General features: G+C 29.3%; 44 protein-coding genes and 2 other annotated features (1 of these 46 running past the window's edge). Of the genes, 37 read left to right on the plus strand and 7 right to left on the minus strand.

Annotation, left to right across the window (positions count from 1 at the left end; all coding sequences use genetic code 11):
• Nucleotides 1-241: 241 nt before the first annotated feature.
• Nucleotides 242-1,645: an AAA family ATPase gene (locus KGF50_RS00420; protein WP_227828696.1), complete on the minus strand. Its 1,404-nt coding sequence runs from the start codon at nucleotides 1,643-1,645 to the stop codon at nucleotides 242-244.
• A 561-nt stretch (nucleotides 1,646-2,206) separates the two neighbouring features.
• Nucleotides 2,207-2,349: a sequence feature (ribosomal protein L20 leader region), on the plus strand.
• 28 nt (nucleotides 2,350-2,377) lie between these two features.
• On the opposite strand from KGF50_RS00420, the gene infC reads away from it, so the two are divergent.
• From infC to KGF50_RS00455, 7 genes are all read left to right on the plus strand, one after another.
• Nucleotides 2,378-2,887, plus strand: a complete 510-nt coding sequence (infC, locus tag KGF50_RS00425) for a translation initiation factor IF-3 (RefSeq protein WP_227846387.1) — start codon at nucleotides 2,378-2,380, stop codon at nucleotides 2,885-2,887.
• A gap of 27 nt (nucleotides 2,888-2,914) precedes the next feature.
• A complete protein-coding gene (rpmI, locus tag KGF50_RS00430; RefSeq protein WP_003429729.1) occupies nucleotides 2,915-3,109 on the plus strand; it encodes a 50S ribosomal protein L35 in 195 nt (64 codons plus the stop codon).
• Between the two features lie 55 nt (nucleotides 3,110-3,164).
• Nucleotides 3,165-3,521: a 50S ribosomal protein L20 gene (gene rplT / locus KGF50_RS00435; protein WP_227433488.1), complete on the plus strand. Its 357-nt coding sequence runs from the start codon at nucleotides 3,165-3,167 to the stop codon at nucleotides 3,519-3,521.
• A gap of 163 nt (nucleotides 3,522-3,684) precedes the next feature.
• On the plus strand, nucleotides 3,685-4,221 hold the full coding sequence (locus KGF50_RS00440) for a helix-turn-helix domain-containing protein (RefSeq protein ID WP_227846326.1): 537 nt from the start codon (nucleotides 3,685-3,687) through the stop codon (nucleotides 4,219-4,221).
• Nucleotides 4,222-4,464: 243 nt separating this feature from the next.
• Nucleotides 4,465-5,382 carry an exopolyphosphatase gene (locus KGF50_RS00445; protein ID WP_227846327.1) on the plus strand — a complete coding sequence of 306 codons (918 nt, stop codon included), beginning with the start codon at nucleotides 4,465-4,467 and terminating at the stop codon, nucleotides 5,380-5,382.
• 467 nt (nucleotides 5,383-5,849) lie between these two features.
• Entirely contained in the window at nucleotides 5,850-7,772 is a 1,923-nt protein-coding gene (locus KGF50_RS00450) for a metallophosphoesterase (protein ID WP_227846328.1), read from the plus strand.
• Between the two features lie 354 nt (nucleotides 7,773-8,126).
• On the plus strand, nucleotides 8,127-10,016 hold the full coding sequence (locus tag KGF50_RS00455) for a metallophosphoesterase (protein ID WP_227846329.1): 1,890 nt from the start codon (nucleotides 8,127-8,129) through the stop codon (nucleotides 10,014-10,016).
• 144 nt (nucleotides 10,017-10,160) lie between these two features.
• Here the strand turns inward: KGF50_RS00455 and KGF50_RS00460 are convergent, their stop codons facing one another.
• Nucleotides 10,161-11,039, minus strand: a complete 879-nt coding sequence (locus tag KGF50_RS00460; protein ID WP_227846330.1) for a LysR family transcriptional regulator — start codon at nucleotides 11,037-11,039, stop codon at nucleotides 10,161-10,163.
• A 268-nt stretch (nucleotides 11,040-11,307) separates the two neighbouring features.
• Between KGF50_RS00460 and KGF50_RS00465 the strand changes: the two genes are divergently transcribed.
• From KGF50_RS00465 to KGF50_RS00475, 3 genes are all read left to right on the plus strand, one after another.
• Entirely contained in the window at nucleotides 11,308-13,044 is a 1,737-nt protein-coding gene (locus KGF50_RS00465; RefSeq protein WP_227846331.1) for an ABC transporter ATP-binding protein, read from the plus strand.
• Complete coding sequence (locus tag KGF50_RS00470) at nucleotides 13,044-14,903, plus strand: ABC transporter ATP-binding protein (RefSeq protein ID WP_227846332.1); 1,860 nt, start codon at nucleotides 13,044-13,046, stop codon at nucleotides 14,901-14,903. Before KGF50_RS00465 ends, KGF50_RS00470 begins: the two co-directional genes overlap by 1 nt.
• A gap of 285 nt (nucleotides 14,904-15,188) precedes the next feature.
• Nucleotides 15,189-16,274, plus strand: coding sequence for a GGDEF domain-containing protein (locus tag KGF50_RS00475; protein ID WP_227846333.1), 1,086 nt, complete (start codon nucleotides 15,189-15,191; stop codon nucleotides 16,272-16,274).
• 198 nt (nucleotides 16,275-16,472) lie between these two features.
• On the opposite strand, the gene KGF50_RS00480 is transcribed toward KGF50_RS00475, so the two are convergent.
• Nucleotides 16,473-17,045: a DapH/DapD/GlmU-related protein gene (locus KGF50_RS00480; RefSeq protein ID WP_227846388.1), complete on the minus strand. Its 573-nt coding sequence runs from the start codon at nucleotides 17,043-17,045 to the stop codon at nucleotides 16,473-16,475.
• A 226-nt stretch (nucleotides 17,046-17,271) separates the two neighbouring features.
• Between KGF50_RS00480 and KGF50_RS00485 the strand changes: the two genes are divergently transcribed.
• The 3 genes from KGF50_RS00485 to KGF50_RS00495 all read left to right on the plus strand — a co-directional run bounded on the left by KGF50_RS00485 (nucleotide 17,272) and on the right by KGF50_RS00495 (nucleotide 20,441).
• Nucleotides 17,272-18,165: a LysR family transcriptional regulator gene (locus tag KGF50_RS00485; RefSeq protein WP_227846334.1), complete on the plus strand. Its 894-nt coding sequence runs from the start codon at nucleotides 17,272-17,274 to the stop codon at nucleotides 18,163-18,165.
• Nucleotides 18,166-18,216: 51 nt separating this feature from the next.
• Nucleotides 18,217-18,780 carry a GNAT family N-acetyltransferase gene (locus KGF50_RS00490; RefSeq protein WP_227846335.1) on the plus strand — a complete coding sequence of 188 codons (564 nt, stop codon included), beginning with the start codon at nucleotides 18,217-18,219 and terminating at the stop codon, nucleotides 18,778-18,780.
• 164 nt (nucleotides 18,781-18,944) lie between these two features.
• Complete coding sequence (locus KGF50_RS00495) at nucleotides 18,945-20,441, plus strand: carboxypeptidase M32 (RefSeq protein ID WP_227846336.1); 1,497 nt, start codon at nucleotides 18,945-18,947, stop codon at nucleotides 20,439-20,441.
• An 89-nt stretch (nucleotides 20,442-20,530) separates the two neighbouring features.
• On the opposite strand, the gene KGF50_RS00500 is transcribed toward KGF50_RS00495, so the two are convergent.
• Nucleotides 20,531-21,349: a MerR family transcriptional regulator gene (locus tag KGF50_RS00500; protein WP_227846337.1), complete on the minus strand. Its 819-nt coding sequence runs from the start codon at nucleotides 21,347-21,349 to the stop codon at nucleotides 20,531-20,533.
• Nucleotides 21,350-21,511: 162 nt separating this feature from the next.
• Here KGF50_RS00500 and KGF50_RS00505 point away from each other — a divergent pair, with 162 nt between their 5' ends.
• Nucleotides 21,512-22,096, plus strand: coding sequence for a TetR/AcrR family transcriptional regulator (locus tag KGF50_RS00505; protein ID WP_227846338.1), 585 nt, complete (start codon nucleotides 21,512-21,514; stop codon nucleotides 22,094-22,096).
• Nucleotides 22,093-22,290, plus strand: a complete 198-nt coding sequence (locus KGF50_RS00510; protein ID WP_227846339.1) for a hypothetical protein — start codon at nucleotides 22,093-22,095, stop codon at nucleotides 22,288-22,290. Before KGF50_RS00505 ends, KGF50_RS00510 begins: the two co-directional genes overlap by 4 nt.
• Before the next feature lie 281 nt (nucleotides 22,291-22,571).
• Here the strand turns inward: KGF50_RS00510 and KGF50_RS00515 are convergent, their stop codons facing one another.
• Nucleotides 22,572-24,314 (minus strand): peptidase M3, encoded by a 1,743-nt coding sequence (locus KGF50_RS00515; RefSeq protein ID WP_227846340.1) that lies wholly within the window; start codon nucleotides 24,312-24,314, stop codon nucleotides 22,572-22,574.
• Nucleotides 24,315-24,741: 427 nt separating this feature from the next.
• Between KGF50_RS00515 and KGF50_RS00520 the strand changes: the two genes are divergently transcribed.
• From KGF50_RS00520 to KGF50_RS00575, 12 genes are all read left to right on the plus strand, one after another.
• Nucleotides 24,742-26,118 (plus strand): TrkH family potassium uptake protein, encoded by a 1,377-nt coding sequence (locus KGF50_RS00520; protein ID WP_227846341.1) that lies wholly within the window; start codon nucleotides 24,742-24,744, stop codon nucleotides 26,116-26,118.
• Between the two features lie 268 nt (nucleotides 26,119-26,386).
• Nucleotides 26,387-27,058, plus strand: coding sequence for a potassium channel family protein (locus KGF50_RS00525; RefSeq protein ID WP_227433473.1), 672 nt, complete (start codon nucleotides 26,387-26,389; stop codon nucleotides 27,056-27,058).
• A 199-nt stretch (nucleotides 27,059-27,257) separates the two neighbouring features.
• Nucleotides 27,258-28,055 carry a TrmH family RNA methyltransferase gene (locus KGF50_RS00530; protein WP_227846342.1) on the plus strand — a complete coding sequence of 266 codons (798 nt, stop codon included), beginning with the start codon at nucleotides 27,258-27,260 and terminating at the stop codon, nucleotides 28,053-28,055.
• Between the two features lie 198 nt (nucleotides 28,056-28,253).
• Nucleotides 28,254-28,488 (plus strand) — a binding site (T-box leader).
• A 49-nt stretch (nucleotides 28,489-28,537) separates the two neighbouring features.
• A complete protein-coding gene (gene pheS / locus KGF50_RS00535; protein ID WP_227829449.1) occupies nucleotides 28,538-29,557 on the plus strand; it encodes a phenylalanine--tRNA ligase subunit alpha in 1,020 nt (339 codons plus the stop codon).
• A 16-nt stretch (nucleotides 29,558-29,573) separates the two neighbouring features.
• Nucleotides 29,574-31,967 carry a phenylalanine--tRNA ligase subunit beta gene (gene pheT, locus KGF50_RS00540; protein ID WP_227846343.1) on the plus strand — a complete coding sequence of 798 codons (2,394 nt, stop codon included), beginning with the start codon at nucleotides 29,574-29,576 and terminating at the stop codon, nucleotides 31,965-31,967.
• A 24-nt stretch (nucleotides 31,968-31,991) separates the two neighbouring features.
• Entirely contained in the window at nucleotides 31,992-32,582 is a 591-nt protein-coding gene (gene zapA, locus KGF50_RS00545) for a cell division protein ZapA (protein WP_227433469.1), read from the plus strand.
• 203 nt (nucleotides 32,583-32,785) lie between these two features.
• Complete coding sequence (locus tag KGF50_RS00550; protein WP_227846344.1) at nucleotides 32,786-33,469, plus strand: YoaK family protein; 684 nt, start codon at nucleotides 32,786-32,788, stop codon at nucleotides 33,467-33,469.
• Between the two features lie 125 nt (nucleotides 33,470-33,594).
• Entirely contained in the window at nucleotides 33,595-36,132 is a 2,538-nt protein-coding gene (locus KGF50_RS00555; RefSeq protein WP_227846345.1) for a U32 family peptidase, read from the plus strand.
• A gap of 104 nt (nucleotides 36,133-36,236) precedes the next feature.
• Complete coding sequence (locus KGF50_RS00560) at nucleotides 36,237-36,821, plus strand: HD domain-containing protein (protein ID WP_227846346.1); 585 nt, start codon at nucleotides 36,237-36,239, stop codon at nucleotides 36,819-36,821.
• 116 nt (nucleotides 36,822-36,937) lie between these two features.
• Complete coding sequence (locus KGF50_RS00565) at nucleotides 36,938-37,414, plus strand: 8-oxo-dGTP diphosphatase (protein WP_227846347.1); 477 nt, start codon at nucleotides 36,938-36,940, stop codon at nucleotides 37,412-37,414.
• Nucleotides 37,415-37,517: 103 nt separating this feature from the next.
• A complete protein-coding gene (locus KGF50_RS00570; RefSeq protein WP_227846348.1) occupies nucleotides 37,518-38,339 on the plus strand; it encodes a nitroreductase family protein in 822 nt (273 codons plus the stop codon).
• Nucleotides 38,340-38,562: 223 nt separating this feature from the next.
• The gene (locus KGF50_RS00575; RefSeq protein WP_255654684.1) at nucleotides 38,563-41,049 is read left to right on the plus strand and encodes a diguanylate cyclase domain-containing protein; all 2,487 of its coding nucleotides are present in this window, start codon (nucleotides 38,563-38,565) and stop codon (nucleotides 41,047-41,049) included.
• Nucleotides 41,050-41,241: 192 nt separating this feature from the next.
• On the opposite strand, the gene KGF50_RS00580 is transcribed toward KGF50_RS00575, so the two are convergent.
• Complete coding sequence (locus KGF50_RS00580; protein WP_227846350.1) at nucleotides 41,242-42,693, minus strand: aminoacyl-histidine dipeptidase; 1,452 nt, start codon at nucleotides 42,691-42,693, stop codon at nucleotides 41,242-41,244.
• Between the two features lie 323 nt (nucleotides 42,694-43,016).
• Here KGF50_RS00580 and KGF50_RS00585 point away from each other — a divergent pair, with 323 nt between their 5' ends.
• The 4 genes from KGF50_RS00585 (at nucleotide 43,017) to KGF50_RS00600 (ending at nucleotide 48,915) form a co-directional block, all read left to right on the plus strand.
• Nucleotides 43,017-45,395, plus strand: a complete 2,379-nt coding sequence (locus KGF50_RS00585) for an endonuclease MutS2 (protein WP_227846351.1) — start codon at nucleotides 43,017-43,019, stop codon at nucleotides 45,393-45,395.
• A 21-nt stretch (nucleotides 45,396-45,416) separates the two neighbouring features.
• Nucleotides 45,417-45,833 carry a DUF523 domain-containing protein gene (locus tag KGF50_RS00590; protein WP_227846352.1) on the plus strand — a complete coding sequence of 139 codons (417 nt, stop codon included), beginning with the start codon at nucleotides 45,417-45,419 and terminating at the stop codon, nucleotides 45,831-45,833.
• 205 nt (nucleotides 45,834-46,038) lie between these two features.
• Nucleotides 46,039-47,739: an arginine--tRNA ligase gene (argS, locus tag KGF50_RS00595; protein ID WP_227846353.1), complete on the plus strand. Its 1,701-nt coding sequence runs from the start codon at nucleotides 46,039-46,041 to the stop codon at nucleotides 47,737-47,739.
• Between the two features lie 252 nt (nucleotides 47,740-47,991).
• A complete protein-coding gene (locus KGF50_RS00600) occupies nucleotides 47,992-48,915 on the plus strand; it encodes a hypothetical protein (RefSeq protein ID WP_227846354.1) in 924 nt (307 codons plus the stop codon).
• A 4-nt stretch (nucleotides 48,916-48,919) separates the two neighbouring features.
• Here the strand turns inward: KGF50_RS00600 and KGF50_RS00605 are convergent, their stop codons facing one another.
• A complete protein-coding gene (locus KGF50_RS00605) occupies nucleotides 48,920-49,126 on the minus strand; it encodes a hypothetical protein (RefSeq protein ID WP_227433457.1) in 207 nt (68 codons plus the stop codon).
• A 134-nt stretch (nucleotides 49,127-49,260) separates the two neighbouring features.
• Between KGF50_RS00605 and KGF50_RS00610 the strand changes: the two genes are divergently transcribed.
• The 6 genes from KGF50_RS00610 to KGF50_RS00635 form a co-directional block, all read left to right on the plus strand.
• Complete coding sequence (locus tag KGF50_RS00610; protein WP_227846355.1) at nucleotides 49,261-51,015, plus strand: B12-binding domain-containing radical SAM protein; 1,755 nt, start codon at nucleotides 49,261-49,263, stop codon at nucleotides 51,013-51,015.
• A gap of 17 nt (nucleotides 51,016-51,032) precedes the next feature.
• On the plus strand, nucleotides 51,033-52,175 hold the full coding sequence (locus tag KGF50_RS00615) for a tetratricopeptide repeat protein (protein WP_227846356.1): 1,143 nt from the start codon (nucleotides 51,033-51,035) through the stop codon (nucleotides 52,173-52,175).
• 364 nt (nucleotides 52,176-52,539) lie between these two features.
• Nucleotides 52,540-53,451, plus strand: coding sequence for a bifunctional enoyl-CoA hydratase/phosphate acetyltransferase (locus KGF50_RS00620; protein ID WP_227846357.1), 912 nt, complete (start codon nucleotides 52,540-52,542; stop codon nucleotides 53,449-53,451).
• 611 nt (nucleotides 53,452-54,062) lie between these two features.
• Complete coding sequence (cooS, locus tag KGF50_RS00625) at nucleotides 54,063-55,982, plus strand: anaerobic carbon-monoxide dehydrogenase catalytic subunit (RefSeq protein ID WP_227846358.1); 1,920 nt, start codon at nucleotides 54,063-54,065, stop codon at nucleotides 55,980-55,982.
• 299 nt (nucleotides 55,983-56,281) lie between these two features.
• Nucleotides 56,282-57,061, plus strand: coding sequence for a carbon monoxide dehydrogenase accessory protein CooC (locus tag KGF50_RS00630; RefSeq protein ID WP_227846359.1), 780 nt, complete (start codon nucleotides 56,282-56,284; stop codon nucleotides 57,059-57,061).
• 240 nt (nucleotides 57,062-57,301) lie between these two features.
• A protein-coding gene (locus KGF50_RS00635) for a formate--tetrahydrofolate ligase (RefSeq protein ID WP_227846360.1) crosses the window boundary here: on the plus strand, nucleotides 57,302-57,671 show its 5' portion. Its footprint extends 1,307 nt past the window's final position; 370 of the gene's 1,677 nt are visible here — the first part of the coding sequence; the start codon lies at nucleotides 57,302-57,304; its stop codon lies off the right edge, out of view.

Here is a 57,671-nt window from a genome sequence, read left to right on the forward strand (position 1 = left end):
ATTTGAAAAAGAGACTATGACTCATGAAGAATTAAAAGATTTGTTATATAAAAAGACCATCAGTTTAATTATATTTTGAAAATTAAACTAACAGTCTTTATATTTTAATATAATTTGTTATTGAGAATTTTTGCTTCTAAAACGTTTAATTTTAAAGCATTTTGATATATTTTAAGTATTTAAATTCTGTGTAAACTTAATTATTAATTTTAATGTAGTAATTATTTAAAATACTATCAAACTAATTTACAGCTTCTTTTCCTATTAAATCTTTTAATTCTTCATGAGTCATAGTCTCTTTTTCAAATAGGAACTTAGAAACAGAATGTAAATCTTCAAGGTTATCCTTTAACATCTCTAAAGTTTCTTTATAGCAACTTTCAACTATACGATTAGCTTCTTTTTGAACCTTATCACATAAGAAAGTCTTATCATTTCCATCAATAGTCATAAATCCTAAATTACTCATACCATACTCACAAACCATTTGGTTAGCTATCTCAGTGACTTTCTTTAAGTCATCCTTTGCTCCTGTAGATTTATGATTAAATATTAGTTCTTCTGATGCTTTTCCAGCAAGTAATATTTTTATTTTTCCAACCAACTCATCTCTAGTATAAATATATCTATCTTCATCAGGTAATTGAAGAACATAACCTAATGCTTGTCCTCTAGGTACTATAGATATTTTTTGTATAGGACAAATTCCAACGATATCACTTACAAGAGCATGTCCAGCTTCATGATAAGCTACTATCTTTTTCTCTTTTTCAACTAATGAAGAGTTTTTAGATTCTAATCCTGCAATAACTCTTTCAAGTGCTTTGTCGAAATGTTCTGCTGTAATATATTCACTGTCATCTCTAACTGCAAATATAGCTGCTTCATTTGCTATATTTGAAAGATGGGCTCCATTGAAACCGTGAGTTTTTTTAGCTAAAAGTTCTAGATTTACAGATTTGTCTATAGGCTTGTCATCTGTATGTACCTTTAGAATTTCAAATCTAGTGTGATAATTTGGTGCACCTATATGAATGTGTCTGTCAAATCTTCCTGGTCTAAGTAAAGCTTCATCTAATAAGTCAAGTCTATTGGTAGCACCTATTATTAATACATTGGAGTCTTTATTAAATCCATCCATTTCAACTAAAAGTTGGTTTAACGTTTGGTCTTTCTCATTGTTGCTTTCAAGATGTCTCTTTGCTCCTACAGCATCTATTTCGTCTATAAATATTATACTTGGAGCTTCTTTTCTAGCTTTTTCAAATAGCGTTCTTACCCTTTTTGCTCCTACACCTACATATTTTTCAACGAACTCAGAACCTGTAACATTGAAAAATGATGAGTTTGTTTCACCAGCTACAGCAGATGCAAGTAATGTTTTTCCTGTTCCTGGAGGACCATAAAATAATACACCCTTAGGTATTTTTGCACCCATTTTTTGATATTTTTGTGGAGACTTCATAAAATCAACTATTTCAAATAGCTCTTCTTTTACTTCGTCTAATCCAGCTACATCTCTAAATGTAGTTTTTGGTTTTGTAGAAAGTGAATCATCTGTTTGATTTTCTCTTTCCATTTTTGTCTGTGCAAAGACAGGAACTGGATTGTTAATTTTTTTAAAAAAGTTGTTTAGCATTTTCATATTCACACCTCAGGTAATTAATTATTGTTAATCAATTTTATATTTTCCATATTTACTATTTTTTATTATTTATTTTTTATGGAAAAAATATACATACAATCTAAATAAAAATAAATTTATAAATTTAACTGGAAAAAGTCATTTATGAATATGTACAAATTACCTTTATATACTAAAAAAATACGACAAATCAAGATAAGATTGAAATGATGAAAAAGCTATAATATAGATGTTAAAGGATGTAAAGTGAAGTATTCGGTATAAAATTGGATAAAGAAGTGTTTTAGGTATTTACTATATAAAGGAATAAAAGATTTTAAAGTTGAAGTTTAAATTTTGTAATTAAATTTTGTAATTAAATTTTGGAAAATGAGGGCAAAATAAATAGTACGAGCATATAATAAGTATTAGGAAGAAGAAATTAAATGCAAATGATATGTAGTCTACAAAAAATATATGCAGTTTTAAATAAAAAAACAGTTAAATTAGTAAAAATTTATTAAACTAAAAAAAATAGTTGCAAATAACTTAATTAAATGATATAGTAAATAAGGTAAGAATAAAACAAAGAAGAAGTCCGCTTCTCACCTTACGCCGATGGTTAGTAAGGTAAATATAAGTTAAAGCTTAGTACTAATTTAAGCTTGTTTAAATTTGGTAACTTATATTGCGGATGATTATGTCATCCGCTTTTTATTTTATATTTTATAAAAAATTTGGAGGTGTCCTACAATTAGCAAAGAATTAGCAATCAATGAACAAATAAAAGACAAGGAAATAAGAGTCCTTTCACCTACAGGTGAACAACTTGGAGTAATGCCTACTAAAGAAGCTCAAGCAATGGCTACTAGTAAAAACTTAGATTTGGTTCAAATCTCGCCAAATGCAAATCCACCAGTGTGTAAGATAATGGATTATGGAAAATTTAGATATGAGCAAGCGAGAAAAGATAAAGAAGCTAAGAAAAAACAAAAGACTATAGTTGTAAAAGAAGTAAGACTTAGACCAGGTATTGAACAAAATGATTTAAATACGAAAGCTAATAATGCTATAAAATTCCTTAAAAAAGGGGATAAAGTCAAAGTTGAACTTAGATTTAGAGGTAGAGAACTAGGACATAAAGATATAGGTAAAGAAGTTATGTTAAAGTTTTTAGAGATAATAAAAGAGTTTGGAGAACCAACAAAAGCCCCTGCATTTGAGGGTAATAATATGGTTGTAATTATAGATCCAAAAAAATAGATGATTAACTGAGAGGAGGAATTTGTCATGCCTAAAATGAAAACTCATAGAGGTGCAGCAAAGAGATTAAAGAAAACAGGAACAGGAAAGTTAAAGAGAGCTAAAGCTTTTAAAAAACATATATTAACTAAAAAATCTGCAAAAACTAAGATGAACTTAAGAAAATCAACTCTAGTAAGTGATGGAGATGCTAAGAGAATAGCACAATTATTACCATACTAGGATACGGATTATAAATAATAACTATAGAAGAGGGATATAAAAGGAGGTCATAACGATGGCAAGAGTTAAAAAAGCTATGAACGCTCGTAAGAAGCATAAAAAAATATTAAAACTTGCAAAAGGATTCAGAGGATCTAGAAGCAAATTATATAGACCAGCAAATACATTCGTAATGAAGGCATTAAAAAATGCTTATATAGGAAGAAAATTAAAGAAAAGAGACTTCAGAAAACTTTGGATACAAAGAATAAATGCAGCAGCTAGAATGAATGGAATCTCTTATTCAAGATTAATGAATGGATTAAAATTATCTGGTATTGAAGTTAACAGAAAAATGTTATCTGAAATGGCTATACAAGATCCAGATGGATTTGCTAAATTAGCAGAAGTTGCTAAAGCAAAATTAGCTTAGTATTAAATCATGAGATATAAAGTCTTTGAATTATGTAAATAATTCAAGGGCTTTTTTTATTTTTTGAGTATTATTTGTTTATATAAAATTTTTAATAAACTTGATTAAATATTATCAACATGATAATATTATCTTAGTAATAATAATAAGGAGGTAGTATAATATGAATGATAAACTTATGGATTGCCTTATAAATCCAGTTAAATGTAAGTTATTACTTGAGATTTATTCAAATAAGCAAACTACAGCAAAGCAATTAGCAGAGAAGTTTAAGGATATATCACAAGCCACACTTTATCGTTATCTTAATAAAATGTTAAAGGATAATATTATAAAGGTAGTTGAAGAAAATAAAATACGAGGAACTGTTGAAAAGGTATATGCTGTTAAGTCAGATATTGATGATGATGCAAAAAAAATGATAAATGAAAACTCAGCAGAAGCATATGTGCAGCTGTTTACTCAATACATGATGGCATTTATGAAGGAGTTTTATGATTACGCTAAAAGAGAAGAAAAAGATATTTTAAAAGATGGTTCTGGTTTTTCTGTCTGTCCAATATATGCGAATCTAGAAGAAATAACTGAAGCAACTAGAAAGATTAGTGATATACTAGAGCCTTTAAGAAATAACTCACCAGAAGAAGGACGCAAAATGCACTCTATAGGATTGATAATTACACCTCCTAAAGAAGCATAATTGAAAATAAATAATTTATGGAGATATTTTTTCTTTGCTTTTGGAGTTGTATTAAGTAATTATCTAGGAAATAGCGTTAAAATAAAGATAGCAGTTTGATTTATATATCGAATTGCTATCTTTATTTTAGCAGGCTAAACTTTTTAAATGTATATCAAGCTGACATGTAAAGTGATATTATATATTTAAGGAAAAAATTACAATATCTATAGGCATATATTTAAAGCAAAGGGGTTGAAACATATGAGATTGATTACACGTTCTGATTTTGATGGATTAGTTTGTGGTGCATTATTAAAAGAAGCAGGTATCATTGATAATTGGAAATTTGCTCATCCTAAAGATTTACAAGATGGGTTGGTTGAGGTGACAGAAGATGATTGCCTTGCTAATGTACCATTTGTAGAAGGGTGTGGTCTTTGGTTTGACCATCATTCTAGTGAATTTGAGAGAAATGAGCTTAAAGGAAGATATAAAGGCGAAAGTCGCATTGCTCCTTCTTGTGCAAGAATTATTTATGAGTATTATGGTGGAAATGAAAGATTTTCTCATTTTAATGAAATGTTAGAAGCAGTAGACAAAGTTGATTCTGGAAATCTTACTATAGAAGAGGTACAAAATCCAACTGGATGGATTTTAATTGGTTATCTTATGGACCCAAGAACAGGGTTGGGTCGTTGGAGAGACTTTACTATATCTAACTATCAATTGATGGAAAAGTTAATTGATGCATGTAGAACTTTAGATACAGAAGAAATTTTAAATCTGTCAGATGTAAAGGAACGTATAGAAGTTTATTTTGAACAAACAGATAAATTTAAAGAAATGGTCGCTAAATACACACGTACAGAAGGTGATGTTATTATTTCTGATTTACGTGGAGTAGAGCCAATTTATACAGGTAATCGTTTCATGATTTACAGTATGTATCCAGAACAAAATATTTCTGCTTGGATTGTAAATGGAAAAGGTGGAAAAGGGTGTTCTGTAGCTGTAGGATATAGTATTTTAAATAGAACTTCAAATGTTGATGTTGGTAGTCTAATGCTTAAGTATGGCGGTGGAGGTCACAAAGCTGTTGGGACTTGCCAATTTAATGATGAACAAATAGACGAGCTACTTCCAATGTTACTTGATGAACTTGTAAATCCTAAGAAGTAATGGTCTAATTTATAAATTATAATATAAATAAAACAGAATTTCATTGTACCTTTTAATATAAGAAAATGAAGTGGTACAATGAAGTTCTTATCAGTATGCATATTGAGACATATCACTTTTACAACCATTCTAGTTACTTAACTGTTCAAATAAGATTTTATACTCGATTTTTTCCATATATTTTAATATTGCTATAATCTCATCATATCTATTTGTGTTAAATAAAAGTTTGTTATATGAAGTATACATTTAAAGTTATCTAATAGTATATTTAAATATCTTATTAAGGATGTTTAAATACAATGATATAAGAAATGAAATGTATATCTTTAAATTATGGATACATTTAAAGGGAATAATCTATTAGTCCAATGAATGTTGCTCATAATTCTATAACCTGCTATAGTTTAAAATAAAGCATGATATAAAATTTTATTATAATCTAAAAATTTACGAGGGGGGATTTTATGAAAATAAAATTTATTATAATGTCACTGATAGTGTTTTTAGTGGGATTGCTTGTGGCATGTCAAAGTACTAAAGATAAAGAAAGTAAAATAGAAGATGCAGAAGTAAAAATATTAGGAACAGGTGATTTGCATTCAGTTGTGACAGATTCTCTGGTTTCATATATAGATGAAGAAAGAGCGAAACATGAAAATCTACTTATGGTAGATGCAGGAGATTTTTTTGGTGAGCAAAGTAGAGAAATGTGGGAATGGCATTCTGGAAAAAAACTAATTAAGATTAAAGGTGGGCTAGCAGAATATGAAGATATAGTTAAGAATGCTCAAGATGAGGTACCTATAGTTAAAGACTTAACACAATTGAAATATGATGCTGTAGTACTTGGGGATAATGAATTTATTTCAAATGATAAGAAAAATCTTGATAAATTAGTTTCTGATTTTAAAAATAATAATATTCCATTAGTATCAGCAAATGTATATGAACAATCTGGAAAAAACTATGTACAACCGTATGTGATGAAAAATGTTAAGACAGATAAAGGTAATGTAAAAGTTGGAATATTAGGTCTTACTATAAAAGAAGTAGGAAAAATTTCAGGATTTAAAGATATTAAAGACGAGGCTGAATCAAGAGAACTTGGAGAACAATCTGAGTACAAAGGTAAATTATATGCAAATGATTTAGTAGAAGATGCAACGAAATGGATAAAAGTGATGAAGAAAGAAAATCCAGATATAATAGTTGCAGTTGTACATTCAGGGGAAGAACCTAAAAATTCTAATAATACAGGAAATAGAATAAAGGAACTAGCAACTACAGTAGATGGGATAGATGCAATATTAGCAGGTCATACTCATGAGAAAATAAAGCAACATACATATAAAAATAAATCTGGGCAGGAGGTAATTGTAACACAACCAGGTTCATATGCAGATAGTGTATCAGAGATTAATTTTAAATTAAATAAGAAAAATGGTGAATGGAATATAAAGGAAAAGAATAGTAAATTAAAAATAATTGATAAAGAAATAAATATAGTTGCCACTGCAGATTTACATTCACATTTTTCTGATGAATTAGCAGCTAGTCTTGTCAATGAACAAAGTAGTCAAATTGCACCTGTTGTAGTAGATGCAGGAGACTTTTTAGACCCTCAGACAGAAAAAATGATTAAATGGTATAACAAGTGGAAAACTATAAGGGCTAATAATACTGATACAGAGATTAGCAGATGTCCGATGGTCAATGATATGAAGCATGGCAGGTATGATGCAGTAGTACTTGGAAATCATGAGTTTGTATCTGAGAAAGATGAGTATTGGGCAGATGAGCGTCTTTTAGATGCTGTTATAGAAGATTTTAATAATGTGGCGATTCCTGTGCTATCAGCAAATATATATAAGAAATCTGGAGAAAACTATGTTAAACCATATATTATAAAAGATGTAGAGACAAATGAAGGTAAGGTAAAAGTAGGAATATTGGGTCTTACAATAAAAGAGGTAGGAAAAGGTCTTAAAAATGTAAATTTACAAGAGCAATTTCAATATAAAGACAAATTGTATGCAAATGATATAGTAGAAGATGCCAAGAAGTGGGTAAAAGTGATGAAAGAAGAAAATCCAGATATAATAGTTGCAGTTGTACATTCAGGAGAAGAACCTAAAAATCCAAAGCATCCAGGAAATAGAGTAAAAGAACTAGCAACTACAGTAGATGGGATTGATGCTATTGTTGCTAGTCATACTCATGAAAAGATAGATGAACATGACTATAAAAATAAGTCTGGAAGTAAAGTTATAGTCACACAACCAGGTGAACATGGTAAATACTATTCTAAAATTACTTTTAAAGTGAACAAAGAAAAAGGCTCATGGGTTATTAATGATAAATTTAGTAAAACGATTGAGGTTAAATAATTTTAGCAAGTTTATAGATAATATAAAAAATTTATAGATAATATATAAAGTGTATAAACAATATAAGGTATCTAATATTAGTATGATAGATAAGATGAATATATAAGACCATTTCCATATTCCATATAGAAAAATATTGTGAGTATACTATATGGAACCATATTTGAGAACTTAAGCATACTAGAGTAAGTCTTGTTTTGTAACTAAAAAGTAGAGAGAACTATATGTAGATTTATTTAAAAAGGAATTTACATATAGTTTTTTTAGTATAATAAACAGTACAAACTTATATAGTAAAGATAAAGTATAAGAGTAAATTTTATTATCATCAAAAAAATTAGGGGGGAGGCTTTTATGAAAATAAAATTTATTATAGTTACATCAATAACATTTCTAATAATATTATTAGTCGGGTGTGAAAGTACTAAAGATATAGAAATCAATGTACTTGGTACAAGTGACTTACATTCAATAGTCCCAGAAAACCTAGTTTCTTATGTGCAAGAAGAGAGAAAATATGATGAAAACTTGCTAATGGTCGATGCAGGTGATTTTTTTGACATACAAAGTATTGATATGAATGGATGGTCTACTGGTCAAAAACTAGTACGATTTAATGATGGTATGCCAGAATTTAAAAAGATAGCTGAGCCACGTGAAGGAGAAGTTCCTATAGCTAAAGAAATGGCAAAATTAAAATATGATGCAGTTACATTCGGAAATCATGAGTTTGTTTCTAATGATAAGCAAGGTCTTGATAGCTTAGTCTCTGATTTTAAAAATAATAACATACCATTGGTATCTGCAAATATATATGAACAATCTGGAAAAAACTATGTAAAGCCATACATAATGAAAGAGGTCAAAACAGAAAAAGGAAATGTAAAAGTAGGTATACTTGGACTTACTATAAAAGAAGTAGGAGAACGTTCAAGATTTAAAAGCTTTGAGCAAGATAAAAAAGCTAGAGCACTTGAAGAACAAGCACAGTATAAAGGAAAATTATATGCAAATGATTTGGTGGAAGATGCAAAAAAATGGGTAAAAGTTATGGAGAAAGAAAGTCCAGATATAATCGTTGCCATTGTACATTCAGGTGAAGAGCCTAAAAATCCTAAAAACCCAGGAAATAGAATAAAGGAGCTGGCAACAACAGTAGAGGGAATAGATGCTATTGTAGCTGGTCATACGCATGAAAGGATAGAGCAACATACATTTAAAAATAAATCTGGTGAAGAAGTGATAGTGACACAGCCTGGAGCTCATGGTGATAGTGTATCAAAGATTAATTTTAAGTTGGATAAGAAGAATGATAAGTGGTTTATAAAAGATAAGCACAGTGAATTAAAGGTATTTGGAAAAGAAGTAAATATAATTACGACATCTGGTTTACATTCAAATTTTTCAGATGAACTGGCTGTTAGTTTATTTAATGAAAGATATAGAGCTGTACAGCCAATCTTTATTGATACTGGAGACTTTTTTGATGCTAATACAAAAGAAATGACTAAGTGGTCTAAAGAATGGCAGTATAATACAAAAAAAGGTATTCATAAAAGAATAAACGAATGGCCTATTGTTTATCTAGGCTATGATGCTGTAGTACTTGGTAGCCATGAACTTACATCTGAAAAAAATGATTTTGAAGAAAAAAAGTCTACATTGGATTCTATTATAGAAAACTTTGAGGAAATGAAGATTCCTGTTTTATCAGCTAATATATACAATGAGTCTGGAGAAAATTATGTAAAACCTTATATAATGCATAAAGTTGAAACTAAGGAAGGCGATATAAAGGTTGGAATATTGGGACTTACTATAGATAAAGATGAAAAAAATATTAATGATTCAAGTTCAGAAAAAAATTCTAAAAAAACGAATAGATTATATACCAATGACTTAGTTAAGGATGCAAATGAGTGGGTAAAGGTTATGCAAAAAGAAAATCCAGATGTAATTGTTACAGTTGTACATTCAGATAGTAATAATATAAATTTAAAAAATCCAAGTAGCGAGATAAAAAAACTTGCTACTACAGTAGATGGAATAGATGCTATTGTAGTTGGGCATACAAAAAATAAGATAAAAGAACGTAGCTATAAGAATAAGTCTGGAAATAAAGTTATAGTGACACAATCTAGTGAAGATGGAGAGTATTATTCAAAAATAAGTCTCGAATTAAGAAAAGAAAATGGTACATGGAATATTATCAATAAATATAGTAAGGCGATAAAAATGAAGTAGAGCAGTAAATATTAAGTGAGACAATAAAGATGAATTAATACAATAAATAAGTAAACTGATAAAGTAGTAAATCAATAAAAATAAAGTGAATTTATATAAAAGAGAAGAACCTTTATATTTTAGGTTCTTCTTTCTCATTTTTATTTACAAACAAGTAAAATTATCTATAAAGAATCGAATATATTTTTCCTTTACATTTTTTTGATATGCAATACCATACTCAATGATAGCTTCTTCAATGATTGGACGAATAATAAAACCATCACTTTTTGTTGGTATGCAATGCTCAGGTAATATTGCTATACCATATCCACAATTTGCAAGTAGTATACTTGCTTGGTCGTTTTCACATACAATATTAAAATGGTTTTGAGAATGTAAGGCTATTTTTTCCTGTAATATATTTCCATGTTGAAATGGTATAAACTTAGGATTCAATATAATTAAGCAATTTGTCTTTAAATCATCAAAAGTTAGACTATCTTTTTCAGCAAGGATAGATTGTGAGGACATAATAGCATAATTTTTAGTATTCTTTAATTTCTTAAAAGAGCACTCTTTCATATCTTTAATCATTTCTCTTGTCGAAAGCATAATATCTAAATGTCTATTATTGAATAAATTTTTAAGCTTAAAATAATCCTCCATAAATATTAAAGGGTACACCTGTGGAAAGGCAATTCGTAAGTCTGACAATATACCTTGTAATTTATTGAGTTCTGCATAACTAGAACATCCAATACGCAAAAAAGAAGTATTTTGAGAAGTAGCCTTTGCTATTCTTTTTTGTGACACTTCTATTTTATTGAGTATGTCTTTGGCATCACTGTAAAACATATTTCCCATTTCTGTCAATCGAACCATTTTTGAATTTCGTATAAATAATTTCGTTCCTAATTCTTCTTCTAGGTTTTTGATATGGTGAGTAACTGTAGGAGTAGATAAAAAAAGTTCTTCTGCTGCTTTTGTGAAATTTAACTTGTCAGCAACACATACGAAACATTCTAATTGTTGAGTATTCATAGAGCACCTTCTTTCCATAATCAAAAGTATAATTGTAAGATGATATAATTTCAAGATAACATTAGAATTTATCTAATGTTATTGCGTTTTTTGAAATTCTCATTTAACACAGTTAGTGATAAAATTCTAAATGTTAGGCATCTAAGTAGATCCATTTCTACACAGAACAAATAAAAGTTAGGTAAGAAAATTATAGATAATTGAAGTTATCTGATAAAACTTAGAATAAGTCAACATCTTAAAATTTGATTAGAAAAGGAGATAGAGTATGATAAAAAAATTAGCTTGTTCTATTAGAGAGTATAAAACAGTTTCCATACTAACATCAGTATTTGTTGTATTGGAAGTCTTAATGGAAATTTTGATTCCTATGATTATGGCAGAAATGATTGATGTGGGAATCAGTGGAAATAATACACAGACCCTAGTGCAACTTGGTACGATTTTGATTGTTTGTGTACTTTTAGGGTTATGTTTTGGAATCTTGTCTGGAAGTTTTTGTGCTACTGCATCTGCTGGGTTTGCACAAAATTTAAGGAAGGATATGTATTACAAAATACAGGGATATTCTTTTGCTAATATTGATAAGTTTTCAACTTCCAGTATTGTAACAAGATTAACTACAGATGTCACAAATGTTCAAAATGCTTATATGATGCTTATTCGTGTGGCTGTACGTGCTCCACTCATGCTTGTATTTTCATTGGTTGCTGCGTTTATGGTTAATGTAAGTTTATCCTTTATATTTTTAATTGTAATCCCAATTCTTGGGGTTGGTTTATATTTAATTGTAAGTCATTCCCATCCATATTTTGAAAGAGTGTTTAATATTTATGATGACTTAAATGGAGTTGTACAAGAGAATCTCACAGGGATACGAGTAGTTAAATCTTTTGTAAGAGAAAAATTTGAAATCAAGAAATTTAAGCTTGTTTCAGAGAAAATATATAAGACATTTGCAAAGGCTGAAGGAATTGTTGCTTATAATATGCCATTAATGCAGTTTTCTATATATTGCTGTACACTGCTACTTTGTTGGTTTGGTTCAAAAATGATAGTTTCAAGCAATGCAACTACAATGACTACAGGAGAACTTTCCAGCTTAATTACATATGCCATGAATATTCTTAATTGTCTTATGATGTTATCTATGGTTATGGTTATGATTAATATGGCAAGAGCTTCCTCTGAACGAATTATAGAAATAGTAGATGAAGAAAGTTCATTAAAAAACGGTGATATTCCTGTATATCATATGGAAAATGGAGAAATAAGTTTTGATAATGTATGTTTCAGTTATGTAGATGATAAAGAAAAAGAATGTCTAAAAAATATTTCATTTCATATAGAAACTGGTTCAACATTGGGGATTATAGGTGGAACTGGAAGTGGAAAGAGTTCACTGGTTCAATTAATACCACGTCTTTACGATGTGACAGAGGGGAAAATTACAATAGGAGGCGTAAATGTAAAAGATTATGATTTATTTACACTTCGTAATGAAGTAGCAATGGTTCTTCAAAAAAATGAACTGTTTTCTGGAACAATTAAAGAAAATCTACTTTGGGGAAATAAATATGCTAGTGAAGAAGAAATGATACATGCTTGTAAATTGGCACAGGCAAATTCTTTTATTGAAACATTTCCAGATAAATACAATACATATATTGAGCAGGGAGGGACAAATGTTTCTGGTGGTCAAAAGCAAAGACTATGTATTGCAAGAGCATTGCTAAAAAAACCAAAAATTTTAATACTTGATGATTCTACAAGTGCAGTAGATACAAAAACTGATTCAATGATTAGAAAGTCATTCAGTGAAGAAATACCAGATACTACAAAAATTATTATTGCACAGCGTATTTCTTCAGTGGAAGATGCTGATTATATTATCGTTATGGAAGGCGGTAAAATCAATGGGTATGGTACACACGAAGAATTGCTAAAAACAAATGTAATTTATAGGGAAATCTATGATTCACAAACGAAGGGAGATGATAAGTAATGGAAACAAAAGTATTTAGTGTATGGAAACGACTGTTATCTTATATTGTAGGACGACATAAAATTTTGTTTAGTACAGTTGTTGTATGTATTCTTTTTAGTTCTTGTACTATAGTCATAAGTTCTTTGTTTCTGCAAACATTGATTGATGACTATATCACTCCACTCTTACTTGAAGATAATCCATCTTTTAGTGGTTTATTATATACAATTATTCTAATGGCATGTATTTATATCTTAGGTGTTGTCGCAACATTTCTCTATAATCGAATTATGGTAAAGGTTTCTCAAGGAACCTTGAAAGAAATTAGAGATGACATGTTTGTACATATGCAAAAACTTCCTATTCGTTATTTTGATACTCATACACATGGAGATATTATGAGTCATTATACAAATGATACAGATACATTGCGTCAGTTTATTTCACAGGCATTGCCACAATTTATTTCGGCTATTATTACAGTAGTTGTTATATTGATTTCTATGTTTATGAGTAATGTACCCTTGACGCTTTTAGTTTTAGTAGTTACAGTCATCATGAGTATATCTACCAAACAAATTGGTGGTGCAAGTGCAAAGTATTTCATAAAGCAACAAGAGACATTAGGAAATATTACAGGATATATTGAAGAAATGATAAATGGTCAAAAAGTCATTAAGGTATTTTGTCATGAAGAAGATGCAAAACAACAATTTGATAAAAAGAATAAGGATTTATGTTTAGATTCTACACAAGCAAATAAATATGGTAACATACTTATGCCAACTGTTATGCAACTTGGCAATCTGCAATATGTGTTAATTGCTCTTTTTGGAGGACTTATGGCATTGCATAGTGTAGGCTCTATTACAGTTGGAATGATTGTAGCTTTCTTGAGCTTGTCGAAAACATTTTGTATGCCTGTCTCACAGATTGCACAGCAAATTAGTATGATGGCTATGGCGTTGGCAGGAGCAGAACGTATATTTGAATTGATTGACGAAGAACCTGAGCAAGATAATGGATATGTTACATTAGTACATGCTAGATTCAATAATGATAAAATAATCGAAACAACTGATAATACAGGAATATGGGCATGGAAACATCCTCATCATGATGGTACAATAACATATACTCCTTTAAAAGGTGATATTCAGTTCTTTGATGTGGATTTTGGATATACAGAAAAAAAATTAGTATTACACAACATAGTTTTGGAAGCAACAGCAGGAGAAAAAATAGCATTTGTTGGTGCAACTGGAGCTGGAAAAACTACCATCACAAACTTGATTAACCGTTTTTATGATTTAGCAGATGGAAAAATTAGATATGATGGTATCAATATAAATAAAATTAAAAAGACAGATTTACGTCATTCATTGGGGATTGTCTTGCAAGATGTCAACTTATTTACAGGAACAATTATGGATAATATCCGATATGGTAAAATGGATTCTACAGATAATGAATGTATTGAGGCTGCTAAATTGTCAAATGCACATGACTTTATTACTAGATTGCCAAATGGATATCAGACTATATTGACACAAAATGGTGCGAGTCTTTCACAAGGTCAACGACAATTAATTTCGATTGCTCGTGCAGCAGTTGCAAATCCACCAGTAATGATTCTTGATGAAGCTACATCTTCTATTGATACACGTACAGAAACACTGGTACAGCAAGGTATGGATAATCTTATGAAGGGTAGAACTGTTTTTGTAATAGCACATAGATTGTCTACTGTTAGAAACTCAGATGCAATTATAGTTCTTGAACAGGGACGTATAATAGAGAGAGGTACTCATGATGAGTTAATAAATAAAAAAGGGGTTTATTATAGTCTTTATACAGGGGCATTTGAATTGGAATAGAAATTATAGGTTATAAATTTTTATAGAATATATAAACAAAGCAAGGCACTTTAACATAATATGAGTGCTTTGCTTTGTTATTTTATATATGTAATTGTCTGTTATTTTTTATAAGTTTTATTTTTAATATTTTTCTGTATACTTTTATTATTATATATACTTATTAGAAAAATTTAATTCCATATATTGGATATATAAGCTGTTATTTAAAGATACTTATTATATGATATAATATTATAAATATAATTAAATTAAAATATCTTAATAAAGGAGGAGATTGAATATTTGGCATCTATACAACAGTCTATTAAAAATTATATGGAGAAGTATTTCAATAAAAAATTAAAGTTACAAGAAAGACTTTTTTATCTATTTTGTTTTGCTGGAGTTGTTTGTTCATTTTCTGCTTTCATTGCAGCTCTTTTTAGTAGTCTTCCTAACATATCTGTATGGGGAAGTTTTTCTTGCTTTTGTATCATGTCAATATTGGCAATCTATTCTTTTAAAACACAAGATATTGATAGAGGGCGTCTAGTAATTAATATAGGGCTTAATATATTTTTATTTCCAGTACTTTTTTTTATAAGTGGTGGAGTAGATAGTGGTATGATGTTTTATTTCTTGTTGGGGATAAGTGTTATATCATTGACTCTTGATGGACTTAAGAGAATAGTTATGTTATTAATATCTATGTTTGTGTATTGTATATCTATATTTTTGGCATTTAATTACCCAAACTTAATTGTATCTATAGGTGAATCTCGTGCATCAGATACGATAAGTAGTTTTATTATAGTTTCATTGTTTTTATGTATAGTAATGATTGTGGTTTTACAAGAGTATTCTCACGAGCGTGATAAAGTATATAAATTGAATCAAAGGCTTGAAAGACAGGCAAATATAGATGATTTGACAAATCTGTATAATAGAAGATATTTAATACAGTATATGTCTAATATATTAAAAAAGCCATTGGAAGAAAGAACTATGTCTATTGTGTTATTTGATATAGATGACTTTAAAAAAATAAATGATAAATATGGTCATCTATGTGGAAATAATGTATTAATTCGATTTAGTGAGATTTTAATTGAAGAGGTTGGAAATTATGGGATTGTTTCAAGATACGGAGGAGAAGAGTTTATAGTTGTAATGCCTAGCTTTACTAAATCTAAAGCGATTGATTTAGCAGAGCGTATTCGCATACATGTTTCTAGTGATAAAAAATTATTTGATTTAGTAAATAAAATTACAGTCAGTGGTGGTGTAGAGGAGTACACTGAAAATATGACTATGGAGAAGATAGTAAAAGGAGCTGATACAAAGCTTTACATAGCTAAAAATAGTGGAAAAAATAAGATTGTAAGTTAGACAGAACTTGATTCAATAGTGTCATCATGGTAGATACATTTGCCATGATGACACTATTGTTTTAGTTAGTAATAATAAAGTTTCAATACAAAGTCTTTATCTCCAATTTTAAGATTGGCAGTTATAATGTTGCTTTTAATTGGTTTATTTTCAGTTGGTGTTATTACTTCTTTTTCTTTATAAGAAATAGGAATTTATTTATTCCTCCTCAATTTTTTTTATAAACTTTGCTGGTACACCTCCCACCAATGTATTAGGTGTCACATCTTTTGTTACAACAGCTCCAGCTGCTATGATTGCCCCATCTCCTACTATTACACCAGGAGTTATTGTGACATTAGCACCAATCCAGACGCTTTTCCCTATTTTAATAGGTTTTGGGTGCATAGTACTTCGCTTGCTTGGTGCAAAATCATGATTTAAAGTTGCCAATACCACATTATGGCCAATTAGCGAATTGTCTTCAATAGTAATACCACCTTGGTCTTGAAATCTACATCCTGAGTTTATAAAAACATTTTTACCTATTGTTATATTTTTTCCACAGTCAGTATAAAACGGAGGGAACATGTTAAATGTTTCGTCTACCTGTTTTCCTATTAATTCTGAAAATAATGTTCTAATTTCTTCTGGCTCATGATAATGGTTGTTTAATTTAGATGTAATTTTCATGGCTTCATTGCTGAGTTCACTCATAAACTGATGTAACTTTGAACCTCCAACAACAGTAAGCCCTTGATTAACGTGTTCTAAAAATGTATTTAAGTTCAAGTTCATTTTACATATCCTTTCTGATTAACTGTAATATTTTTTCAATACTTCTACACAATCCTCATGTGTCATTTCACAAGGATTTGCTATAAATAAACTACCCATAGTTTCTATATGTTTATTATATTAACGAAATAATATAATAGCAAATACTTATAAAGAATACCTTCCCATAGTTGACAGGAATAGTAGAGAAAACTACACTATAAATAGGAGGTATATACAAATGGAACTTAGAGTATTGAGGTATTTCTTGGCAGTTGCAAAAGAGGAAAGTATTACAAGTGCAGCCCAATCACTTAATGTGACACAACCTACGCTTTCAAAACAACTTATGGAACTTGAAGATGAACTTGGGAAAAAGTTGTTTTTGCGTGGTAATAGAAAAATCACACTTACAGAGGATGGCTTGTTTTTACGTAAACGTGCACAGGAAATAATTGATTTAACAGATAAAACTACTTCAGATTTTAACAATGATTGTGATGATATACGAGGAAATGTTTATATTGGTGGGGGAGAAACAGATGCTATGCGTTTTATTGCCAAAACTGCGAAAGAATTGCAGAAAGAATACCCACATATCCGTTATCATCTATTTAGTGGAAATGCTGATGATGTAACGGAAAGACTAGATAAAGGACTTTTAGACTTTGGAATTTTAATCGAACCTGCCAACATGGAAAAGTATGATTATATCAAACTTCCTGTTAATGATGTATGGGGATTGCTTATGAAAAAAGATTGTGAACTTGCTCAAAAGAAAACTATATGTCCAGAAGATTTGAAGGGAATTCCTATCTTAACTTCACGTCAAACATTGGTTCAAAATGTAATTTCTGGTTGGTCTGGGCAAGATTTTCAAACATTTAATATAGTGGCAACTTATAATCTTGTCTATAATGCTTCCCTTATGGTGGATGAGGGGTTTGGATATGCTCTTTGTTTGGATAAACTTATCAATACAACAGGTAATAGCAATCTTTGCTTTAGACCTTTAGAGCCGAGATTAGAAGCACACTTAAATATTGTTTGGAAAAAGTATCAGGTTTTTTCTAAGGCAACTAAAAAGTTTTTAAATAAATTGCAAGACGAAATCAATAATTTTGTATCAGAATAGGGAGACAGTTATTTAATTTATACTATTGTTTATATGAAGGTGGTGGGCTTTATGAAGCGAAATTTATATGCCATGAGAGAAAAAATAAAACTTTTTTATGCTGAAGATTCTGACAGAAAACTAATATATGACATGGCATTTGAGGAAGATGAGATATGGAAGTCAATGTTTGATAATAAAGACGATTTTGATTGGTCTGATATTCATGATGAAGAATCGTACTTTTTTAGCAGCACTCCTGGTCTTAATAAATACTTGCTTATAGAATATGATAATCAAATTGTGGGTACCATCTCCTATACATACAATGATGGGAAGATATCTAATATGGAGTTAGATATGTGGTTGCGTTCAATGAAATATACTGGTAAGGGGATTGGTTCAAAAGCTATGAAGTTGTTAATTGACAGCTTGATTAGGGACTATGAGATAGGTACATTTATTATTCGACCGTGGGTTAAAAATCCTCGTGCTATAAAGGCCTATGAAAAATGTGGTTTTGTGGTAAGTGATTGTTTTAATCCTAAAGATTATTATGGGAAATACTTTGATAAATGGGGGCAAGGCGATTATCCAGAAGGTGAGAATGTAAATATGGTACTTTCAATAGAGTAGTTTATAATGCTATGAAAAAATATACTTTTGCTATTATTAGTTCGATGTTTGGAAAATAAGATATTAGAATAAAAATAAAGAATATGATAATATTATTCGCTAGGTTGTAAGTTTAGCAAAGTATATTTATACTAAGTGAAGAAATAAAATGTGAGGTGATGGAATTGAACAAAGAAGAAGCTTTAGAGTTTTATAAAGCATATAATGATAAATGTAATGCATATCAATTAGCATTACTAACAATGTCTTTTGATATGTCTACTATTGCTCCTATCGATGGAAGTGAATATCGTATTCAAATGATGTCTATTTTATCTGGAGAATTATTTGAATATCAAACAGCAAAAGAAAATATCGAAAAATTAACAGAATTAAGTCAAATGGATTTAGGCGAAATCATGAACAAAGAGATAAAACTTGTTTTAAAAAATGTTAATAAAATAGCTTTATTACCTAAAGAATTTTATATGAAAATGAAACAAGTTTATTCTCAAGGTGAAATCACTTGGAGAAAAGCAAAAAAAGAAAATGACTATCAACTTTTTAAAGAAAGCTTAAAGGAAATTGTTGATATAACAAAACAAGCCTATACATATTATGGTATCAAAAAATCACTTTATGATGATATGTTAGGTGACTTTGAAACAGGTATGACTATCGAAAAATATGAACAATTTTTTGATGCTATCAAGCAAAGATTAGTTCCTTTTATCAAAAAGTTGAATGAAAAAGGGACACCAATTGACGATTCATTATTACATCAACATTTTGAAGAAAGTAAACAAGCCCAAGTCATTGATATACTCAAAAAATATATGGGATTCAATCAAAATGAGTGTTATATTGGTACAAGTGAACATCCTTTTACAGAAGGTTTTTCTTTACATGATGTAAGAATTACAACAAAGTATACAGAAGATTCTTTAACGAGTTCAATTTTTTCCACTATTCATGAATATGGGCATGCAATATATATGCTTCATGTTGATGAAAAATTAGAAGGTTTAAATGTTGGAAGAGATATGATGAATGGTATGCATGAATCACAAAGTCGTTTTTTAGAAAATTATATTGCTAAAAGAAAATCATTCTGGATTAATAACTTTCCTAAAGTTAAAAATATTTTCTATGAGCAGTTAAAAGATGTTACTTTAGAACAATTCTTTCAAATGATTAATGTTTCTAAACCTTCTCTCATTAGAACAGAGGCTGATGAATTAACTTATCCATTACATATTTTAATTCGTTATGAATTAGAAAAAGAAATGGTTAATGGTAATGTAGATTTTGAGCATCTAGATGAAATATGGGCAGATAAATATGAACAATACCTAGGGATAAGACCTCATGATGCAAGTGTAGGTATTTTACAAGATATTCACTGGTCTGCTGGTGAGTTTGGATATTTTCCTACTTATGCATTAGGTAGTGCATTTGGAGCTCAATTTCTAAAAACAATGATGAATGATATTGATATAGATGAACAGTTAGAACATAATCATTTTGATATTATTGAACAATGGTTAAGAGAACATATTCATTGTTTAGGAGCATTATATCAAGCTGATGAAATTTTTGATAAAGTATGTCATGAACCATTCAATCCTAATGTTTATATTGATTATTTAATTGATAAATATTCTAAAATATATAGATTATAGAAGGCCATTACAATAGTTAATAAATAGGTGTCTGACAAGTTACCATAAGTTAGGAAACTTGTCGGACATAATTAAAACATCATTGAAACTTATTTTTTTCTAACTGGAAAGCATACTTCTGTTACCCAATTATCAGAATTACTGTCTTGACCAGGTCCTATATGATAAATATTAAACATAGGTCCATCTACATCATAGTTATTGTCAGATATCCAATTACCAATAGCCTCACAAGCATCTGTAAGTTGATTGAAGTTTCCTTTTACAATAGCAGTTGCAGCAGTTACATTTGGAACAGTTCTAAACTTAACATTTTCAGTATCTTCATAATTTCCAGATACAGCAAGTTGTATCTCAACATCAACATAATTTTCTTTATACCCAACATCATAAAATACTGCTTTAGAATAGTTAGGAACATCAACTTGTACATTATGCCCTTTTGTTTCTGAGAATAATTGATGCCATAGCATTCCTTCATCTTGATAAGTAGGTATAGTTCTTCTTAAAGTCATCATATATTTTGGAGCAAAGTCTTTTATAGTTACATCATAATTTTTCATAATATCAATCCTTCCAATTCTCTCTATAGTAGTTTCTATTTTTAATAGTTTTTTTTGCGTGTCTTCTAGATGTTCCCTTACTTGAGAATAGTGGATATTTAAATACCTTATCAAGCTTTCTCTATCATTGTATTCCGTCAAAATTTCTTTGATAGAAGATAAGCTAAACCCCATATCTTTTAAGGCATGGATTCTATTTGTAGTGGAAAGTTGATTTGCACTGTAGTATCTATAACCATTAACTTTATTTATATGAGTTGGTGTTAAAAGTCCAATTTCATCATAGTGACGTAGCATGCGAATACTAATTTTACTAAGTTTTGAAAAATCGCCTATCTTAAACATATTTACATCTCCTTTATAAAGGTATTATTTTTGAGCTCAATATCAATATAAACCATATCATAGTGGTAGAGTCAACTAAAAATTATATATTGACATATAATAAAAAAAATATTATACTGAACATGTTCAGAACAAAAAATGTAAATGTTTTGGAGGTAGGTTATGATAAATAAAGAAAAAGACAAAGATGCGAGAGAGCGTATAATTGAAGTTACTTTGAAGATTTTAGAAGAAGTAGACGATATTGATAAGATTACAGTTCGTCAAATTGCTGAACGTGCAGGGGTTGGAGTTGGATTAATAAATTATCATTTTAAGACTAAAGATAATTTATTGAGTATAGCAATAGGAGACACAATGTCAAACATAATAACAGAGTTATCTGATGATAGTGTATATACTCTAGATTCTGTTGAGAATTTAAAAAATTTATTGAAGAGGTTGTGTGATATTGGCATGCATTATGATAAGGTACTACCTTTTATAGTGAATCAATGCATAATCAATGGAAATATGCAGGCACAACTTGCTATTATTCCTATACTTCGTAATATATTTGGGGATGAAAAAGACGAAATGAGTTTAAGAACTATTGCCTTACAAATTATTTTACCTATACAAATGGCGGCTTTATCACCAGAAGCATTTCAATTATATAGTGGTACAAATATAAAAGTTAAACATCAGAGAGATAATTTTATTGATATTTTAATAGAAAATATTATAAAAGGGGATGGTGTAAAATGAAACTTATAACTATTGGTGCAAGTATTATTACTGCTTTACTTTTTATTTCAACTATGATTTGTGGTTTTTGGATTAGAAATAACAAGGTAACAGATACAAGTTCTATTAAATTTCACATGAATAGTGCTATTTTTACAGGTGTGTTTTTATTAATCACTATAATTCTTTTAATTATGTACATAAAAAAATATTAATCTAATCGGGCAAACATACAAAACGTCAGAAGTAATAAAAGCAAAGGCTTATAAAATTTCTGACGTTTTTATTATTGAATGTTACTAAGTATTGAAACATATTTTATAGATATTTCATATATTAATGAGTATTTATTATACATATCATGAGTTATTAAATATTAATGACTATTTACTAGATATATCATGAGTTAATAACTATTAATAAGTATTTACTATACATATCATGAGTTATTAAGTATTAATAAGTATTTACTAGATATATCATGAGTTATTAAATATTAAGAAGCATTTTCTAGTTTAAGAGGGTTCTCTATGCCAAAATAATCGTATAAAGCTGAGCTTATTTCTTCCAAGTTTCCGCTTTCAAAAGGAGATTGTAGATTAACTTTTTCTACTACATCCTTAAATCCAGCATCTGTATTTTGATTTAAAAAATCCATATATACATCAACAGCTTTTCTATAGTCATCCTGTGATAATTCCCATATTTGAAGAGATACATCAGATGCAAGGCCATAACTTAAATAGTAAAAAGGAACTTGGAAATTATGAGATACAAGTATCCAAAATGGAGCATTTTTATCTTTAAGTATCTTATTAGATACTCCATATTCTTCTTCTAAATCAAAAAATAGTTTATTGATATCATTTAAGCTCATATATGGGTTTTTATATATAATTTCTTGAAACTCATCGTAAAGACAAGCATCAATAATAGTATTTAAAACAATCGATAAGTGTTCTTTTTTTATTGCTTCAGACTGTTTTCCAAAGAACTCATCAAAATACTTGTAAAATAAAATTTCTAAAGATGTTGAATGAACTTCGCATATATCAATACTTGGCTGTATTGTATTATCTAAGTTAATACTGTTGTAGTAATTATAAAAATGACCAAACTCATGAGCAAAGCTAGTAACACCTAAAAAAGAATTGTCCCATGTATTAAATAAAAAGGGTGCCTTGTACTTGGTTATATAAGTAGTATAACCTCCAGGAGATTTGTTCTTTCCAGAGGAATAATCGTATAAGTCATACTTTTTCATGTAATTAAAACACTCTTTTAATTTTGGAGATATATCTTCAAGTACTTTATCAAACTTTCTAAATGAGCGATTCTTATATGCCTTAATATAAATAGAAGAGTCAGAAGGTTGTGATGTAACTTTCCTATATAATGGGACTATGTACTCTTTTACCTCACTTCTAAATTTTCTTGCTTCCTCTTGAGAGTAATCTTTATTTAAATTTAAATAAGCATAATCTGTATAATTCTTAAAGCCTAGTTTAGTTGCTATCTCAGTTCTTGTCTGTACAAGCTCTAAAAAAATATTACCAAATATAGGGTTGTATTTTTTTAAGTAATCTGAATAAATTTTTACATATTCTTCATAACTAAGATTGGGTTTTGACATAGCTTCTTCAAAGTCTATTTCCATTCCATCTACTGATACAGTAGATTTAGATAATAAGTCTTCATATTTAACAACTAAGTCTTGCTCTTTTTTAAGTAGGTTTTCTACTTCTTCTGAATTAAGCTTTCCAATATTTTTTAAATAATTAAATCCATCTTTTCCAATTTCTTTTTTTAGTTCTTTAGAAAACTTAGAATTTACAAATGTATCCTGAAAATCTTTGTATGCCATATCAATATCCACAGATTTACTCATAAGGTACTTGTATTCTTTAGAGTAAAATTCATCTGATGAATCTATATTGTTTCTAAGTTTTGCTATAGTAAGTGTACTGTAGAAGTCTTGGTAAATCTTATCGACATTATTAAACACATTCAATTGCTCTTTGGCACTTTTACATGTTAAAAGTTTGTCGTTATATGTGTTAATATTTTCGCATACTGACTTTATATCAGGACGCTTATATTCCATTTTTTCAAAAGGAATAGTTCCTCTAACTGAATCTTTTTTTGAATCATTAGTATAATTTTTTATGTATAATGCAAATATAATAAAAATTACAATTAAAATTAGAGAAATAAATAATCTTTTCTTGGATTTAATCATAGAAATCCTCCAATCATGGATATAGTTATTAGTTATTTTACTATATTAAATATAAAAAATGCATATTAAGAAAATTTAATATAAAAATATGGATAAGATTATAAATAATATAAAAACTTAACTTCAAAAAAGTATATGAAAATTGTATTGGTAAAATGATAAATAAATTTTAAGTACAAAATTCGAAAAACTATTCTAATATTAGACTTATTATATGTAAAAAATATAGAAATTTTTGATGTAATTGAAATTAAAAGATATATATAAAAATTTGCAATATTCCAAACAAAAATTATAAAAATTGATATCATTGTCTTTATACAATATTTATACTATAATAGAATAATAATTTAGAGGAAAGCTCTAAAAATAAACAAATTAAAGGTCTTAACAGTAATGATTTTATGTTAAGGAGGTATAAAGAAAGTTGAAAACAATAGTTAGAAGACTTATTCTCTACGCAGATGGAATGCGACCTACTCAAATAATGGTATCTGGGTTTGCAGCAATTATTTTAATTGGAGCCATATTGTTAACACTCCCGATATCGTCACAGAGTAGAGAGAGTATAGGCTTATTAAATGCTCTATTTACAGCTACTTCAGCGGTTTGTGTTACTGGTCTCGTTATGGTAGATACAGCAACTTATTGGAGTTTATTTGGACAGATAGTAATAATAACATTGATACAAATTGGTGGTCTTGGATTTATGACCGTAGCTACAATGTTTTCACTTATGGCACGAAAAAAAATTCAACTGAGAGAAAGATTATTGATACAAGAATCATTAAACCAAGCAGACTTATCAGGTTTAGTAAAACTTACAAGGTTTGTATTAATAATAACTATAACAATAGAGGGAATAGGTGCATTAGTTTTATCAACTGTCTTTATTCCACAATTTGGTTTATCTAGAGGGATTTGGTATAGCGTATTTCACGCAATATCAGCGTTTTGTAATGCCGGATTTGACTTAATGGGTAGTGTAAGCGGGCCATTTACATCGCTAAATTCTTATGTAAATAATTTTACAGTATCAATGACTATTTCTGCACTTATAGTGTTAGGTGGATTAGGATTTCCAGTTGTTCTTGATATTGTAAGAAAGAGAAGATTTTCAAAATTAAATGTGCATTCTAAAGTTGTTTTATTTTCAACTGCAACACTTATTTTAGTAGGTGCAATATTTATTTTTCTTATAGAGTTTAACCAAAAGGCCACTATGGCAGAATTACCTGTAAAAGGGAAAATATTATCAGCGATATTTCAATCAGTAACAGCAAGAACTGCTGGTTTTAATACACTTGACTTAGCTACTTTACGAGAAAGTAGTATATTTATAATGATAATTTTGATGTTTATTGGAGCATCACCTGCATCCACTGGTGGAGGTATAAAAACAACAACATTAGCAGTTTTAATAATTACAGTTAGAAGTTTTTTATCAGGAAAATCTGATATAGAAGCTTTTGAGAGAAGACTAGCTCCATCAACTATAAAAAAATCTCTGGGGATATTTGTAATTAGTATATCTGCAGTTATTTTTGGAACTTTGATTATTTCAATAACTCAACCTAAGTTTACATTGGTTCAATCAGCATTTGAGGTTACATCAGCACTAGCTACAGTTGGTTCAAGTTTAGCTGGAAGTCCAAATCTAAATGCTTTAGGTAAGGTTATAATAATAATCTTTATGTTTATGGGTAGAGTTGGTTCTCTTACTTTATTTATGGCTATACTTTCTGGAGGAAAAAGAAAGAGTCAGCCAGTTAGATACGCAGAAGGAAAGATTATGGTCGGTTAGAGTACCATTTATTAGATAAATGATTAATAATGATATATAATCTAGAAAAATAAACTTAGATATAATCAAATAAATAAATTAATTAATCATAGAAATAATCTGGGAAATGAATTTAGATATAATCAATTAAATTGATTAATGATAGAAATAATCTAGCAAATAAATTTGGCTATGATTAATAAAATAAAAATATTAAAATTAATTTACCTATATAAAAGTTAATTTAATAGATATTATACAAATTGTGTGTTAGGGAGGAAGTTTCGAGATGAAGCAATATATAGTCATTGGGTGTGGGAGATTTGGAAGTTCAGTTGCATCTACTATGCATCTTTTAGGACATCAAGTAATGGCAATAGACAAAAATGAAGATTCAGTTCAAAGTATATCTGACAAAGTAACGCATTCACTTATAGTGGATGTTACTGAGGAACAAGCATTAAGATCATTAGGTCTAGGTAACTTTGATGTAGCAGTAGTTGCAATAGGTTCTGATATAAGAGCATCTATAATGGCGACTCTTATAGCCAAAGAAATGGGTGTAGAGTTGATAATATGTAAGGCAAAAGATGAATTACAAGCCAAAGTTCTTTATAAGATTGGTGCAGATAGAGTTGTATTCCCAGAAAGAGATATGGGAGTAAGAGTTGCACATAACTTAGTTTCTGACAATATATTAGACCATATTGAACTTGATCCAGAATATTCAATTGTTGAAATCGTAACTCCAAATGGTTGGGTAGGTAAAACACTTGTAGAACTTGAGCTTAGAGCTAGGTATGAGATAACTGTGCTTGCCATCAAGACTGGTAAAAATATAAATGTGACACCTTCTCCTGATGAGGAACTTACAGCTGGAAGTATATTAGTTATAATTGGTCAAAATACTAGTATAACAGCTATTACATCTGGGAATAAGGGTATAATTAGAAGAAGATAGTTTATTATTTAAGATATATTTGATTGCAATGAAAGTAGATAGTATCATATAATTATGAATAGTTATATGATACTATTTTTATTTTAATCGAGAATAGAGTTTCAATCGAGAATAGAGTCTCAATCGAAATAAAGATTTTAAAAGCAGGATAAAGAATGATAAGGAGGTTGTGCTAATATCAAGTTAGCATTTAGATAAAATGATTACAACTATAAGCAGTAAAGATAATGAAAAATTAAAATATACTAAAGCACTATTAAAGTCAAAAAATAGAACAAAAGAGTCGAAGTTCATAATAGAAGGGTACAGAATAGTGGTGCTTGCACTTGAATGTAATGCAAATCTTGATTATGTATTTATCAATGAGGACTTTGAAAATAAAAAGGAACACATGGAATTACTAGAAAACTTGGATAAAAAAAATACAAATGTATATAAGACTAGTAATAAAAATTTTAAAGAACTTGTAGACACAGAAAATACTCAAGGTATAATAGGTGTAGTTTCATTTAAGGAAAAAAATTTAAAAGAAAGTATAAATGAAAAAGATAAGTTTGTATTAATTTTAGACAGAATACAAGACCCAGGAAATATGGGGACCATAATAAGAACTGCTGACTCTGCTGGAGTAGATGCAATAATAGCACTAAAGGGATGTGTCGATATATACAATCCAAAAGTAATTAGGTCAACTATGGGTTCTATTTTTGATATGAATATAATTAATGCTCTACAAGATGAGACTGTAGATATACTTAAATCACAAGAATTTAATATAGTTTCAAGTTATTTAAATACAGATAATTTTTATGACAAAATAGACTACGGTTCAAAAGTAGCTTTGGTGATAGGAAACGAAGCAAATGGGATAAATGAAGAGCTTGTATCAAAATCTGATATTTTGGTTAAAATACCTATATATGGCAAAGCTGAGTCGTTAAATGCAGCAATAAGTTCTGCTATACTGATGTATGAAATAAAAAAACACTTAATTTAATGTATTGTAATAAATATAATGTCGTGTTATAATCTTGAATTAAATAGTAGAGTATCAAAAATAGTCAATATATTTTAAACATGATTGATAGAAACATTATGTGATTGTACTTTAAAATAGTTGAAGTAAAATAATCATATAGATAATCACAAAATGTAGATATAAATGATATAATACTAAAATAAACAATATAATATTGTAAATGCAATGAAAGAGGAAAGTATTTTGATTAAACTTAGTAAAGAGATAAACACCTAGGCTGAGAGTGTTTTCTAAGAGGTCAGGAGAAGTTCCCTCTGGAGTAACAAAGCTGAAATTTGATAGTAGGCTTTGACGTGAAAAACGCGTTAAGTTTGTTAGAGGTGGTTTGATGATTTTTAGATTGTTAAACTACTAGGGTGGTACCGCGAAACTATAGCCTTTCGTCCCTAGACAGGGATTGAGGGGCTTTTTTTATACAAAAAAACGAAAGGGTGATATGTGTGCAAGAAAAATTACTTGCTTTACGTGAAGCAGCTTTAGCTGAAATAAAAGAGGCACAAAGCATAGAAAGTGTAGAAAGTTTAAGAGTTAAGTATTTAGGAAAAAAAGGTGAGATAACTGCCATACTTAAAGAGATGGGTAAATTATCTGCTGAAGAAAGACCAGTAGTTGGAAAAGTTGCCAATGATGTAAGAGAGAATATTGAGCTTAGCATAAATTCTAAAAAAGAAGAAATAAATGCTATTGAAAAAGAAAGAAAATTAAGAGAAGAAGTAATAGATGTTACTCAACCTGGAAAAGTATTGAAAGTTGGAAAGAAACATCCAATAACTCAAATTATAGATGAAGTAACAGATATATTTATCGGAATGGGATTCTCTATAGCAGAAGGTCCTGAAGTTGAAACAGTTGAAAATAACTTTGATGCATTAAATGCTCCTAAAGACCATCCATCAAGAGATATGAGCGATACATTCTATATCAATGATGGTGTATTACTTAGAACTCAAACGTCTCCAGTACAAGTAAGATCTATGAGAAGCCAAGAGTTACCAATTAAAGTAATAGCACCAGGTAGATGCTTTAGATTTGATTCACCAGATGCTACACATTCACCAATGTTCCATCAAATAGAAGGGCTTGTTGTTGGAAAAGATGTTACTATGGCAGAATTTAAAGGAACTATGGATATCTTCGTTGAAAAATTGTTTGGTTCTGATATCAAAACTAAGTTTAGACCTCATAACTTCCCATTTACAGAACCAAGTGCAGAGGTTGATGTTACTTGTTTCAAATGTGGTGGTAAAGGTTGCCCAATGTGTAAGTATGAAGGTTGGATAGAAATATTAGGTTCAGGTATGGTTCATCCAAATGTACTTAGAAATTGTGGAATAGACCCAGAAGTTTACAGTGGATTTGCATTTGGAGTTGGGGTTGAAAGACTTGCAATGCTTAAATATGAAATAGATGATATTAGATTATTATTCGAAAATGATATGAGATTCTTAAATCAATTTTAATTAGGAGGGTGTGTAGATGTTAGTATCTTTAAAATGGCTTAGAGACTATGTCGATATAGACATGGATGTAAAAGAGTTCGCTGATAAAATGACAATGACAGGAACTAAAGTTGAAACAATAGATTATTATGGTGAAGAAGTAGAAAATATATTAGTTGGAAAGATTTTAGAAATAAAACAACATCCAAATGCTGATAAGTTAGTTGTAACTAAAGTAGATGTTGGAGATAAAGTTGTTCAAATAGTTACAGGAGCTACAAATATATCAGAAGGAGATTATATTCCAGTAGCTGTAAATGGTTCTAAATTACCTGGAGGAGTTGAAATTACACAAACTGACTTCAGAGGTGAATTATCAGATGGTATGATGTGTTCAGCAGCTGAATTAGGTATAGATGAACATTATATTGAAGAATATAAAAAAGGTGGTATATATATTTTAGACCACGAAGATTCTTATGAATTAGGAAAAGATGTAAAAGATGTTTTAGGATTAAATGATGCTCTAATAGATTTTGAATTAACTTCAAACAGACCTGACTGCAAATGTATGATGGGTATAGCTAGAGAAGCAGCTGCAACTGTAGGAACAAAAGTAAAATATCCTGAAATAGAAGTAAAAGAAAGTGATGAAGAAATAGACTTCAAAGTTGAGATAGATAATCCAGATTTATGTAGAAGATATGTTGCTAGAATGGTAACTGATGTAAAAATAGAACCTTCTCCATATTGGATGCAAAGAAGACTTACAGAAGCAGGTGTAAGACCTATAAGCAACATAGTTGATATAACGAACTTTGTAATGTTAGAGCTTGGTCAACCACTTCATGCTTTTGATATAAATCAAGTAGAAACAGGAAGAATAGTAGTAAGAACTGCTAAAGACGGAGAAAAGCTTGTAACACTAGATGATGTTGAAAGAACATTAGACAAAGATATGTTAGTTATAACAAATGGAGAAAAATCACTTGGTCTAGCTGGTGTAATGGGTGGTGCAAACTCAGAAATAACTGACAAGACAAAGACTGTACTTTTCGAAAGTGCCAATTTCAAACCAGAAAACATAAGAATGACAGCTAAAAAAGTGGGAATTAGGTCAGAAGCATCTTCAAGAAATGAAAAAGCATTAGACCCTAATCTTGCAGAAATAGCAGCAAATAGAGCTGTACAACTTGTTGAAATGTTAGGAGCAGGAAAAGTATTAAAAGGAACTGTTGATGTATATCCAAATAAACCAGAACCTAAAAAATTAGTTGTAAATCCTCAAAGAATCAACCATCTTTTAGGTGTAGATGTACCAATGGAACAATTTGTAGGAATTTTAGAATCATTAGAATTTAAATGTAATTTAATTGCTGATGATAAGCTAGAAATAGATGTACCAAGTTTCAGAACAGATATGGAGCAAGAAGCTGATGTATGGGAAGAAATAGCTAGAATTTATGGATTTGAAAATATACCTTCTGTACAATTAGAAGGAAATACAACAGCAGGGGTTAAAACTCCAAAACAAAAATTCATGGAAGCACTAAAAGATAATTCAACTGCTGTAGGATTAAACGAAATATTAACATATTCATTTGTAAGCCCTAAGGGAGTTGACAAGATAAGAGTACCAGAAGGTAATATAAAGAGAAACTTTGTTAAGTTGATGAACCCATTAGGAGAAGAAACTTCTGTAATGAGAACTACTTTAATACCAAATATGTTAGATGTTTTATCAACTAATGTATCTCATAAAATAGAAGAAGTATCAGCATTTGAGTGTGGACATATATTCATGCCACAAGATTCAGAACTTCCTATGGAAGCAAATAGAATGTGTGTAGGTATGTATGGTAAAGACGTAGATTTCTTTGCATTAAAAGGAACTATAGAAACTGTACTTGTTAATGTAGGATTTAAAGATTATGAAATTGAACCTCAAGATAATAATACTACCTTCCACCCTGGTAGATGTGCTAAAATAGTGTATAATAATAAATATGTAGGTACATTAGGTGAATTGCATCCAGATGTTATAGAAAACTACAATCTAGGGCAAAGAGTTTATGTTGCTGAAATAGATATTGATTTTGTATTTGATAATTCTGATAGAACAAAGAATTATGTGCCATTACCAAAATATCCATCTACATCAAGAGATATAGCTCTTATTGTTAAGGATGATGTATTTGTAAAACAAATAGAAGATATAATAAAGGAAAATGGTCAAGGATTAGTAGAAAGCTACAAGCTATTTGATGTTTACAAAGGTTCTCAAATAGAAGCTGGATATAAATCAATTGCATATTCAATAACTTATAGAAGCAAAGATAAGACTCTAACAGATGAAGAAGTAGCTAAGGTGCATGATAAGATATTAAGTGAATTAAGCGAAAAATTGAATGCTAACTTAAGATCAAATTAACAACTAATGTCGGGGGAGGTTAGGATGAACAAAGTAATGGTTAAAATCCATGGCGCTGAATATCCAATGGTTGGAGACAAGTCAGAGAAATTTATGATTAGTATTGCTGATTTTGTTGACAAAGAAATGGATAAGATAACACGTCAAAACCCGAAACTAAGCTTATCAGTTGCTGCAATATTAACTGCATTAAATATATCAGACCTTTTATTTGAATGTTCAGATGAAAATGAGAGGTTGATTAAAGCTAATGAAGAATTGAGCAAGAAGGTTGGTTCATCTAACGAAGAGCTTCAATTAGAAATCAAATCTTTAAAACTTACAATAGCAGAAAAAGAAGCAGAAAATCGTGAAACTGAAGCTAAAATGAAAGAGTTAATTGAGATTATAGAAAATAAAAAGCAAGAAATATTTGAACTTAGTAATACAACAGAAGGCTCTAAAGCTGAGTTAGATGCTTATAAAAATAAGATAGAAGAGTTAACTGCTCAGCTTGAAGAATCAAATGAAAGAGCTACTATAGCTGAAAACTTAGCTTCTGAGTTTCAAAATAAAGCTTATGATTTACAGCTAAAATGTACAGGGTTAAATAATGATGTAAAAAACGTGGAATAAATTAAAAGATTTGCTGTCTCTTGTTTTTTGAGACAGCTTCTTTTAATTTATAAATAATAAATATAAATAACATACAATGTATACATATAAATAGTGTATAAATAATATGTAAATATAAAATTTTTTTTTAATATTAGAATAAAAAATAATATCTAAAAGAATTTTGATTTGGTATCTATCAGTAGAAAGTGAGATGTTTATATATGACAAAACAGAGCCAGATGTCTGAATCATTCTTTTTATGTGCATTACTAGCAATAACAGGAGGATTTTTAGATATTTATACTTATGTAGTAAGAGGAAAAGTATTTGCTAATGCACAGACTGGAAATATAGTCTTATTCGGTCTTAATATAGCGGAAGGTAATGTAAAAAAATCTTTTTATTATTTTATTCCTATTTTGGCCTTTATTTTAGGAGTGTTGATAGCAGAACAAATAAGAAAGCATTTTAAGGATAATAATAGAAAGATTCATTGGCGACAAGTTATTATTGGAATTGAAATGATTACTATACTTATTGTTTCTTTTATTCCTCAAGGAAAATTTAATATGTTTGTAAATGTTGCTATTTCTTTTATTTGTTCAATGCAAGTTGAGAGTTTTAGAAAGGTAAATGGAAACGCATTTGCAACAACAATGTGTACTGGTAATTTAAGAAGTGCTACAGAAACACTATTTCATTATGTGCAAACTAAAAATACTTTTATGATAAAGAAAAGTTTGCAGTATTATGCTATTATTGTATTCTTTATTTTTGGAGCTATTTTAGGGACTATTTTCACAAAGATTTTTGTAGAAAAATCCATATTAATATGTTTCTTTATTTTATCAGTAGTCTTTATAGTTATGTTTATCAATAAAGATGATTCGTTTAATTTAAATTAACAAAACAATAGAGTCATTATTTGATATACTTTAAATATAGTAAGTAGTATATAAATTTAGTGTAAATGTGCAAATTATAGACATGATAACATTAAGTTTAACAAGTATATATAGAGGAGAAAAATATGAAAAAAATAGAATTACTTGCACCAGTTGGCTCTTTTGATTCATTGAAAGCAGCTGTACAAAATGGGGCAAATGCTGTGTACTTAGGTGGAAAAGACTTTAGTGCTAGAGCATCTGCAAATAACTTTGATAGAAATGAACTGATTGAAGCTGTTAAATATGCTCATATAAGAGGAGTACAAGTATTTGTCACTGTAAATACATTGATAAAACAGTATGAGATAGATGATTTTATCGAGTATGTAAAATTTTTATATGATATAGATATTGATGCATTAATAGTTCAAGATATAGGTATGGCAAGGCTTATAAAAGAATTACTACCTGATTTTGAATTACATGCAAGTACTCAGATGGTAGCTCATTCACTAGAGGATGTAAAATACCTTCAAAGTGTAGGATTTGATAGAGTAGTCTTGGCAAGAGAATTAAATGTTGATGAGATAAAATGGATTTGTGAAAATACAACTGTAGATATAGAAGTATTTGTACATGGGGCCTTATGTGTATGTTATTCAGGTCAATGTCTTATGAGTAGCATGATAGGAAACAGGTCTGGAAACAGAGGTAGATGTGCACAACCATGTAGACAAAAATATGAGTTAATAGATATAAATACAGGTGAAGTAGTAAATAGTAATGGGGATTATTTATTAAGCCCTAGAGATTTAAGTACCATAGAAGACTTAGATAAAATAATCGAAGCAGGAGTATTATCTCTAAAAATTGAAGGAAGAATGAAAAAGCCAGAATATGTAGCTACTGTAGTTTCAGGATATAGAGAAGCGATTAATGAGTTTATAAGTAAGAATAAAATAAATATTTCTGAGGAAATAATAAATAATTTGTATACTATCTTCAATAGAAAATTTACTAAAGGATATATATTAGGTGAAGTTGGTAAGGATATAATGAATTCTGATAGACCCAACAATCAAGGGCTATATGTTGGAAAAGTTTTAGACCATAATAGAAAAACAAAGAGACTTAGAGTGATACTAGAGAATACCCTTAAAAAAGGAGATGGAATCAACTTAGGTGGAGGAACTATTGGAAGAATTATAAAAGATGGAGAGATAACTACAATAGCACACAAAGGAGATTTAATCGAATTAGACTTTGTTGGGGAAGCAAAGAGAAATCAACTCATATTCAAGACTTCAGACAGTGAGTTAATGGATAAAGTACAGTCTACATTCCAGCAAGATAAAGAACTTATAAAAACTAACATAAGAGCAAAAGTAAGTATTAAATTGGGTAAAAAACCAGTGCTTTCTATAAGTGATTTTTGTGGTAATAAAGCGGTTGTAGAGGGTGAAAAGGTAACTGAAAAAGCTATAAAGGTTGCTTTAAGTGAAGAAAAAATCGAAACACAGATTCAAAAACTTGGAAATACGCCTTATAAATTAAAAGATATAGAAATTGATTTAGACGAAGGTGTAAGTATGCCTATAAGTATATTAAATCAAATGAGAAGAGATTGTATTGAGCTTTTGGATGAAGAAAGAAGAAAGATAAAAGATAGAAAATTTAAGGAAAGCAAATTAAAATACAGACCAATTAAAATAAATCGACATAAAGAATTTAATGCAGCTCCTAAACTTAGAATTAAAGTTAAGAATTTAGAGCAATTAGAAGCAGTACTAAAATATAATGTAGATTTAATTTATTATGAAGATATAAACACGTTATCTCAAGCTTTGGAAATGGTTTCAAGTATTTCTAAAGAATCAGTCAATTTAAGTACAAATTTAAGTTCAAATATAGATAATGTAAATTCTTCATTAAATATAGATGATATAAATGGTTCAGGTGAAGAAACACCTAGTCTTGAAGATAGATTAATATATTCAGCACCAAGAATTATTAGAAATAGAGAATACAAGCAGTTTGAAATATTAGATAACATAAAAGGACTCAATAAAATTCAAGTTGGCAATTGGGGTTCTATGAATTATTTTAAAGATAAAAATCTAAATATAGATTGCTATTTGAATACTTTTAATAGTGAAAGTATAAACCACTTTAAAGATGCAGGAGCAAGTACAGTTTGTTTATCACAAGAGTTAAATTTAAGTGAAATTGAACAAACATTAAAATATACAGATGCAGAAATTGAAGCGGTAATATATGGATATACGCCTATGATGGTCACAGAATACTGTCCTATGGGAGTTGTTGTTAGAGATTGTAAAAAAGATAAGAGAGTGGCTAAATGTAAGGAGAGTAGTTATGCTCTAAGAGATTTTACAGATGCAAGTTATAGGATAACACAAGATATATTCTGTAGAAGTACTATTTACAATTCAAGAGTCACTTGTATGTTGGACAATCTTTATGAATTAGATGAGATTGGAGTCGATGTATTTAGAATAGATTTTACAGTGGAAAATAGTGAAATGGTAGAAAAAGTTATTGAAGCTCATATTGAGGTTCTAAGTAATAATTATAAACTTGGGAAAAAAGCTACTAATTTATATAAGCAATTGGATGAAATAGGAACAGTTGCAGGACACTACTATAAAGGTGTAGAATAGATATTAATATGAAAAATATACATAAATATATAAAAAAACTTGAATTTATGTGTATTAATATATAAAAATATCATATCTATGAAAAAACAGGGGGATTACTGAAAATGAGAGAAGAAGCTTTAGAGATTTTATTTAAGTATTTAGAAACTGATAGAATGAGAAAACATTGCTATGCTGTTGAAGCAGTTATGAAAGATTTAGCTAAAAGACTAGAGCCAGAAAAAGAAGAAAAATGGGCGGTTGCAGGTCTTTTACATGATTTGGATTCAGATATAGTTGGAAGAAAGCCAGGAGAAATTTGTGAAGGTCATGCAACAACAACTGTAGAACTTCTTAAAAAAGAAAATTTTGGTGATGAAGAAATGTATAGAGCAATACTTGGTCATCATGATGGTATGGGAGTTACAAGAACTAGTTTAATGGAAAAAGCTATATATGCAGCAGACCCTATAACTGGCTTTATAACTGCAATAGCTTTAGTTTATCCAGATAAAAAACTTACAAGTGTAAAGACAAAATCTGTAATTAAAAGAATGAAAGAAACAAGATTTGCTTCAAATGTAAATAGAGATGCGATGAGAAGTATAGAAGATATAGGTATTCCATTTGATGAATTTGCAGAGCTTTCTCTTAATGCAATGAAGAATATTAGTGATGTACTTGAAAGTAATGAAAATGAGGAAATATAGTGTTTGCTTACAATTAGAAACTAGAGTAATTGATTGTAATCAGAAACTATAGTAAGAAATTTAAATATATAAAATAAGTAAATGAAAAATAGAAAAGAGAAAGTAAGGCGAAGTATATGAAACTTACGACTATTTGTTATATAGAAAAAGATGGTAAGACTTTAATGTTATATAGAAATAAAAAGAAAGATGATGTACATGAAGGTAAATATGTAGGTGTTGGTGGAAAATTTGAGCAGGGAGAAACACCTGAGGAATGTATAATCAGAGAAGTCAAAGAAGAAACTGGTCTTACTCTTAAGTCATTAACATATAAAGGATTGATAACTTTTCCAAAATTTAAAAATGAAGAAGATTGGTATATGTTTTTGTATTTTTCAAATGAGTTTGAAGGAAAATTATCTGGAAAAGATTTAGATAATTGCAAAGAAGGCAAATTACTTTGGGTTGATAATGATAAAATATTTGACTTAAATATGTGGGAAGGTGACAGATTATTTTTAGATTGGGCTAAAACAGACAAAATTTTTAGTGCGAAGATAACATATGATAATGGTAAATTAAAAGATTATAATGTAAATTTCTTAGATTAATTAAAAAATAGATATTATCTATTGTTAAAAAAATAAAAATTGACTTAGACAACTATTTGCTTTATACTAGAGTAAAAATTTTAAAATGGAGGAATAATCTGGAATGATAGACATAAATTTAGACAAATGTGTAGGATGTGGCATGTGTGAGTCAGACTGCCTTGTAAATGCAATAAGAGTTAAAGAAGATAAAGCAAAGGTAAAAAATATTCTCTGTATTAATTGTGGTCACTGTATGGCGATATGTCCAACAGATGCAATAGAAATGCAGGGGTTTGATAAAAATGAAGTATTAGAATTCAATCATGAAAATTTTGATTTAGAGCCTGAAAAATTACTAAACTTTATCAAATTTAGAAGAAGTATAAGAAGTTATAAAGATATAGAGGTAGAAGAAGAAAAAATAAAAAATATAGTAGAAGCAGGAAGATATACACCAACAGGTGGAAATAGACAACCTATAAGATACATATTAGTAAAAGAAAAACTAAAAGAAGTAAAAGAATTAGCAATAGAAGGGCTTTATAATTTAGCATTGAACACTGAGGATGAAGACTCCGTACGTTCTATGTATAAAAATACATTTAAGAGAATGCACAAAAGATATAAAGAAGAAGGATATGATTCTCTATTTTATGATGCACCATTACTTATGGTAGTTGTTGGTGATACTTCTTTAGGAGGAAGTGTATACGTAGATGGTGGATTAGCTGCGTCTAATATGGAGCTTATGGCTTATTCTCAAGGATTAGGAATGTGTTACAATGGATTTTTTGTTATGGCATCAAATGTAGAGCCAAAGCTAAAGGAATTATTGGGAATGAATGATAATGAAGCAGTTATAACTTCATTTATATTGGGATACCCAAGTGTAAAATATAAAAGAACTGTAAATAGAAATAGTGCTAAATTTGAAATAAGATAGAACTTAAAATGTGTTATATACTAGAGATTAGCACAAGAGAATGTATACATTTAATACAGTAAATTTGTTGTAATAATCAAATAAATCGGTTATAATCTAGATATATTGTATATGATGGGGATATATAAATTTTTAAGTAAATTTTTATATCCTTATTTTATACTAATCTACTTGTTCATATCTAAAAGTTTATGCAGTAATTTACACTGTAAATCTTAATTATATGGAGGATTGTGTAGTGAATTTAAAAAAATTACTTTTATTAATTATTGTAATTGTATCTATATTCATTTCTTACATATCTCCTTTTAATGTCAATGCTCTCGGTAGTGATAATCGTACTATTCGGGTAGCTTATCCTATTCAAAAAGGTTTAACTGAACTAGATGAACAAGGTAAGTACTCTGGATATACATACGAATACTTGTTAGAAATTGCACAATATACTGGATGGAATTATGAATTTGTTCAAGTATCTGGGGATGTAAATGAAATTCTTACAAAACTAATGAAAATGCTAGAAAAAGGTGAGATTGATATAATGGGAGGCTTGTTATACAATGAGCAGATGGAAAAATTGTATAATTATGCGGGGAATAGTTATGGAGTAGTAAATACAGTATTACAAGTATTACATGAAAATACAGCTATTGATAGTATAAATTCAAAAACTATGAAAGAAATTCGTGTTGCTGTAATAGAGAATTCTGACACTAGGATTAAGGAATTAAATGAATATTGCAAGATGAATTCAATATCACCAAGATTGGTGAATTGTAAGACAACTGAAGAACAATTACAAGCACTAAAGGATGGTAAAGCAGATGCACTGCTTAATGTGAGTATGAATCCAATTGAAGGGGTGCGTACTATAGCTAAATTCTCACCAAAGCCATTCTATTTTGTTACACCTAAAGGAAGTACAGAATTAACTCAAAGGCTCAATTCAGCAATTAATAATATCGAACAGACAGACCCATATTTTTCAACTGCTTTATATGAAAAATATTTTACACCAGAAAATAACAAGATGCTTTTGTCTGATAAAGAAACTACATATATTAAGAATATAGATACATTAAAAGTTGGAGTACTTTTAAATAAACCACCATTTCAAAATATAGATAAAAAAACAAATGAATTAAATGGTATATCAATTGATTTATTAAATCATATATCTGATAAAACTAAATTGAAATTTGAACTGGTGCCTGTAAAGTCCCAAGAGGATTTGGATAAAATGACTAAAAATCATCAAATTGATATTGTTGCAGGGATGATTTATAATTATGAAGATTCTCGTAAACATAATGTAACTATGTCTCGGCCATTTGTTTCTACTCAATATATTATGATGATTAATAATAAATTAAATGAAAATAGTTTAGATGGAAAACGGCTAGCTCTGCCTAAATGGACTAGTTATGATAAGCATTTTAATGAGGATATTGTATGGTATGATACTTTGGAAGAGTGTATAGAAGCTGTCAATAAGGGGTATGCAGATTATACTTATGGAGAAGGATATTCTATACAGTATTATATTAATCAACCTAAGTATAAAAACGTACGTTTAGTTCCACAGACTTATGAGTCACAGAGTATTTGCTTTGGGGTAGTTAATCCAAGTGATGAAGAATTATTGAGTATATTTAATAAATCTGTTATAAGTATTTCATCAGAAAAAATGCAATCAATTATTTATCAAAATACTACATATAAACAAGATTTCTCACTGCTTTATATTATGCAACAAAATCCAGTTGAAACTATTTTAATAGTTGCTAGTTTATCACTTTGTATTATTGGAGGGATGGCATGGAGCTTGCATACACGTAAAAGTATGAATCAGAAAATCTCTTTAGAACTTAAAAAGCATACTGAAGTGTATGAAATGGCAAGTGAATACTTTTTTGAATATGATTATAAACAAGATAAACTTATAGTTTCTATGAAAGGAAAAGGAATTAGTACTTATTATAGTAAGAGTGACAATAGTGTGCTGAGTGAGATTGAAATAGAACATTATAAAAAGTTTTTTGATGTAATCAAGTCACAGGAAAATGGAACTACTGAAATGTATTCTATCTCTTTTGATGGTAGTTGTCACTGGATTAGAATTACTTCAAAAATAATTTATAATGAAAAAAATGTACCAGTGTATGTAATTGGAAAAATATCTAATATTGATTCTGAAAAAGAGGAAAAAGATAGGTTGCTAGATAAGGCTCAAAAAGATGGTCTAACAAATATTTTTAATGCAGCATATATTAGAAAGTTAACAGCAGAAAGTTTATCTAATTTATCTCCTAACAAAAACGGAGCTTTGTTAATTTTAGATATTGATTATTTTAAGTCTATTAATGATACTTATGGGCATTTAATTGGAGATAAAATATTAATTGATGTTGCAAAAGTACTTGATAGAAGCTTTGAAAAAAATGGTATTGTAGGTCGATTGGGTGGAGACGAGTTTAGTATTTATATTAGAGACATAATAAATAAGGACGAACTTGTCAATAAATGTAATGAAGTATATAAACAAATTCACCTTATAAAACTGCCAAGTGGAAAAAGTGTATCTATAAGTATGGGTGTAGCGATAACAAAACATGGACAGAAATATGATGAATTATATCAAATGGCAGATGATGCTCTTTATGATTCTAAGAAGCAAGGAAGAGATAAATATAAAATAGTAGAGGTATGATTTTTTAGAAAGATTTGCTATAAAAATTAGAAATAAGAATAATAAAGCCTAATGACATATGTTATTATCATTAGGCTTTATTTCTATAAATTAATACTAGAATTAAACTTGATGCTAACATTAGTATTAATTTACAGGATTAATTTTATATAGAGTTACTTAAAATTAAAATCTACTTCTTAAAACTTAGTCTTAATATTGGTTCATAGATTTTAATATTTCAATAACATAATCCCAAACATTAGCAATAGAAGGTATACTAACGTGTTCTTTTGGAGTATGAACATCAAACATATCTGGTCCTATAGAGATAGCTTCAGCATGAGGAAGTTTATCAAGTAATAATCCACACTCAAGACCAGCATGTAGAGCCATAACAGTAGGAACTTTACCAGTTAATTTCTCATAAGTTTCACTACATATTTTTTCTAACTTAGAACCTTTTTTGAATTCCCAAGCTGGATATTGAGATGTAAGACCATAGTCAGCACCTAAAGCTTGAGCTAAAAGTCTTATTCTATCAGCTATCTCATCTCTAATAGACATAACAGAACTTCTAACAGAAGTTAAGAATTCAATAGTAGATTCTTTTGTTTCAATTATAGCGAAGTTAGTAGAACTTTCAACTAGCCCTTCTATATCAAGACTTACAGATTGAACACCATGAGGAGTTAAGCTTGACATTTGAATAACTTTTTCTTTGCAGTCTTTAGTAAGAGCTTTAGTTGCAGAAGTTTCAACTACTGAATAATCCATATCAGGGTCAGAAGTAGTAAACTCATTTTTAAATGCAGTTAAAATATCATTTATTTGTTTTTTAGCAGATTCAACATCAGCTTTATCAACAGCTATTACACATTTAGCTTCACGAGGTATAGCATTATGCTTAGTACCACCATCAACTGAAACTAATTCATAATCAACATCTAGTACGCTTAATACTCTAGCTATTGCCTTGTTAGCATTTGCTCTTTGTAAAACAATTTCCATACCAGAATGTCCACCTAATAATCCAGTAACTTCAACTAATAAAGCTTGTTTGTCAGCTCCAACTTCTTTGTACTCAACAGGTAGACTAACAACACAAGTTTTACCACCAGCACAACTAACTAATAGATATCCTTCTTCCTCGGAGTCCATGTTTAAGATATATTGACCTTTGATTAAGCTTGGGTCTAATGCATCAGCACCGTTCATACCATCTTCTTCATTAACAGTAACTAAAACTTCTAATGCTGGATGCTCTAAAGTATTATCTTCTAATATAGCCATACCCATAGCAACAGCGATACCATTGTCAGCTCCAAGAGTAGTTCCAGTAGCGTATATCATATCACCATTAATTCTTAATTTTATAGGGTCTTTAAGAAAATCATGTTCAACATTCTTTTCTTTTTCACAAACCATATCCATATGTCCTTGAAGAACTACTCCTGGACAATTTTCATATCCTTTTGTAGCAGGCTTTCTTATTATTATGTTTAAACTTTCATCTTGGATAGTTTCAAGCCCTAAATTTTTACCAAAGCTAAGTAAATAATCACTTATACCTTTCTCGTTTCCAGAACCTCTAGGAATTTGAGATATTTTCTCAAAGTTTTTAAAAACATTTTCTGGCTTTAATCCTTCTAATACGTTTCCCATGACTTGTGTTCCTCCTTAATTTATCTATATAAGTAGCTATTTTTATAAAATAAGCTAAAATAAACTCCTTTAAAAAATATTAAAGAAGATTTTTTTAACAGATTATATTACAAATAAAGCATGTTTATGTATAATATATAGATAGCTACATACATAGTATAATACAAAATATGTTTAAAATATATCTAAAAGAGAAAAAATATAATAAATTTAGAAATAAAAAAGAAATAAAACTTGCAGTTTTTATTGAAAATGCTTGGAAAGCATACATTTTAAATATTAAAGAAAAAAGTTAAAATATTGAGGATGGTGAATATAGAAAAATGAATGAGAAATCGTTAAGAGTTCTAGAATACAATAAAATAATAGATTTGTTAAAGAAGAAAGCCTCATCTTCTTTAGGTCTAAAATATATAGAAAGTTTAGTTCCAAATACTGATTTTGTAGAAGTAAAGTCCATGCTAGAAGAAACTAGTGAAGCTCAATCAATTATTATAAAGAGAGGTTCAGTAGGTTTGGATGGTATTCATGATATAGAAGATAAGGTTAAAAGAGCCTATATAGGTGCATCTCTTGACCCAGGAAGTTTAATTATGATAGCGGATACTTTAAGAGTAGCTAGAAGATTAAAAAATAGTCTGTCTAGCAGTGATGAAGAAGATTTTAATTATCCAATAATACAATCTCTATCAAATTCTCTATATGTATATAAAGATATAGAAGACCAGATATACAATGCGATAATAAGTGAAGTAGAAATATCTGACAATGCTTCAAGTACACTTAGAGATATCAGAAGAAGAATAGCTCAAAAAAATCAATCCATTAGGTCTAAATTAAATTCAATAATAAGTTCAACTACTTATCAAAAATACTTACAAGATGCCATAATTTCTCTAAGAGGTGATAGATTTGTAGTACCTGTAAAATCTGAATATAGGTCGCAAGTAGCTGGTATAGTACATGACCAGTCATCTTCTGGTGCGACACTTTTTATAGAGCCAATGACTATAGTAGATATGAACAATGAGTTAAGACAGTTAAAATTAGGAGAGCAAGAAGAGATAGAGAGAATTTTATCAGAACTTTCTGCGATGGTTGGAGAAGTAAGTCAGGACTTGATTTCCAATCAAGAGATACTTGGAAGATTAGACTTTGCATTTTCAAAAGGAAAACTTTCTATACAAATGAGAGGTATAGAACCTACATTAAATGAGGATAAATATTTAAATATAAAAAATGGAAGACATCCACTATTAGATAAGAAAAAAGTAGTGGCAAATACTATTTATTTAGGAAGGGACTTCCATACCTTGGTAATAACAGGACCAAATACAGGTGGTAAAACAGTTACAATAAAAACTGTAGGTCTATTTGCGCTTATGACACAAAGTGGACTTCACATACCTGCTGATTATGGAAGTAGTATGTGTGTATATGATAATGTATTTGCAGATATAGGAGATGAACAAAGTATTGAGCAAAGTTTATCTACATTTTCATCTCACATGACAAATATAGTATCAATACTGAAAAACGTAACAGCAGACTCTTTAGTTATATTTGACGAATTAGGAGCAGGAACAGACCCTGTTGAAGGAGCTGCACTTGCAATAGCAGTACTAGAAGACATAAACTCTGTAGGAGCGAAATGTATAGCAACTACTCACTATAGTGAGCTTAAAAATTATGCTCTTACTAAATCTGGTGTAGAAAATGCAGCAGTTGAATTTGATATAGAAACTTTAAGTCCAACATATAAGTTACTTATAGGTGTTCCTGGAAAATCAAATGCGTTTGAGATTTCTAGAAAACTTGGGCTTAGTGACTATGTAATTTCACGTGCCAAAGAATATATAAATACAGATAACATAGCTTTAGAAGATGTATTACAAAATGTTGAAAAGAATAGAATCAAAGCTATTGAAGATAGAGAAGAAGCTGAAAGACTGAAGGAAGAGATAGAAAGACTAAAAGTAGAATACGACGAAAAACTTGAAAAATTAGTTACTCAAAAAGATAAGATGATTGAAAAGGCTAAATCAGAAGCATTTTCAATAACAAGACAAGCTAAGGAAGAAGTAGACCTTATAATAAAGGAACTTAGAAGTTTGGAACAAGAAAGAGCTTCTAAAGAAAAAAATCGTAAAATAGAAGAACTTAGAAAAGAATTGACTAGTTCTATGGGAAGTCTTCAACCAACAGTAAAAAGTATGATAGTTCCAAAAGTTTCAAGTAAAGAAATAAAAGACTTAAAGCCAGGAGAAGAAGTTAGAGTAATAACTTTAAATCAAAATGGAAGTGTGGTTTCTGTAGATAAAAAGAGAAAAGAAGCAGTAGTTCAAATTGGTATAATGAAGATGACTCTACCTTTTAAATCTTTACAAAAATCTCACAAGGATGTTTCAAAAAATGTTACTAAATCAACAAGAAATATCATAAGGGCAAAGTCTGGAAATATAAAAAGTGAAGTTGACCTTAGAGGTTTAAATTTAGAAGAAGCTATAATGGAAGTTGAAAAATATCTAGATGATGCATATGTAGCAGGGCTAGAATCTGTAACAGTAATACATGGAATTGGTACAGGAGTGCTAAAAGCAGGACTACAAGACATTTTAAGAAAAAATAGACATGTAAAATCACAAAGAGGTGGCCAGTATGGAGAAGGTGGAGCAGGAGTAACAATTGTTAAACTAAAATAATTTGTATAGGAGCACATTTTTATGATATTAGTATCTGCATGTTTAATAGGAATAAATTGTAAATATAGTGGCGATAATAATGAAAATGAAAAAGTAAAAGAATACTTAAAAGGTAAAGAATTTACCCTTGTATGTCCAGAACAGTTAGGTGGTCTATCTACACCAAGACCACCTGCTGAGATAGTTGATGGAAGAGTAATCACAAAAGAAGATAATAAAGACGTAACAGAAAACTTTGTAAGAGGGGCTAAAGAAACTCTGAAAATAGCAAGATTATATGTATGTAGCGAAGCAATATTAAAGGAGGGTAGCCCCTCTTGTGGATGTAATTTAATATATGATGGTAGTTTTTCAGGTAAAAAAATATCAGGGAAAGGTATCACAGCAAAGTTACTAGAAGAAGAAGGAATAAAAGTTAAGAGTGAAAAAGACCTATAGAAAATCAATAAGTGAAAAAGACTTATAGAAAATCAAAAATAGGATGGATAAAAACTGTAATTATAGTATTTTTAACATATACAGAAAACATAATTATTAAAGTGTTTTGCCCTGTAATGAAATACTTGAAAAAACACTAAATTTGATTTAACATAAAGAGATAAGCACAATATAAACCAGGAACAATGTAGAGAGGAGCAACAAGATGCAAGATTTCAAGGTAGCAATATCAAATTGCCTTAAAGAGAAAATAGAAGAACTGTCGATAGAAGAGATAGAGGCACTTATAGAAGTTCCACCAAACAAGGACATGGGTGACTATGCTTTTCCATGCTTTAAATTAGCTAAAGTGTTTAGAAAAGCTCCAAATATGATAGCAAGTGAATTAGCAGAAAGTATAGAAGCTAGTGGAGAGATAACAAAAGTAATACAATTAGGCGGATATGTGAATTTCTTTGTAAACAAATCTCAATTGGCAGAAACTGTAATCAAAAAAGTATTAGATGAAAAAGAAAATTATGGTCGTAGTGATTTTGGAAAAGACAAAACTGTAATAGTTGAATACTCTTCTCCAAATATAGCAAAACCTTTCCATATAGGGCATATAAGAACTACAGTAATAGGTAATGCTCTATATAAGATATATGAATCACAAGGATACAAAACTATAAGGATAAATCATTTAGGTGACTATGGAACTCAATTTGGTAAGTTAATAGTGGCCTTTAAAAAGTGGGGAGAAAAGGAAGTAGTAGAATCTAATCCAATCCCAGAATTATTAAAACTATATGTAAGATTCCATGAAGAAGCTGAACAACATCCAGAAATGGAAGATGAAGCAAGAGCATGGTTTACTAAATTAGAAAATGGTGACGAAGAAGCAAAAGAATTATGGCAATGGTTTAGAGATGAAAGTCTAAAAGAATTTAGTAGAGTGTATAAACTTTTAGATATAGAATTTGATTCTTTAGCAGGTGAAAGTTTCTATTCTGATAAGATGGACAGAGTGATAAAATTATTAGAAGAAAAAAATCTTTTACAAGAGTCTAAAGGTGCAAGAATCGTTGATTTAGAGGAATATAAGATGCCACCAGCACTTATTACTAAGAATGATGGTTCAACATTATATATGACAAGAGATTTAGCTGCAGCAATATATAGAAAAGAAACTTATGATTTTGATAAATGTATATATGTAGTTGGTTCTCAACAAAACCTACATTTCCAACAATGGTTTAAAGTAATTGAGCTTATGGGATATGAATGGGCAAAAGATTTAGTGCATGTTGGATTTGGTATGGTAGCTCTTGAAGAAGGAACTATGTCAACTAGAAAAGGAAGAGTTGTATTTTTAGAAGATGCATTAAATCAAGCTATAGATAAAACTAAGGATATTATACTAGCTAAAAACCCAGATGCTAAAAATGTAGATGAAATATCTAAGCAAGTAGGTGTTGGGGCTGTAGTATTCCAAGAACTGTCTAATAGTAGAATAAAAGACTATACTTTCTCATGGGAAAGAACATTAAGCTTTGATGGAGAGACTGGACCATATGTTCAATATACACATGCTAGATGTTGTGCAGTTTTAAGAAAAGCAGAAGAAGAAATTACTTCTGATATAGATTATAGTTTACTAGCTGATGAAGATAGTGCAGAAGTTCTTAGAGTTATAGAATCATTTAATAAAAATATTTTACTTGCTCTAAAGAAGAATGAGCCACATATAGTTACAAGATTTATGCTAGATTTAGCTCAAGCGTTCAATAAATTTTATCATGACAATCCAATTTTAGTGGAAAATTTAGAGATTAGAAAAGCGAGACTTGCTTTAGTACTAGCGACTAAGCAAACTTTAGAAAATTCTCTGAAACTGTTGGGAATGCACGCTCCAGAAAGAATGTAATACGATAAAATGTTGAAATAAAAAGAATAAAATTGAACTTAGTACGCAATTTGTATAACTGTAGAATATAGGGATGTCGAAAACTGATACTTTACATATAAAAAAGTAGTATCGTATAATAATATATAGATAGTAGATTACAATGATTTTTGTACACTACTATCCCCCTATATATGACAGCTTCTTAACGGGCTGTCTCTTTTTTTTTAATAGCAGGATATTTAAATTAAGTTTTTGAGAAAGGATATATTTATGAATGACGTATTAATAAAAAAAGTCTACACATCTTCTTTTAATAATGGAAGTAAGGCTCTTAAAGATTTAATTATAATAAATACAAAATCCTTAATGGATGATAAAACTCAAAGATGTGTATATATAGACGAAAAGAGATTGAAAGATGAACTTATTTACTTTAGATTTTATGGAGAAAAAATAGGTAATGTCAATTTTTTAAATATTTTATTACCATTAATTTTATCAAATACTAATATTCAAAAAAGTGAAGATGAGGTTGTTAAACTAATAAAAAAATATGTGAGTTACTTTAAAAAAGAAGAATACTTATTCGATTATTTATTAAGTTCTGTAGCGTATAATTCTATCATGCACAATCTTATAAATAACAGTAAAATTGAATATGTCGAATTACTACAAAGTATTAAAGACAAGATAATTGGTTTTTCTATAGAATTAGACAAGTCTCATATTGTGAAGTTTCAGATGGCAAGGATAAGCACAATACAATTAATTGATAAATATATTGATTTAAAATATGAAGATTATGATGAAGAGAGTATTCTACCAAGTGTTTTAAATATTTTATATGATATTTATATAGAAGACAGAAATGTAGAAAATGAAGGAATTAAAAGCATGAAAAAATCTATATTATCTATTTTAGGTGAAGAGACTGAATTAAACGAAGATAATATAGATTTTATTTTTTCTATGTCAGAATATGTTGTTAAGTTGAGAAAATATAAAATTGGGGTTAAAATGTATAATAAAAAAATAGACCCAAGAAGTCTTATAAGCCTTGAAGAAGGCGATACTACAATAGACCCCATATTTAATCAAATAACAGTTATGTCGAAAACCTTTAGTGATAATATATTAAGCATAAAGATAAATTCTAAATCAGGTATTTATATATTAAAGTTTAAAAAGGTTTAGGTTACTAGAGATTACTGTTTTTTTCTAAGTAATCTAAAAAATCTTTTTCTTTAGTGTCAGTTAAGAAACATAATTCTTTTACTATATTATTTCTAAGGTCGATAAAATCACTAATTTGGGTATTTTCATTAGTGTATTCAAGAGACTTTATAATAAGCAGTAAATCTCTTTTTGATAAAGAGTTGATAGATACTTTTTCAATTAATTCCATAAAAAACTTCCTTTCCTCACATTACTTGAAATTAATAATCTAATTATATAAATGTTATATAGACTTTACATATACTATTTTAACCTATAAGGGGTACAAAAAGCAGTATAATATTAAAAAGAGGTGAGAAATATTTGAAAATTTTATTAACAACGTTGAATTCTAAGTTTATTCATACAAATTTAGCTATAAGATACCTAAAAGAATTTGTAAGGGATTTAATAGAAGTTGACATGAAAGAATATACGATAAACAATGACTTAGATTATATTTTAAAAGATATATATAAAAATGAATATGATATAATTTTATTCTCAACGTATATCTGGAATATAGGAGATATAGTTAAACTTTGTGATAATCTAAAAAAAATTAGACCAAATACTAAAATAGCTTTGGGCGGTCCAGAAGTGAGTTATGATAGCTATGAGGCAATGAATAAATACGATTTTGTAGATTATATACTTTATGGAGAAGGAGAATTAATCTTTAGAGATTTAGTACTTCATCTTAAGGGAAAGAAAGAAATAAAAAATGTAGACGGATTGGTATATAGACAAGGAAGCGAGATAATAGTAAATAAACCTATGGAACTTCTTCAGAATTTGGACGAGATTCCTAGTCCTTATGAAAATTTAAATCCAAAGGAATATGAAAATAGAATAGTATATTATGAGTCGTCAAGAGGTTGTCCATTTAACTGTCAATACTGCCTATCTTCTACCATTCCTGGTCTGAGATATTTCAGCTTAGATAGAATAAAAAAGGATTTAAAAGCTTTAATAGATGCAAGGGTCTCACAAATTAAATTTATTGACAGAACTTTTAATGCTAATAAAAAAGTAGCTATGGAAATTATGGATTTTCTTATGAAAAATGATAATGGATATACAACCTATCACTTTGAAGTTACGGCATATTTGATAGATGGCAAGATGCTTGAGTTTTTGGCTGACTGTAAAGAAGGGCTTTTCCAGTTTGAAATAGGAGTGCAGTCAACAAATGAAAAAACACTTGATGCAGTAGGAAGAAGAGATGATTTTAAAAAGTTATCTCATGTTGTGCAGACAGTAGCATCTTACAGAAATATACATCAGCACTTAGATTTAATTGCAGGACTTCCTTATGAAGATTATGAAAGCTTTGAGAACTCATTTAATGATGTATTTAATCTAGGGATAGAACACTTACAATTAGGCTTTTTAAAGATGATTAAGGGTACAGGTATGAGAAAGGTAGCAGATGATCATGGATTTAAATATAAGGATTATGCTCCATATGAGTTTTTATACAATAATTATATAAGCTATGAAGAAACATTGAAGTTAAAGGATATAGAAGATATACTTGAGAGATACTACAATTCTAAAAACTTTGTGTTGTCCATGAGATATATTATAGGCAGATTTTACAAACAAAGTCCTTTTAAATTTTTTGAAGCTTTTGCTAAGTATTTTGATGAAAATGGGTATTTTGACTTAGCACAAGGAAAAAATCAATTATACAAAATATTACTGGATTTCTATAATGAAAAAATAAATATAGACAATGATGTATTTAATGATATATTAAAGTATGACTACATTTCGCTAGGTAAGACATCAAATATACCACAGTTTTTTAATAAGTTAGATGTGGATGACTTTAAGAATAGATGTCATGTATTTTTACAAGATAATGATAACTTATCAACATATTTACCTAATTTTGTTGATAAACCAGCAAAACATATAATAAAATATGTTCATTTTGAACCATTTAAATTTAATATTGTGGATTTAAAAAATAATATAAATACAGAAATAAGAGAAGAAGAAAATATAGTCTTATTTGAATACGATGATAAAAAAATATTTGAGAAATCTAAAACTCATAAAGTAGAAATTTAAGTATTTAGGAGGAAACAATGGATTTTAAAATAGAAAAATATTTGCTAAAGAAGGCAGAAGAGCTAGCGTTTATAACTATAAAGCATGGTGGAGAATTTAAATTAAAGAGTTATGATGTGCCAAAAGGTGGACTAGATGTACCTATAAAAAATGAGGTACTAGTAAAAGGAATAAAAGAAAAAACTGCTCAAGATAAGTTAAACTCAATGTCTATAGCAGATGCAATGATATATATAATTGGTATAGATAGTAAATTTAAAAACAATGGAGAATATGAAAAGTTTTTAGATGCTTTGGCTAATGATATTAACTTGGATTTAAAAGCATATATGGGATACATGTCTAGAAAGTACTTTGAGATTGGCGAGCATACAGACTCTTTAATATATATAAAAGCATTTATAACTATGTATCCAGATGATTTAGATGCAATGTACAACTATGCAATTGTATGTCAAGAGATAGCAAAGCAATATCAAAAAGACCTAGATGATAAGGCTATGAATGCATTTTTACTTGAGGCAATGGCCAAGCTTGAAAAGATAATAGATGTTGATAATGATTTTGCATTAGGTTACTATCATTTAGGTTATCATTATTATAACCAAGGTCAATATTTAAAGACTAAATTGACATGGGAAGATGCATTAAGATTAGGTCTAGATGCTGATTTAGTGGCTGAAATACAAGAAAACTTAGGAAAGATGGATTTTAAAGTACAGTATGAAGAAGGATATACACTTATATTCCATGGTAAGTTTAAAGAAGGATTAGAAAAACTACTGCCATTAGAAGAAGAACATATGGATTGGTGGAACTTACTGTTTATGATAGGACTTGGGTATAAGGGTATGGGCGAAATAGAGCAGGCTAAAATGTATTTTGAGAAGATATTAGTAATAAAACCTAAGCAAGTAGATGCTATAGTTGAATTAGGGCTTTGTGAAGCTTCTAAAAACAATTTAGATAAGGCAATAGAGTATTTCGAGCAAGCTGCCAAGATAAAAGAAGACCCAGAAATTCTTTGTAATTTAGGTATGGCTTACTTAAACAATGGTGATATTGATGATGCAACTTACTATATAGAAAGAGCTTATGAATTAAATCCACAGGATGAGATTACGATTGCTTGTTTAAAAGAGCTTGGCATAAACAAGTAAGAATGTTGTTAGACTGTATTAGATTCTATTAGATTCTATTAGATTCTATTAGATTCTAGTTGATTAGGTTGTACTTGATGTTATTAAGTTTTATTTGATGTTATTTAAATTTATTAGATTTTATTGATGAAGTGGTATAACATTTATTGTGTTATGCCACTTTTTTATTTGCTTTGTTTAAGAGCTTTTTACTTTTATTTATTCTTTGTAATATTATATTTCATAAGTATCTTGAATTTATAATAGTTAAATATTAAAGTGGATTTTAGTTGTATAAATTTTTTGTAACATAAAAAATAAATTGAGAAAAGATATATCAAATATGGTATTATTTAGTTAAATATATATAAGGGAGGGGTTACTTTTGATAAAGAAATTAGATGATATTTTAGAGCAGCTTAAAGGAGGAGAAAAAATAGTACTTTCTGTAGCAGCAGCTCACGACAAGGAAGTTTTAATGGCTATAAAGGATGCTGTAGAAAGAAATATAATTACTCCTATATTAGTTGGAAATGAAGGAAAGATAAGAGAAATATCAAAAGAAATAGAATTTGATTTGGGTGGAATTAAAATTATTGATAAGGATGATATTAAAGACTGTGCTGAAATAGCAGTTAAATTAGTATCAAGTAAAGAAGCTGATTTTGTAATGAAAGGCTTATTAGATACATCTGTTATCTTGAAAGAAGTGTTAAATAAAGATTATGGTCTTAGAACTGATAGTTTATTAAGCCATGTTATGGTATACGAGTTAGAAAGATACCATAAGCTATTGATAACTACAGATGGAGGGATGAATATAGCTCCTGACTATGAACAAAAGGCAAAGATATTAAAAAATTCTATAAAAGCAGCAAAAGCTTTAGGTATGGAAACTGTAAAAGTTGCATGCTTAGCAGCTAAGGAAAAAGTAAATCCTAAAATGCAAGCTACTGTAGATGCAGATATGTTAGCAAAAGCTTGTCAAGCAGGAGAATTTGGAGAAAATGTAATTGTAGAAGGTCCTTTAGCTTTTGATTTAGCAGTTTCAAAAGAAGCTAGCGAGATAAAAGGATTTAAGAGTGAAGTGTCTGGAGATGTAGATATTATGTTGGTTCCAACAATAGAAGTTGGTAATGGTATAGGGAAAGCCTTTACATACATGGCGGATTCTAAATCAGCAGGCATAATTATGGGTGCAAAAGCTCCTATAGTTTTAGTATCAAGAGCTGATTCACATGAATCTAAATTATACTCTATTGCATATGGAGCTATTGTAGCTAAAAGTATGAAATAAAAATATTAAGTGTGTAAAATAAATGCGTTAAAAGATAAAAAGTAGTCATAATATCTGAATTAATGCAATATTAAAAAAATTTTATATAAAAAATAATTATAGCTTTAAATGAATATATACAAATGTTCAATTTGAAGCTATAATTAATATTAAAGTAAGAAAAATAAAAAAAATTCAAAAAATTAGTCCAAAAAATGCTATTCTAAGAAGTTTTTACTAATTATGGTATAGGGAGTAAAAATCTGTAATAAGTCCAAAAAAGTAGTGAGAAATAACAAACACACAAATAAGATATAATATCAAAAAAATGACTAGAAATAATTCAAAATTGATTTTAAAAAATCAAAACATAATTTAATTAATCTAAAGTATCAAAAAAGTAGGCTCAAGTATTAAAAAATAGCCAAAAATAGACAGTTAAATTAACTTAAATTAGGTATTAAAAATAAAATTTTTATGTATTATCTAATTTTGTTAAAAAAATATTTAAATCTAAAGCAAAGTGCTGAAAATTAGTATATAATCAACTTAGAAAGCATTTATTTTATTATTTTATGACATGAAGTCAGTCACCTGGGGGATTTTAAAAATCAAAAAAAGGGGATAGGAATATGGATGAAAAAATGTTAACAATTGATTTAAACAGCCAGAAGATGATAGCAAAAGCTAGAGAAGAAGGCGTAGAAACAATGTATGATAGAAAAGCAGGCTTTAAATCACAATGTGGTTTTGGTCTTCAAGGGGTTTGCTGTAGAATATGTGGAATGGGACCATGTAGAATAAGTCCTAAAACTCCAAGAGGGTTATGTGGAGCAGACGAACACACTATAGTAGGTAGAAACTTTGCAAGAATGGTTGCTGGTGGGACAGCTGCCCATTCAGACCATGCTAGAGATATAGCACATACATTAGCATTAGCTGATCCAAATGGAAACTATAAAATAAGAGACGAAGCTAAATTAATTGCTTTAGCTAAAGAATGGGATGTAGAAACAGAAGGTAGAGATATCTATGATGTAGCACATGAAGTGGCAGAAATTGCATTAATGGAATTTGGTAAACCTTTTGGGACATTAAGATTTATAAAAAATGCACCAGAACCAAGACAAAAAATATGGAAAGAATATGCTATAGAACCAAGAGCTATAGATAGAGAAATTGCAACAATAATGCACTCTACTCATATAGGATGTACTGGTGATATAGACAGTTTAATACACATGAGTCTAAGAACTTCTATGGCTGATGGTTGGGGTGGTTCTATGATAGGTACTCGTCTAAGCGATATCTTATTTGGAACTCCAGTACCAAGAAGAACAGAAGCTAACTTAGCAGTATTAGAAGAAAATAAAGTTAATATAATATTACATGGACATGAGCCAGCATTATCAGAAATGATAGTTTTAGCTTCAGAAGAACCAGACTTAGTAGCTTTAGCTAAAGAAGTTGGAGCAGATGGAATAAACTTAGCTGGTATGTGTTGTACAGGTAATGAAATCACAATGAGACATGGTGTAAAAATAGCAGGAGACTTCCACCAACAAGAACTTGCAATAGTAACTGGAGCAGTTGAAGCTGTAATAGTTGACGTTCAATGTATATTCCCTGCACTAGCTAGAGTAGCAGATTGTTACCACACTAAATTTGTAACAACTTCTCCAAAAGCTAAAATAACAGGTTCAACTTATATTGAATTTAGAGAAGAACAAGCTCTTGATGATGCTAAATCAATAGTTAAAGAAGCTATCTTAAACTTTAAAAATAGAGATAAATCAAAAGTACTTATACCTGAATTAAAGTCAGGGGCAACAGTTGGGTATAGTGTAGAAGCAGTAGTAAATCAATTAGACAGAGTTGTAAACTCTCATATAGATCCAGCAGGAACAGTTAAGCCATTAACAGACTGTTTAAAATCTGGAGTATTAAGAGGAGCAGCTGGTGTAGTTGGATGTAACAATGCTAAAGGAGTTTCAAATGAGGCTCATGTAACAATAATGAAAGAATTAATCAAAAACGACATAATAGTAGTTACTACAGGATGTGGTGCTTCAGCAGCAGCTAAATTTGGTTTAATGGAAACTGATGCAGCTGAAAAATATGCAGGTAAAGGTCTTGCAACTGTCTGTAAATTAGTAGGAATCCCACCAGTACTACATATGGGTTCTTGCGTTGATATAAGCCGTATATTAGATTTAGTTGGAGCAGCAGCTAATTACTTGGATATGGATATGTGTGACCTTCCAGTTGTAGGTATAGCTCCAGAGTGGATGTCAGAAAAAGCAGTTGCTATAGGATGTTATGTTGTAGCTTCTGGTATAGACACTTATCTAGGAATAATGCCTCCAATAGCTGGTTCTTCAAGAGCAGTAGATATATTAACTAGCGAATTAAAAGATAAAGTTGGTGCAACATTTACTGTAAATACAAATCCAAAAGAGTTAGCAGCTACAATAATAGAAGATATAGAAAAGAAACGTGTTCACTTCGAAGCATTAGTTGAAGAAAAAATGGGCGTTGAAGCAGAAGCTTAGAAAATGCTTAAAGGCTTAGAAAAAACGATTTTATACCTAAATAAAGATTTTATGGTTGAATAAAGTCAAATATTAAAGAAAAGAACATCAAAATACAATGAATATACTGAATAAATAAAATATAAACAATATAATGAAGAATACTAAAACTATACATGCTGCTTTGAAAAGCTAGTAGGGTAAATTTAATTGGTTCCTGTAAGGACTAGCTGTAGTTTATTTTTAGTGTTAAAAAAATAGATAACTACACTAAAAAATAAATAAAATAAAAGCAAATAGTAATAAAGGTGGTAGGGATTATGAAGATAGCAATAACAGGTAAAGGTGGAGTAGGTAAAACGACTTTTTCTTCAATGCTCTCTAGGATGTTTGCTGAAGACGGATACAGAGTTGTTGCTGTTGATGCCGACCCTGATGCTAATTTAGCTTTAGCACTAGGTTTTCCAAAAGAAGTATATGAATCAATAGTACCTATATCAGAAATGAAAAAGTTAGTTTCAGATAGAACAGCTGCATCTGTAGGTTCATTTGGAAAAATGTTTAAGATGAATCCTAAAGTAGACGATATACCTGAAAATTTCTGCAAAGAATATAACGGAGTGAGATTACTTACATTAGGGACAGTAGATTCTGGTGGTACTGGATGTGTATGCCCAGAGCATGTTCTTTTAAAAAGACTCTGTTCACACTTAATACTACAAAATAAAGACGTAGTTGTTATGGATATGGAAGCTGGAATTGAACACTTAGGAAGAGGAACAGCTCAAGGTGTAGATGCTTTTATAGTAGTTGTAGAGCCAGGAGAAAGAAGTCTACAAACCTATAGAAAAGTTAAAAAACTTGGTCATGATATAGGCGTAAATAAGGTATTTGTTGTAGGTAACAAAATCAGAAATAAAGAAGATGAAGACTTTATAATACAAAACTTAGAAGATGGGGAATCTTTAGGATTTATCTATTACAATCAAGATGTTATAGATTCTGATAGAGCTAATCAATCTCCATATGATTCTAGTGAAATAACAAAATCACAAATTAAAGAAATAAAAGAGAAATTAATGTCAATTAAAGATAAATAGAAATTTTGATTTATAATTGGGTTGTTGGTTAAAGGCAATAAATAGGTACTAGAGAGGTAATAAATGATTAATTAGATAAATGACTAGCTATTAAGTAAAGATATTTTAATAGCTTAGTAGCTAGTTTTTAAGCAATTTTACATGTATAATTATCTTATAAAATATAATTTTTACATATTAATACAATTTATACAAAAATTATATTTTAAATCTATTTAGGTTGTGGGAGGAGATTCAGTTATGGGATTTAAATCTGACATTGAGATAGCTCAAGAAGCTAAACCTCAAGATATTAGAGAGGTTGCAAAAAAATTAGGACTAGGTGAAGATGATGTAGAACTATATGGTAAATACAAAGCCAAAGTTGACTACAATCTTCTAAAAAGAGAAACTGGGAAAAAAGCTAAGTTAATATTAACTACAGCTATAAACCCAACTCCAGCAGGTGAAGGAAAAACTACTACTACTATCGGTGTTGCTGATGCATTTGCAAAATTAGACCAAAATGTATTAGTTGCTTTAAGAGAACCATCTCTAGGACCAGTATTTGGTGTTAAAGGTGGGGCAGCTGGTGGAGGATATGCACAAGTTGTTCCTATGGAAGATATAA

Source organism: Clostridioides sp. ZZV15-6598, assembly GCF_020657705.1.
Lineage (GTDB): Bacteria > Bacillota > Clostridia > Peptostreptococcales > Peptostreptococcaceae > Clostridioides > Clostridioides difficile_F.

Bases quoted from the DNA above. Each gene is read 5' to 3' on its own strand.
- KGF50_RS00420 (WP_227828696.1), bottom strand. From the start codon at position 1,645: ATGAAAATGCTAAACAACTTTTTTAAAAAAATTAACAATCCAGTTCCT.
- rpmI (WP_003429729.1), top strand. From the start codon at position 2,915: ATGCCTAAAATGAAAACTCATAGAGGTGCAGCAAAGAGATTAAAGAAA.
- rplT (WP_227433488.1), top strand. From the start codon at position 3,165: ATGGCAAGAGTTAAAAAAGCTATGAACGCTCGTAAGAAGCATAAAAAA.
- KGF50_RS00440 (WP_227846326.1), top strand. From the start codon at position 3,685: ATGAATGATAAACTTATGGATTGCCTTATAAATCCAGTTAAATGTAAG.
- KGF50_RS00445 (WP_227846327.1), top strand. From the start codon at position 4,465: ATGAGATTGATTACACGTTCTGATTTTGATGGATTAGTTTGTGGTGCA.
- KGF50_RS00450 (WP_227846328.1), top strand. From the start codon at position 5,850: ATGAAAATAAAATTTATTATAATGTCACTGATAGTGTTTTTAGTGGGA.
- KGF50_RS00455 (WP_227846329.1), top strand. From the start codon at position 8,127: ATGAAAATAAAATTTATTATAGTTACATCAATAACATTTCTAATAATA.
- KGF50_RS00460 (WP_227846330.1), bottom strand. From the start codon at position 11,039: ATGAATACTCAACAATTAGAATGTTTCGTATGTGTTGCTGACAAGTTA.
- KGF50_RS00465 (WP_227846331.1), top strand. From the start codon at position 11,308: ATGATAAAAAAATTAGCTTGTTCTATTAGAGAGTATAAAACAGTTTCC.
- KGF50_RS00470 (WP_227846332.1), top strand. From the start codon at position 13,044: ATGGAAACAAAAGTATTTAGTGTATGGAAACGACTGTTATCTTATATT.
- KGF50_RS00485 (WP_227846334.1), top strand. From the start codon at position 17,272: ATGGAACTTAGAGTATTGAGGTATTTCTTGGCAGTTGCAAAAGAGGAA.
- KGF50_RS00490 (WP_227846335.1), top strand. From the start codon at position 18,217: ATGAAGCGAAATTTATATGCCATGAGAGAAAAAATAAAACTTTTTTAT.
- KGF50_RS00500 (WP_227846337.1), bottom strand. From the start codon at position 21,349: ATGTTTAAGATAGGCGATTTTTCAAAACTTAGTAAAATTAGTATTCGC.
- KGF50_RS00505 (WP_227846338.1), top strand. From the start codon at position 21,512: ATGATAAATAAAGAAAAAGACAAAGATGCGAGAGAGCGTATAATTGAA.
- KGF50_RS00510 (WP_227846339.1), top strand. From the start codon at position 22,093: ATGAAACTTATAACTATTGGTGCAAGTATTATTACTGCTTTACTTTTT.
- KGF50_RS00515 (WP_227846340.1), bottom strand. From the start codon at position 24,314: ATGATTAAATCCAAGAAAAGATTATTTATTTCTCTAATTTTAATTGTA.
- KGF50_RS00525 (WP_227433473.1), top strand. From the start codon at position 26,387: ATGAAGCAATATATAGTCATTGGGTGTGGGAGATTTGGAAGTTCAGTT.
- KGF50_RS00530 (WP_227846342.1), top strand. From the start codon at position 27,258: ATGATTACAACTATAAGCAGTAAAGATAATGAAAAATTAAAATATACT.
- pheT (WP_227846343.1), top strand. From the start codon at position 29,574: ATGTTAGTATCTTTAAAATGGCTTAGAGACTATGTCGATATAGACATG.
- zapA (WP_227433469.1), top strand. From the start codon at position 31,992: ATGAACAAAGTAATGGTTAAAATCCATGGCGCTGAATATCCAATGGTT.
- KGF50_RS00550 (WP_227846344.1), top strand. From the start codon at position 32,786: ATGACAAAACAGAGCCAGATGTCTGAATCATTCTTTTTATGTGCATTA.
- KGF50_RS00555 (WP_227846345.1), top strand. From the start codon at position 33,595: ATGAAAAAAATAGAATTACTTGCACCAGTTGGCTCTTTTGATTCATTG.
- KGF50_RS00560 (WP_227846346.1), top strand. From the start codon at position 36,237: ATGAGAGAAGAAGCTTTAGAGATTTTATTTAAGTATTTAGAAACTGAT.
- KGF50_RS00565 (WP_227846347.1), top strand. From the start codon at position 36,938: ATGAAACTTACGACTATTTGTTATATAGAAAAAGATGGTAAGACTTTA.
- KGF50_RS00570 (WP_227846348.1), top strand. From the start codon at position 37,518: ATGATAGACATAAATTTAGACAAATGTGTAGGATGTGGCATGTGTGAG.
- KGF50_RS00575 (WP_255654684.1), top strand. From the start codon at position 38,563: ATGGAGGATTGTGTAGTGAATTTAAAAAAATTACTTTTATTAATTATT.
- KGF50_RS00580 (WP_227846350.1), bottom strand. From the start codon at position 42,693: ATGGGAAACGTATTAGAAGGATTAAAGCCAGAAAATGTTTTTAAAAAC.
- KGF50_RS00585 (WP_227846351.1), top strand. From the start codon at position 43,017: ATGAATGAGAAATCGTTAAGAGTTCTAGAATACAATAAAATAATAGAT.
- KGF50_RS00590 (WP_227846352.1), top strand. From the start codon at position 45,417: ATGATATTAGTATCTGCATGTTTAATAGGAATAAATTGTAAATATAGT.
- argS (WP_227846353.1), top strand. From the start codon at position 46,039: ATGCAAGATTTCAAGGTAGCAATATCAAATTGCCTTAAAGAGAAAATA.
- KGF50_RS00600 (WP_227846354.1), top strand. From the start codon at position 47,992: ATGAATGACGTATTAATAAAAAAAGTCTACACATCTTCTTTTAATAAT.
- KGF50_RS00605 (WP_227433457.1), bottom strand. From the start codon at position 49,126: ATGGAATTAATTGAAAAAGTATCTATCAACTCTTTATCAAAAAGAGAT.
- KGF50_RS00615 (WP_227846356.1), top strand. From the start codon at position 51,033: ATGGATTTTAAAATAGAAAAATATTTGCTAAAGAAGGCAGAAGAGCTA.
- cooS (WP_227846358.1), top strand. From the start codon at position 54,063: ATGGATGAAAAAATGTTAACAATTGATTTAAACAGCCAGAAGATGATA.
- KGF50_RS00630 (WP_227846359.1), top strand. From the start codon at position 56,282: ATGAAGATAGCAATAACAGGTAAAGGTGGAGTAGGTAAAACGACTTTT.